We start from the raw sequence: 55,092 nt of genomic DNA, 5'->3' as shown, positions 1-55,092 counted from the left end.
CGGGCTTCTGCGAGCTTCCGGCAGGGTTGGCGCGCGGATCAGCCCAACAGGGCGGCGCGGGTCTCGGGGCCCCAGCCAAGGTGGAGCCGATCGCCCTGGCGGATCACCGGGCGTTTCATCAATGTGGCATGTTCGGCCAGCAAAGCCGCAGGCGGCAGGGCGCGCGCGGTATCGTCGAGCGCGCGCCATGTCGCGGATTTGCGGTTGATGAGGGCGTCGCCGAAAACCGCGAGCAGCGCGGTGCGTTCGGCATCGCTGAGCGGTGCCTTGCGGATGTCGCGAAACTGCACCTCGTGGCCTGCGTCTTCCAGCGCCTTGCGCGCCTTGCGGCAGGTATCGCAGGTGGGAATACCCAGCAGTTCCATCGTGATGCCCCTTGCCCCGGAAGCGGGCGCGCGCGATTCAAGCAATTTCAGAAAAAGTTGATAGACTTTTCCGGTTCGAAATTGCGACAAAACAGAAGGTTAAATCGTTTCGGCGATTCAACGAATAGCCGAAATGCTGTCAGGCGCGCCCTGCCCCGCCTTGTCAGCGGTGCTTTTTCAGTTTTCCCAGGTCGCTGTCGAGCGCGTTGCGCATCTTGTCGATGGCGTGGGTGATCGCGCTCTTGATGTTGGAATCGTTGTGGGTCACCGCCACCGGCGCGCGGCCTTCGGGCCGGGCCTCAACCATGCAGCGCATGTGTTTGCCGCCGCCCTTGGGGCCGTTTTCATCGCCGATATGCACCTCGACACGGGTCAGATGCTCGGCGATCGCCCCCAGTTTTGACTGAACGGTCGTTTCGACAAAGCGGATGACATCTTCCCGCCCCTGGACATTGTTGTCGGTGTTGACTTGAATCTGCATGTCGAAACCCTTGCATGTGTTGCGATTTGTCGTGCCTGTCTCCTGATACCTATGGCGCGCGGGGAAGCTGCGCAAGATGACGCGCCCCTGCATTTTGCCGCAGCTCGCACGCGCGCCCCTTGCGGCCCGTCCAACTAGTGGTGGGCGTAGATCTCGCGCAGGCGTTCGACGGCGGCTTCGGGGGACATCTCGTCGCTTTCGCCGCTGCGGCGGCAGGTCAGCTCCACCTTGCCCGAGGCCAGGCCGCGCGGGCCCACGGTGATGCGCCAGGGCAGGCCGATCAGGTCCATGGTGGCGAATTTGGCGCCGGCGCGTTCCTCGCGGTCGTCATAGAGGGGCGCGAGCCCCGCGGCCTCGAGCCCGGCGACAAGCTGGTCGCACACCCCGCCGGTGGCGCTGTCGCCTTGCTTGAGGTTGACGATACCCGCGTGGAAGGGCGTGACGCCCTCGGGCCAGATGATGCCGCGGTCGTCATGGCTGGCCTCGATGATCGCGCCCACGAGGCGGCTGACGCCGATACCGTGGCTGCCCATATGCACCGGCACGCGGCTGCCGTCGGGGGTGACCACGGTGGCGCCCATTGGTTCGGAATACTTGGTACCGAAATAGAAGATCTGCCCCACCTCGATGCCGCGGCCCACCTTGCGGCGGGCTTCAGGCACCGCGGCGAAGGCGGCCTCGTCATGGGTTTCGTCGGTGCGGGCGTAGAGGCTGGTGAATTCCTCGCAGATCGCGGAAACCTCGTCGCGGTTGTCGTAATCGACCTTGCGCGCGCCCAGTTTCAGGTCGGTGACGGCGGTGTCGTAGAACACTTCGGACTCGCCGGTGGAGGCCAACACGAGGAATTCATGCGTGTTGTCGCCGCCGATAGGCCCGGAGGCCGCGCGCATCGGGATCGCGGTCAGCCCCATGCGCTCGTAGGTGCGCAGGTAGGCGACCATGTGGCGGTTATAAGCGTGCAGCGCCGCATCCTTGTCGATGTCGAAATTGTAGCCGTCCTTCATCAGGAACTCGCGCCCGCGCATCACCCCGAAACGGGGGCGGATCTCGTCACGGAATTTCCACTGGATGTGATAGAGTGTCAGCGGCAGGTCGCGGTAGCTGCCCACATGGGTGCGGAAGATGTCGGTGATCATCTCCTCGTTGGTCGGCCCATAAAGCAGGTCGCGCTTGTGGCGATCCTGGATGCGCAGCATTTCCTCGCCGTAATCGTCATAGCGGCCGCTTTCGCGCCACAGGTCGGCAGGCTGAAGCGTGGGCATCAGGAGCGGGATATGCCCGGCGCGCACCTGTTCCTGATGCACGATTTCCTCGATCCGGCGCAGCACCTTGAAGCCCAGCGGCAGCCAGGAATAGATGCCCGCGGCCTGCTGGCGGATCATGCCGGCGCGCAGCATCAGCCGGTGGCTGGCGATCTGGGCCTCGGAGGGGGTTTCCTTGAGGACGGGCAGAAAATAGCGGGAAAGGCGCATTCGGGCAAACCTCTGGGCCGGAAAGGGTTTGGCGGCAGGTGTATGCCAGCCGCATCGCCCAGACAAGAGCGCAGCGACAGCGCCATGCGCCCGCCGCATGCATCATCGGTTGCGCGCGGCGGGCGCATGGGCGAAGAGAGAACAGGCAGCATCGCGCGAGGGATACGGATATGAGCCTGCCCGTCAGGGACCAGTTGCATTACTGGGGCATCGCCGCGGCGGTGCTTCTGGGCGTGCTCTGGCTGCTGGGCGACGTGCTGCTTCCGTTTCTCGTGGGGGCAGCGGTGGCCTATTTCCTCGATCCGGTGGTGCGGCGGATGCAGCAGGCCGGGTTGCCGCGGCTGGCGGCGGTGATCGTGATTTCGCTGGCGCTGGCCTCGGTGGTCGTGTTGGCGGGGCTGCTGATCATCCCGCGGATTTTCACCCAGATCCTGCAGCTATTCGAGGCCGCGCCCGATATTTTCCAGCAGTTGCAAGCCTTTGTCGCCACCCATGTTTCGGCCAGCTTCGATGCAGACGGCGCCATGCGCGACGGGCTTGCCGCCCTGGGCGAGAATATCCGGCAGCGCGGCGATGCGCTGGTCGAGGGGGTCGTGACCTCGGCGCGCAGTGTGCTGGGGTTCTTCATCTTTCTGGTGATCGCGCCGGTCGTTGCCTTCTACCTGCTGCTTGACTGGCCGCGCCTGATCGCGCGGATCGATGCCTATCTGCCGCGCGACCATGCCCCGACGATCCGCCGCCTGGCCGGCGAGATCGATCATGCCATCGCGGGATTCGTGCGCGGGCAGTTGACCGTGTGCCTTGTCCTGGCCGTGTATTACTCTGGGGCGCTGATGCTGGCGGGCCTGCAATATGGCCTGGCGGTGGGGGTCACGGCCGGGCTGATCTCGTTCATCCCCTATATCGGGGCGATCGTGGGCGGCGTGCTGGCCATCGGGCTGGCACTGTTTCAGTTCTGGGGCGAGCCGCTGGCTATCGGCATCGTGGTGGCGGTGTTCGTGCTGGGGCAGGCCCTGGAGGGCAACATCCTGGTGCCCAAGCTGGTGGGGCGCTCGGTCGGGCTGCATCCGGTCTGGCTGCTGCTGGCGCTGTCGGCCTTCGGCACCCTTTTCGGGTTCAGTGGCATGCTGGTGGCGATCCCGCTTGCGGCGGCGCTGGGTGTGCTGGGCCGTTTCGCCGCCGAACAGTATCGCGCCAGCCGCCTTTATGACGACCGGCCAGGCCCTCCGCCCGGACCGGGTGAAAGCGGGGAAGGCTAGCCCATGTCGCGCCAGCTTGTCCTCGATCTGCCCGTGCGCCCGGCACTGGGGCGCGAGAATTTCCTCGTCGCGCCCTCGAACGCGCTTGCGGTGCGCGCGGTCGAGGATGCCGCGCAATGGCCGGGCGGAAAGCTGGCGCTGATCGGTGCTGCGGGGGCGGGCAAGACGCATCTCGCCCATGTCTGGGCGGCCGAGACCGGCGCAACAATCATCGCCGCGCGCAACCTTGCCGGGGCCGATATCGACCGGCTTGCCCGACAGGGCCATGTCGCGGTCGAGGATGCCGAGGCGCTGTGCGGCGACGCCACCGCCGAGCGGGCGCTGTTTCACCTGCACAACCACCTGCTGGGCATGGATGGGCGGCTGCTGATCACGGCCCGCACCCCGCCTGCCCGCTGGCCCATCGCCCTGCCCGACCTGGCCAGCCGGATGCAGGCCACCCAGACAGCCACGATCGAGCCGCCCGACGATACGCTGCTGGCGGCGGTGCTGGTGAAGCTGTTCGCCGACCGGCAGATCGCGGTGCAGCCCGAGCTGATTGCCTATCTGCTGCGCCGGATGGAGCGCTCACTCGCCGCCGCCGCGCGTCTGGTCGCAGCACTCGACGCGCGCGCCCTGGCCGAGCAGCGCCCCGTCTCACGAAGCCTTGCGGCGCAGGTGCTGGACAGCCCTGACCCATAGGCTGCATGATGGGCGGCCCGATGTTGAAACTGTCACGAGAATGTTGCGCCCTGCCCATAATGAACGACACATGACAAACGCCGATTTCCTCAACACCCCCATCAGCGCCCCGGCGGCCCTTCCTGATTTCGACCCTGCCGGGCCGGGGCGTTTCATCAATCGCGAACTGTCATGGCTGGCCTTCAACCGCCGGGTGCTGGACGAGGCGCGCAATCCCCGCGTGCCGCTGCTCGAGCGGCTGCGCTATCTTTCGATCTCGGCAACCAACCTCGATGAATTCTACACTGTGCGCGTGGCCGGGCTGCGCGAACTGGCGCGCAGCGGCAACACCACCCCCGCCGCCGACGGGCTGAGCCCGGCCGAGCAGCTTGTCGAGATCAACCGCGACGCCCGCACCCTGATGGCCGAGCAGCAGCAGGTCTGCACCGGGCTGCGCGCCGAGATGGAAGAAGCCGGCATCTCGATCATGACCCGCGAGGCGCTGGACGAGGGCGACCGCGCCTTTCTGCACGATCATTTCCTGAACATGGTGTTTCCGGTGCTGTCCCCGCTGGCGGTCGATCCGGCGCATCCTTTCCCTTTCATTCCCAACACCGGCTACTGCCTGGCCCTCAAGCTGGAAGAGGAAAACAGCCGCCGCGCATTGACCGCGATCCTGCCGGTGCCGGGGCAGATCGACCGCTTCATTCCGCTGCCGTCAGACGGGCGCGAGGCGCGCTTCCTGCCGCTCGAGGAGTTGCTGCTGGCCAATCTGGGCGCGCTGTTTCCCGGTTACCGGATGTTGGGGCATTGCGGCTTCAGGGTGCTGCGCGACAGCGATCTGGAACTGGAGGAAGAAGCCGAAGACCTGGTGCGCGAATTCGAGATCGCGCTCAAACGCCGCCGCCGGGGCGAGGTGGTGCGGCTGAAGATCACCGCCAACGCGCCCGACGCCCTGCGCGACATGGTGATGGAGAAGCTCGAGGTCGTGCCCGATGAAGTGATCGAGATCGACGGGCTGCTGGGGCTGGCCGATCTGCGCGAACTGGTGCTTGAGAACCGGCGCGATCTGCTCTGGCCTTCCTTCACGCCGCGGGTGCCCGAACGGGTGCAGGACCACGGCGGCGACATGTTCGCCGCGATCCGCCAGAAGGACATGCTGCTGCATCACCCTTACGAGACCTTCGACATGGTGGTGCGCTTTCTCGATCAGGCCGCCCGCGACCCCGACGTGCTGGCCATCAAGCAGACGCTTTACCGCACCTCGCGCGACAGCCCCATCGTGGCCGCACTGTGCGAGGCCGCAGAGAACGGCAAATCGGTGACCGCGCTGGTCGAGCTGAAGGCCCGCTTCGACGAGGCCGCCAATATCCGCCAGTCGCGGCGGCTGGAACGCGCCGGCGCGCATGTGGTTTATGGCTTTCTGAACTACAAGACGCATGCCAAGCTTTCGTCGGTGGTGCGCCGCGAGGGCGGGCGGCTTGTGACCTACAGCCATTACGGCACCGGCAATTACCACCCGATCACTGCACGCATCTACACCGACCTGTCGCTGTTCACGACCGACCCGGCGCTGGGGCGCGATGCCTCGCGGGTGTTCAACTATCTCTCGGGCTACGCCAAACCCGAGCGGCTGGAAAACCTGGCGATCTCGCCCATCGACCTGAAGCCGCGCCTGCTTGCGCTGATCGCGCAGGAGGCTGAACACGCCCGCGCCGGGCAGCCCGCGCAGATATGGGCCAAGCTGAATGCCATCGTCGAGCCGGATGTGATCGACGCGCTATACGACGCCAGCCGCGCAGGCGTGCAGATCGACCTGGTGGTGCGCGGGGTCTGCGGGTTGCGGCCCGGCGTTCAGGGCCTGTCCGAGAACATCCGGGTGAAATCCATTGTCGGGCGGTTTCTGGAACACTCGCGCATCGTCTGTTTCGGCAATGGCCACGGCCTGCCCTCGGAAGGCGCGCGGGTCTTCATCTCTTCGGCCGACTGGATGGGGCGCAACCTGAACCGCCGCGTCGAAACGCTGGTCGAGATCCTCAATAATACCGTGAAGGCCCAGATCGTGAGCCAGGTCATGGCTGCGAACCTGGCCGATGAGGAACAAAGCTGGGTGCTGAAACCCGACGGAAGTTTCGAGCGCACGCTGCCCGACGAAGGGCGCGAGCTGTTCAATTGCCACCGCTTCTTCATGGAGAATCCGTCGCTTTCGGGGCGGGGCAAGGCGGGCGCCGCCGATGTGCCGCAGTTGGCACACGGGAAAGATTGACCTGTGCCGGCAAACCCGTCACAGTCGCCGCGCATTCAGCAGACCCGGGACATGGACGGCGCTGTGACCGTATCGGAAGACGACGATCCTTTCGGAAAGGTTCTGTTCAACGATCCGTCGGCGCGGGCACTTTCGCGCGTGGGTGTGATCGATGTCGGCTCCAACTCGGTCAGGATGGTGGTGTTTGACGGGGCGGCGCGCTCGCCTGCGTTCTTCTTCAACGAAAAGGTGCTCTGCGGGCTTGGCCGGGGACTCTATGAAAGCGGGCGGCTGCACCCCGAGGGGCGTGTCCGTGCGTTGGCCGCGCTCAAGCGTTTTGCCCTGCTTTCACGCAGCATGGCGCTGAAAAGCGTGCACACTGTGGCCACCGCCGCCGTTCGCGAGGCCGCCGACGGCCCCGAATTCTGCGCCGAGGTCGAGGCCGCGACCGGCCTGCGCCTTCATGTCATCGACGGGCAGGAGGAGGCGCGGCTTTCCGGTCAGGGCGTGCTGCTGGGCTGGCCCGGCGCCGAGGGACTTGTCTGCGATATCGGCGGCTCTTCGATGGAGCTGGCCGGCATCAGCGCGGGCGCGGTCGAACGGCGCGCGACCTCGCCGCTGGGGCCGTTCTGGCTGCAGGGGGTTCCGGGGGGCCGGAAGGGCCTCAAGGTGCATGTCCGGGCCGAACTGGAAAAGCTGGTCGCGCAGGTGGGCAGCGATTACGAGCGCCTCTATCTGGTGGGCGGTTCGTGGCGGGCGCTGGCGCGGCTGGACATGCTGCGGCGCGATTATCCGCTGACAGTGCTGCATGAATACGAAATGACCCCGCGCGCGATCCGCCGCACCATCGACTGGCTGGAAGACCAGGATGTGAACCTGCTCAAGGCCCGCACCGGCCTGTCGCGCGGGCGTATCGCACTAGTGCCGCTGGCGGCGGTGGTGCTGCGGCAGGTGCTGTGGCGGCTCAGGCCGAAGCATATCCATATTTCCGCGTACGGGCTGCGTGAGGGGGTGCTCTATGAGCAGATGCCGCCAAGCCTGCGCGCGCGCGATCCGCTGATCGAGGCCTGCAGCCATGCCGAACAGGCCAACGCCCGGATGCCCGGCTTCGGCCGCCACCTGTTCGGGTTTCTGCGGCCGCTCTACACAAATGTCCCGTCCGCGCGGCTGCGGCTGGTAAAGGCCGCCTGCCTGCTGCACGATGTCAGCTGGCGCGCGCACCCCGATTACCGGGCCGAGGCCTGCTTCGACAACGCCACTCGCGCCAATCTGGGCGGGCTGGATCATCGGGGGCGGGTGTTTCTGGGGGTCGCGCTGATGCACCGCTACCGCAACAGCGGCGCAAGCGAGGGCCGCATGGCACGGCTGGCCGGCCTGCTTTCCGAAACCGACCGCAAACAGGCCGAGGTGCTGGGCAAGGCCATGCGCTTTGGCGCGATGTTCTCGGCCGACGGGCCGGAAACCGCAGGGCGGCTGCGCTATTACCCCAAGAAGCGCGAGCTTGAACTGGTGCTCACCCCCGGCTCGCAGGGGCTTTACGGCGAGGTTGTCGAAGCCCGGTTCAAATCGCTTGCCAAGGCCCTGGGGTGTGACATGCGGATGCGGATCGGCCGCACGCGCGCGCCCCGCCCCGCAAACGCCTGACCCCTGCCCTCACAGCGGCCAGACGATGAGGAGCAGCGGCACGCTCACCGCGACCACGAGCGCCTCGAGCGGCAGCACGCAGGCGACAGTTATCCCGCCGGGTGGGCAAAGCCCGCGAAGGCCTCGGCCGCCGGAACCAGCCCGACGATCACACAAACCATCAGCGCACCCCGCGCCACGACATCATGTCGGAACCTCCCCCACAGGAAGAAGGCCACCGTCGCAACGATGATGCCGAAAATCAGGGCCTGCTCCAGCGTCATGTGCCGACTCCTTGCATGGGTGCGGGCACCGTGCCGCAGGCCTGGGGCCGTAACAGGATTGATCCGCCGATCCTTCGCTGCAAGACCCTCGCCCTGGCGGCGCGCTGCGCAAGTCCCGGCGCAGGCACATTGCCGGAACCCTTGAGAAATCCGCCGAAATGCCTACCTCAGACAGATAGGAACAGGGAGACGGCCATGAGCGACCGCAAAGCATATGTCGACAAGCTGAAAGCGCAGATCGACGAATGGAATGCCCAGATCGAGAAGATGCAGGCCCAGGCAAAACAGGCCGAAGCCGACGCACGCATCAATTATGACAAGCAAATCAGCGAAATGAAGGCCCAGCGCGCCGAGGCCGAAAAGACGCTGCGCAAGGCCAGTGAGGCCAGCGAAGCCGCCTGGAAGGACATGCGCGACAGCTTCGAAAAGGCGTGGAACGACCTGTCGGCGGGATTCCGCAGTGCGCTCGACCGCTACCGCTGAGCACGCTGCGGCGGCGTCACTCGCCGGTCAGCCCGGCCCAGATCAACCGCGCGGCTGTCACCAGCAGTATGCCGTTGAGCGCCAGCATGAAACGATGATCGGTCAGACGGTTGAGCACCTGGCGCCCCGCCAGCGTGCCCAGCAGCCCGAACAGGATCATCCCGATAATCAGCCCCGCCCAGGGCGCGAAGGCAAAGCCAAGCACCGCAAACATCACCGATTTCAACCCGTGCTGGACGGTCATCAACGCCGCATGGGTCGAGACCAGCCCGTGCCGGCTGAGGCCGAGCGACTTGGTGAACACCGCGACGAACACGCCTGTTGCACCGAAGAACATCGTCAGAAAGCTCGATATCGTGCCGGTCAGCCCGGCGTTGGTGGCCATCCAGCGCGGCGGGCGCGCCAGCACCGACCATATGATGAAGCACCCGATCCCGACCTGAACCATCCAGGGCGGGAAGTTCACCGCCAGCACCCCCCCCAACGCCACGCCGATCAGCGACCCGACCGTGAAGGCGGGCAGCGAGGCCCAGACCACATGGCGCAGCATGGTGCCCGCCCGCCCCAGATTGGAGCCGAGCTGCACCACGCCATGCACCGGGATCAGCGCCGCAGGCGGCAGAAGGATCGCCATCAGGGCCAGTAGCACCGCCCCACCGCCAAGCCCGAAAGCGGCGGTGATGAACGAGGCGAAGAAACTGACCCCGAGCAGCAGCCCGACGATCGACAGCGCCAGTTCCGGTGGCATCAGCAACTCGATCATCGGCGGCCCACGGAGCGCACTTCCAGCGAGGCCCGCAAAGCCACGGCGCCGGCTTCCAGGCGGTTGAAGGGCTGCCTCATGCAGGCACCTTCAGGCCGGTCTGGCCCGAGGCATCGAGCGCCTCACGCACGAATCCGTCAGCGCGGGCCCGGTCGAGAAACGCCTCGACGAATGGCAGCGCGGCGGCATGGCGCAACGGCAGAGCCATCGCCTGGTGAACCTCCATCACTGCCTCGGGCAGGATCTCGATGTCGGGGTAGGGTGTGAAATGGCGCTCAAGCGATTGCCGCACCCCGGCGACGGCATCGGCCGCCCCTTGGAGGAATTTCTCGAAAGACGCGGTCGGGTTGGGTTCCCGCTTGAGTTCTGCGTGTTTCAGGCTGCGCGTCAACGCAAGATCATAGGCTGCGCCCGTCGCCACCAGGATACGGTTTCCCGGCTGGTCGAGTTGCTCGACGCTGGTGATCGGCCCGCCACGGCGCACGGCGACAGCACCCTCGATCACCACATAGGCGCGCGTGTATGTCACGGCGTGACGCCGCGCGTCATCAATGGCAAGAAAGCCCAGATCCCATCCATCGGCGGCTTTCACTGTGGCCCCGGCGCCGGGATAGCGCTGTATTTCGGCTTTGACGCCCAGCTCCTGGACGAAGCGCCGCGCCAGGGCCGGGGCGACACCATGCAGCGCCTCGCCTTCCTGCTGCACCAGCGCCCGGTTTCCGGTGTTCATCGCAATGCGCATCACGCCTTGCGGTGCCAGGATCTGCCGAACCGCACCAATATCCATAAACTGCCCCCATTTCTGTTGCTGCCGGCCGCACCGAATCGTTTGACACTCCGGCTTTTCCGAATCAGAGGCCATTACAAGGCCTTCGGCACCCGGCCGGGGGTCAGGGCCGCTGCCCGACGTTCTGTATGCGGCGGTATGCAGATAGTGTCAAGAAAGCCCGCGAATCCAGCGCGATGCCAGGTTTCCCTGGCGGTATCACCTGCGAAGGCCCTGATCGGACGGCGCCATGCACCGCCAAGCGCAAGGATTCCCCATTGCGATACATGAACTTAGCCAATTGATGAATAATTCTCACCAATAAACGCGGGGTTCGCGCTTGATGAAATTATACATCTCGTGTCAATTGAAACCGGTTGGTTCGGCAGTGAATGCCGTTTCGCGGGTAATTCATTTTGCCTGATGAAACGCTAACGGCCACACTTGCCGCGACATGAACCAGAGTGCATCTTCGCAAAGGTGCAAAACGATCATTTAGGGAGGACCACAATGATCTCCACGAAATCGCGCACACGCGCTTTTCTCGGCGCTGTTGCCGCCACTGCAATGGCCGCCGCGATGCCCACGGCTTCGGCTGCGGATGTCTCCTTTGCCGGTCAGACGGTCGACTTCACCATTCCGTTCTCGGAAACCGGCGGCTCGGCCCGCTGGGCGCAGTTCTACGCCCCGCTTCTGAGCGAGCACCTGCCCGGCAACCCGACCGTGGTCGTGCGCTACCGCCCCGGCGGCGGCTCGACCACCGGCGCCAACTGGTTCCAGGACAACCAGCAACTGAACGACGGGACGCAGATCTTCGGCACCTCGGGTTCGACCCAGTTCCCCTATCTGCTGGGCGATCCGCGCGTTCGCTATGAATACCAGGACTGGATCCCGCTGCTGGGTTCGGGCGTGGGCGGCGTCGCCTATCTTTCCGGCGACCTGGCCGACAAGTGGGACGGCACGGGCGACAACCTGCAAGACGAGTTCTTCATGTACGGCTCGCAGGGTGCAACCTCGCTCGACCTCGTGGCGCTGCTTGCGTTCAAACTTATCGGCCTCGATGTGGAGCCGATCTTCGGCGTGGAAGGCCGCGGCGATGGCCGCCTGATGTTCGAGCGCGGTGAAACCAACCTCGACTATCAAACCACCCCGGCCTACATCAGCAACGTGCAGCCGATGGTGGACCAAGGCCTCGCGGTTCCGCTGTTCGCTTGGGGCTCGCTGGACGACGACGGCAATATCGTTCGTGACCCGACCTTCCCGGACATCCCGAGCTTTGCCGAAGTCTGCGAAGCAAACAGTGTCTGTGATACCGACAGCCTTGGCTTCGAGGCATGGCAGGCGTTCTTCACCGCCGGCTTCCCGGCGCAGAAGCTGATCTACCTGCCGGGCACCGCCTCGGACGAAGTCGTCGAAGCCTACCGCGAGGGTCTGCGTGACCTGATGGCCCGCGACGATTTCACCGAGATCTCCGAAGCGGCGCTGGGTATCTACCCGCAGCTGATCGACAACGGTGCGCGCAACGCCCACCGGCTTGCGACCACCATCAGCCCCGAAGCCAAGCAGTATGTGCTGGACTGGCTTGAGGAAGACTATCAGATCACGCTCGACTGATCTGACGCACATGGCCTCTGCCGGCAATCCCGCCGGCAGAGGTCTTTTCGTATCCTTGCAACCGACAAAACCCACAGAAGCGGACATCTAATCCATGGACTTGATCGCAACGGCCCTGCCGGCCCTGGAACAGGCGATTTACCTGATCCTGCAGCCGGAACAGATCATGTATCTTATCGTGGGCATTCTGCTCGGGCTGTCGGTGGGTATCCTGCCCGGCCTCGGGGGGATTGCCGGCCTATCGCTGGTGCTGCCCTTCGTCTACGGGATGGACCCGGTTTCGGGCCTCGCGCTCATGGTCGGCCTGGTCGCCGTCATCCCGACATCGGACACCTTCTCGTCCGTGCTGATGGGGATTCCCGGCTCGACTGCCTCGCAGGCAACCGTTCTCGACGGGTTTCCGCTGACCCGCAAGGGCCAGGCGGCGCGGGCGCTCTCGGCCGCGTTCATTTCATCGCTTTTCGGCGGCATCATTGGCGCCATCATCCTGACATTCTTCATCTTCATAGCGCGACCGGTCATCCTGGCCTTCAACATACCGGCGATGCTGATGGTGATCGTCCTGGGCCTGTCCATGGTGGCGATCCTTGCCGGTCGCGTGCCACTCAAGGGCGTCGTCGCGGCGGGGCTGGGCCTGCTTGCCGGCACGATCGGCACCGCTGGCGCCGGCGGCAGCCTGCGGATCGCCTCTTATGACTACCCCTACCTGGTTGACGGGCTTCAACTGGTCATCATCGGCCTTGGCATCTACGCCATCCCCGAGATCGTCTCGCTCCTGCGTCAGGACAAGTCGATTTCGCGCGATGGCAAGCTGGGCGAAGGCTGGATGACCGGCCTGCAGGACTGGTGGCAGAACAAGTGGCTCTCGGCCCGCTGCTCGATCCTGGGGGTGCTGATCGGCACGATTCCCGGCCTTGGCGGCTCGGTCGTGGACTGGATCGCCTATGGCTTCACCGTGCAGACCGCCAAGGACAAGTCGCAATTCGGCTCAGGCGATATCCGTGGCGTGATCGGGCCGGAATCCTCGAACAACGCCAAGGAAGGCGGCGGGCTGGTGCCCACGCTGATCTTCGGCATTCCCGGCTCGGGCTCGATGGCGATCTTCATCGGCGGCCTGGCGCTGCTGGGCTACGAGGCCGGGCCGCACATGGTGCGCAACAACCTCGACATCACCTATACGATCGTCTGGTCGCTGGCGCTGGCCAACGTCTTCGGCGCGGGGCTGTGCATCCTGCTGTCGGGGCAGATCGCGAAGATCACCACGATCCGTTTCGCGCTGATCGCGCCCTACCTGTTCATGATCATCACCTTCGCCGCCTTCCAGTCGAGCATGCGGCTGGGCGACCTGATCGCGCTGGTGGCCATCGGCTGTCTTGGCATCTTCCTGCGGCGGTTTGACTATTCGCGCCCGGCTTTCCTGATCGGCTTCGTGCTGTCGTATCGGGCCGAGAACTATGCCAACCAGGTTTACCAGATCGCCGGATCGCGGTTCCGCCGCAGCTTCGAGATGGGGATGGATTACATCGCGACCCCCCTGACGATGACGCTTCTGGCCATCACACTGCTGTCGATCGTTGTCGGCATTCGCCAATCGAAGAACATCCGCGAGAACGCCAATGTCTACACCGCGACCAAGACGGCACCGGCGCTTTTCCTCGCCGCGCTGACGGGTTACACGGCCTACGCGGTCTTTGACGCCTCGGGCATCACCCGCACCGGCGACAAGATCTTCCCGATCATCGTGGGCCTGATCACGCTGCTGGCCTGTAGCGCGCTGATCGTGAAGATGTTCATGAAGCCGGCCACCGATCCGGTCTTCATGGACCTCGAGGCCGGCGGCGACGATGGCAACGCCGACCATGGCTTGTGGGGCACACTGATGTGGCTGGTCAGCCTGGTCGTTCTGTCGTCCCTGGCCGGGTTCGTGATCGGGGCCACGCTGTTCCTGATCGGCTTCTTCAAGTATCGTGCCCGGCTGTCATGGCTGTGGTCTCTGATCGCTGCGGCGGCCGGTATCGGCTTCATCCTTTTCCTTGCATCCTCCCTCGGGCGCGACTTCCCGCCGGGGCTGCTGCAAGCCTATGTCTCCCTCCCCTGGCCATTGAGATAACATGACCCAGACACCTGTACCTTACCTCTTCCTGCGCGGGGGCAGCTCGCGCGGGCCATACTTCAACCGCGCCGATCTGCCCGAAGATCGCGACACCCTGTCGGAACTGCTGATGGCAGTCGTCGGTGCAGGGCATTCCTACAACGTGGACGGGATCGGCGGGGGCACCGCCGTGACCACCAAGGTGGCGATGCTCAGCCCCTCCGACGATCCCGATTGCGACGTGGACTACTTCTTCGCCCAGGTCGCGGTGGAGAAACGCGAGGTTGATTACAAACCCACCTGCGGCAACATGCTGGTGGGCGTGGGCCCCGCCGCAATCGAGATGGGCCTCGTTCCTGTCACCGGCGATGAAACCCGCGTGCGCATCCACGCGGTCAACACCGGCGCCCGGGTCGAGGCGATCGTGCAGACCCCGGGTGGCAAGGTGCGCTATGACGGCGACACCGCCATCGACGGGGTGCCGGGCACCGCCGCACCCGTACAGTTGCAGTTTCTCGACGTGGTCGGGACAAGCTGCGGTGCGCTGCTGCCCACCGGCAATGCCCGCGACGTGATCGACGGGCTCGCGGTCACCTGCATCGACGTCGCCATGCCGATGATGATCGCGCGGGCCGAGGATGTGGGCCTGACCGGCTATGAAACCCCCGAAGAGTTGGACAACAACACCGCGCTGATGGACCGGCTCGAGGCAATCCGCCTGAAAGCCGGCGAGATGATGGGCCTGGGCGATGTGCGCCAGTCGGTCACGCCCAAGATCGGGCTGCTATCGAAACCCCGCCACGGCGGCGCGATCTCGGCACGGTATTTCATGCCGTGGAAGTGCCACCCCACGATGGCCGTGACCGGCTCGCAATGCATTGCCTCCTGCGCGCTGACCCCCGGCACCGTGGCCGAGGGGCTGGTGGACCGCCCCGAGGGCAACCCGGCGCTGATGCGGATCGAGCACCCCTCGGGCCATATCGACGTGACCGTCGATTACAGCGTCGGCCCCGAAGGGTTCGACCTGCGCTCGGCCGGGCTGATCCGCACCGCGCGGCTGATCGCGCGGGGCGAATTGATGGTGCCGGCCGGCATCCTCCCCGGCAAAAAGGAGAAAGCTGCATGAGCCAGCGCAAGACCTATGACGTTCTGGCCGCAGCATTTGCACAGGAAGGCATCGAAAACTGCTTCACCCTGATGGGCGATGCCAACATGAACTGGGCCACCCGGCTGTCGGAAACCGGCGTGCGGATGATCTATGTCCGGCACGAGCACTGCGCCGTCGCCGCCGCCATGGCCGAGGCACGCAAGCGCGATGATGTCGGTGTGGCGACAGTGACCTGCGGCCCGGGGCTGACCCAGGTGCTTACCGCCCTGCCCGCCGCCGTGCGCGCCAATATCCCGATGGTGATCTTCGCCGGGGAATCGCCGCTCAAGCTGAGCTGGTACAACCAGATGCTCGACCAGGGGCCGCTGATCACCGGCACCGGCGCCGCCTATCACCGGCTGCACCATGTCGAAACCATGCCGCGCCGCATCCGCGACGCCTTCCTGCAGGCCCGGATGGAGCGCCGCCCGGTCGTACTGGGCGTGCCGTTCGACCTGCAGGACCTGCCCTGGCCGGGCGGCGACACGCTGCCCGAGCCCTCGCGCAACATGCTGCCCCAGGTCGGCGCCATGCCGCCCAACCCCGATGACATCGCCGCCGCCGCCGAGCGTGTGGCCGGCGCACGGCGCATCGTCATCATGGCGGGGATGGGTGCGGTGCATTCGCCCGGCGCGGCCCAGGCCTGCCGCGCGCTGGCCGAGCGCGTCGACGGGCTGCTGTGCACCACCCTGCCCGCCCGCGGGCTGTTCCACGACGATCCGTTCTCGCTCAATGTCGCAGGCGGGTTCTCGTCGGAGATCGCGCGCGAATGCCTGGGCGAGGCAGACCTGATCATCGCCGTCGGCACCATCCTGGCGCATCACAATGCCGCCGGCGGCAAGCTCTTTCCCAAGGCGCATGTGCTGCAGATTGACACCAAGCCGCTGACCATCAGCCAGGGCCGGGTCGCCGCCGACAGCCATGTGCGTGCCGATGCGCGCCTGGGCGCCGAGGCGCTGACCGCCGCCGTGCCCGCGCGCCCGGTCAAGTGGCGCAGCGACGACATGGCCCGCCGCATTCGCGAGACCGAAATCGACAGCGCCGAGTTCGCCCACGAAGAAGGCGTGCACGACCCGCGCGACGTGGCCGCAGCCTTCGAGGCGCATGTGCCGGCCGACTGGCAACTGGTCAATTCGTCGGGGCATTGCTCGTTCTACGTGGCACACATGCCCTCGCGCCCGCAGGAGAACTTCCTGACGATCCGCGAGTTCGGCGCAATCGGCAACGGCATCTCGTTTGCGATGGGGGTCGCCGCCGCACGGCCCGACAGCACCGTTGTGCTGTTCGACGGCGACGGCAGCCTGATGATGCATGTGCAGGAGCTTGAAACGATCCGCCGGCACAATCTCAACATCCTGATCTGCGTGATGAATGACGGCGCATACGGGTCCGAGATCCACAAGCTGCGCTCAGAGGGGCTTTCGGACGCGGGCGCCGTGTTCGGCCGCACCGACCTGGCCGCGATCGCGCGCGGCTTCGGCCTGGGGGGCGAAACGGTCAATGACCTGGCCGACCTGCCCCGCCTGATTGAAGAGTTCCGGAAGACCGGCGGCGCCGCCGTCTGGGATTTCCCGATATCCGATCAGGTTATCTCGCCGGTGATCCGCGGCGCCCATCCGCCGCGAAAAGCCTGAACACGGCGAACGCTCCGGGATCGGGATGCGGAGCCCACGGAAATGCCGCTTTTCGGTGCGGCCACGGCCGCACCGAAGCCTCCGGCGGGGATATTTTTCTCAAAGTGAAGCGGCAGGCGCGCCCCCGTCCCTTCACTGTGAAGAAAATATCCGCGCCGCAGGCCCCCGCCGGCAAAGGTGCGCGCGATTGGCTCTTTCTCGCGCCCGGGCTTTCTGCGCGCGAGAAAGGGACACGACGCGGCGCTGCCCGGCGGAGGTTGGGTCTCAAGCGGCTCGTGGACATGCCCTGATGATGGTTCACAGCGCCGACAAGCGGCTGCTGATCATGTCAGCCAGTTCCGCGGCCGGTTCCGACAGCGGCACGCCGCGTCGGGTATAGATACCCAGCGGGCGGGACATCTCGATATCCTCAAACTCCAGTGCGACCAGCCGGCCTGCCGAAAGGTAGGTGGTCAGCTTGGGCAGCACCGTCACCGCAAGCCCGGCGGCGACCAGGCTCATCGCGGTGGCGGCATTCTGCACCTCGTAGCGCCATGTCATGCGGTCGCTGTATTCGCCCAGCGCATCATCGACCAGCTTGCGGTTGGTATGCTGGGTGCGGATGCGGGCGAAAGGCTCGCCGATCAGATCTTCGCGGGTAATGCTGCGCCGCGCGGCGAGCGGGTGGTCGCGGCGCACAAGCAGCACATAGGGTTCGGTAAAGAGCGGCTTTGCCTCGAGATCCCAGTGGCTGGCGCCGGAAATCGTCACCCCGAATTCGGCCTCGCCCGAGCGCACCAGTTCGATCACCTGGCTGACCGGCTGATCGTGCAATTGCAGCATCAGCCGGGGGTAGCGTTCGGTAAACTGTTGCAGCAGCGCAGGCAAGTAATAGTTGGCGACGGTCGGGATACAGGCGAAGGCCAGCCGCTGGTTCGACTGCCGCCCCTGCTTGCGCATCGTCCCGTAGATATGGGTCAGTTCCGACAGGTGATGCCGGATCTGCGGCAGAACCTGCTGCCCGGCCGATGTGAGCGACACCTCGCGCGTGGTCCGCACCAGAAGTTGCTGGCCGAGATCCTGCTCGACCTTCTGTATCCGGTGGCTCAGCGCCGTCTGCGAAACGTTCAGATGTGCGGCGGCGCGCTTGAAACTTCCGAAATCGGCGATTGCGACGAAGGCCTCGAAGCCCAGGTAATCGATCCGCATGGCCTTCCCCTTATCGACATTCCGCGCGCGTCCGGCACCGCCTCCCGGAATAGATATGTCATCATGGGCGGCCGTGCAGCCCCGAAACGGCCCCGGGGGCGACACCCGCCGGCCAGGATCGTGCCTGGCGCCGCGGATAACTGGCCGCCGGAGCAGATCACCAGTGTCAATCGCATTCGGCTTCGCCGAGCCGGAACCAGACCCCCGCGTTCCGGGCGAGGGTCGGGGCGAGATTTCCGGCACACAGTTCGTCCATGACAGCCGCAGCGACTCCAGCGGGCATCTGGTCTATGACCATTCTCTCAACCAGCCGCACGATGGGGCATATCTGCTGTTCCAACGGCTTGTCGAAACGCCGGACGAGGCTGCGCGCGACCCGCGCCTGATCGCACAGATGGAGAATCTGGAAACTCCTGTCGATCTGCTGGTAAACATGACACCCGAAGAGATCAGCGCCGAGATTCGCCGCAGCTGGGCAGCGTTCGAGGCTTTCGGGCACATCCACGACGAAGGCTGAGCATGACAGGGCTTGGCCGATCGTGCCAAGCAACCGGGGTCGCTGTTGCGACCCCTCCTTATGAGCGAGCACATGATGACAGAAGAAATCGGCCATATCCGCCCCAGGAACCTGGAAGCATTCATCGTCAAGGCCTTCATGCACCATGGCCTGAGCGAGGATCACGCAAACTCGGTTGCGCACACGATGATCGTGGCCAATCTGCGCGGCGTCGATACCCACGGGGTGGTGCGCAGCGGCTCGTATATCGAGCGTTTCAAGCTGAACCTCGTCAAGCCGCAGCCGGCGTTCAAGGTGGAAACACGCTATGGCTGGGCCCATGCGATCGACGCCGACAACGGCATGGGGCCGGTGGTGAGCGATTTCGCGATGAAGAAGGTGCTCGACAGCGCCGAAAGCCACGGCATCGGCGGCGCCACAGTCAGGCAAAGCAACCATTTCGGCGCGGCGCAGGTCTTTGCGCTGCAGGCGGCGGCGCAGGATTGCATCGGCATCGTGCTGTCGCCCGCGTCGAAGTCGCTGGCGCCCTTCGGCAGCATGGAGCCGCTGTTCGGCACCAACCCGATCGCGGTTGCCGCGCCCGCCGGCCGTCACGCGCCCTGGTGCCTCGACATGGCCACCAGCATTTCGGCGCGCGGCCATATCCGCATCGCCGCCCGCCGCGGAGAGCCGATCCCCGAAGGTTGGGCGCTCGACGACCAGGGCCGCCCCACCACCGATGCCGAGGCCGCGCTCAAGGGCGTGATGCTGCCTTTCGCGGGGCCCAAGGGCTCGGCGCTGGCGATGCTGGTCGACATGATGGGCGGGGCGCTCTCGGGCTCGGGCTATGCCGGCACCATCCGCGACATGACCCGCGATTTCGAGACGCCGCAGGATGTCGGGCATTTCTTCATGGCCTTCAAAATCGACGCCTTCATGCCGGTGCCAGAATACACGGCGCGGATGGAGCACATGATCGCCACGCTCAAGGCGCTGAAGCCCGCGGCCGGCTTCGACGAGGTCATGTATCCCGGCGAGCGCGAGGCCCGGCTTGCCGCCAAGCGCGAGGCCGAGGGCATCCCCATTCCCTTCGAGACGCGCAAGGTGCTTGTGCAACTTTCCGAAGAAACCGGCATCGCACTGCCCGAGGGCCTCAACTGACCCAGTCTGCGGGCATTGCCCGCAGACCACACACGGAACGAAGCGCGAAGAGGAACCCGCCTGCTTGATCGCGCAAATGGTCGCCGAAGGCTGCTTGCGCGGCGTCGGGAAGCCACCCAAGGGGCTGATCTGCAAAGCGAAAGCGGCAGGTGCCCGATGGCCCTGCCGCCTGCCGGGGCAGCCGGCGCCTCTGCACCCCGCCCGCTCAGTTCATGTAGAGCCCGCCGCTGACATGGATCGCCTGTCCAGTGATGTAGCCCGCGCTGGGATGGCAGATCGAGGCCACGATATGCGCGACATCCTCGAATTCTCCCATGCGGCCCACCAGCGACCCGCTGCCGTCTGGCAAGTCAGGCAGCTTGCCAGCAGTGGCCGAACGCTCGCCCCCTATGCGCCCCGGCACCACGCAATTGGCGGTAATGCCCGCGTGCCCGAACTCGACCGCCAGTGCCCGCGTCAGGCCGATGACCGCCGCCTTGCACGTCGAGACATGGGCGCGCTGCTTTGCCCCGATATGCGCCGACAGCCCGCCGACATTCACCACCCGGCCGCCGCCGCGCGTCAGCATCGAGCGGATCGCCTCGCGCGCGCAGAGAAACGAGCCATCGACCGTGATCGCCATCGTGTTGCGCCATTCCTCCATGGTCAGTTCGGTGAACGGCTTTTCATGGCGGACGCCGGCATTGTTGATGAGAATGTCCACACCGCCGAATTCGCTGTTGATCGCCTCGAACATCTTCAGCACATCGGCTTCCTGCGCGACATCGCCCAGGAACGCCGCGGATTTCCGGCCCATATTTCTGATTTCCTCGGCGACCTGGCTGACCTCGTCCCTCGCGGTATGGGCATGGACGGCCAGATCGGCCCCCATCCCCGCCAGTTTGAGCGCGATCGCGCGGCCGTTCCTTCGCGACGCCCCCGTCACAAGGGCAACCTTGTTTTCAAGCGGAAGGGAAGAACTGGCTTGCATGCGACATGCCCCACATTTTCAGGAAAATCATTATATAATTTACATTGATTTCACATGTTCCGTCAACGAAAAGGCAATGTTGATGGGGCCGCCCCGGCATGGGCCTCACCCCCCAACAAGGATGCGCTGAAGGACAGGCAGGCGGGCACCCGTGCGATGGCCCGGCAGATGCAAGACTGCCCGCTTTCCCCCGCGCCGTCGGAGGAGTAACCTGCCCCTATGCCCGACCTTTTTGACCAGACACCCAATGACCCCACCGCCGAGGCGCCCGGCCCGCGCCCGCTGGCCGACCGGCTGCGCCCGGCCACCCTGTCGGAGGTGATCGGGCAGGAAAAGCTGCTCGCCCCCGAGGGGCCGCTGGGCGCGATGCTGGCCTCAGGCAGCCTTTCTTCGCTTATTCTCTGGGGGCCGCCGGGGGTGGGCAAGACCACAATCGCGCGGCTGCTGTCCGGCGAGGCGGGGCTGCACTTCGTGCAGATCAGCGCCATTTTCACTGGCGTGGCCGACCTGAAAAAGGTGTTCGAGGCGGCGCGCCTGCGTCACCAGGGCGGACGCGGCACGCTTCTTTTCGTCGATGAGATTCACCGCTTCAACAAGGCCCAGCAGGATGGCTTCCTGCCCTATATGGAGGACGGCACGATCCTGCTGGTCGGCGCGACCACCGAGAACCCCTCGTTCGAGCTGAACGCCGCGCTGCTTAGTCGCGCGCAGGTTCTGGTACTTGAACGCCTCTCGCTGGCCGATCTGGAGCGGCTGGCGCAGCGGGCCGAAAAGGCATTGGGCCGGCCCCTGCCGCTGAAGGCGGAGGCGCGCGAGGCGCTTTTGGAAATGGCCGATGGCGATGGCCGCGCGCTCTTGAACCTGATCGAGCAGGTGGCGGCATGGAAGCCCGGCACACCGCTTGATCTCGACGCGCTGACAGCCCGGCTGATGCGCCGCGCCGCGCGCTACGACAAATCGGGCGACGAACATTACAACCTGATCTCGGCGCTGCACAAATCGGTGCGCGGATCGGACCCGGATGCCGCGCTGTACTGGTTCGCGCGAATGCTGGCAGGCGGCGAAGACCCGCGCTTTCTGGCGCGCCGGCTGACCCGCATGGCGGTCGAGGATATCGGCCTTGCCGACCCCCAGGCGCAGGCCGTCTGCCTGCAGGGCTGGCAAACCTATGAGCGGCTGGGCAGCCCGGAAGGTGAACTCGCGCTGGCGCAGGCGGTGATCTACCTTGCGCTGGCGCCCAAGTCGAACGCGGCCTATGCGGCCTACAAGGCGGCGGTCGCAGGGGCGAAGAAGACCGGCTCGGAACCCCCGCCCAGGCATATCCTGAACGCCCCCACCAAACTGATGAAGGATCAGGGCTATGGGGCGGGCTATGCCTATGACCATGATTTCGAGGACGGGTTTTCGGGGCAGAACTACTTTCCTGACGAGATGAGACGCCCGATCTATTACCACCCGCCCGAGCGCGGGTTCGAGCGCGAGCTGAAAAAGCGCCTCGACTGGTTCGCGAAGCTGCGCGCCAAGCGGCAGGACGGCTGAAGCGACCTGTCAGGTGGCGCCGCAAAGGCTTTCTCTGCCAACGCCGGAACCGCGGGCAGACGCCCGCGGCTTCAGTCTTCGTTGATGTCGCGCGTCCAGGTTTTTACCTGGCCTTTGCGCAGCCCAAGCGTGCGCCGCAACCCCAGCCAGACCACAAGCGACACCAGCGCGAAGACCAGCAGGGCGTTGGCCAGCCCCTCGGCCATCCAGCCCGCGGGCCATATCCCCAGCCACAGCAGCAAGCCCGTCACCACCGCGCCGATGGCGGACCCCACAAAGATGTAACCGGGCAGGAACAGCTCGAGAATGGCCAGCACCATCCCCGCCACGATCCAGAGATACCACAGATCGACCATCACGCCTTGCCCTTGAGCATGTTGAAGGCGTTGCCGAAGGCGTCGAGCGCCTGCGCCGGCACGATCACCACCTGCTTGCCCTCGCCCTCGCCCACCTTGGTCAGCGCCTCGACCTGCTTGAGCGCGACCTGATACTGCGCCGCCTCAAGCCCGTTGTCGCGGATCGCGGCGGCGATCACGCCGGTGGCGTAGGCTTCAGCGTCGGCCAGGATGCGGCGTGCCTTGGCCTCCTGTTCGGCGGCGTAGAGATCGCCCTCGGCGGCCAGTTCCACGGCGCGCTTCTTGCCCTCGGCCTCGGTCACCTGGGCGCGTCGGGCGCGTTCGGCGTTAAGCTGCTGAAGCATGGCCGCGCGCGTCGCGTCATCGAGGTTCACATCCAGCATCTCGGCCCGGGTCACAACGATGCCCCAGTCTTCCACCACATCGGCCAGCGACTCGCGGATGCGCTGGGTCAGACGCGCGCGGTTGTGCTGCACCTCGTCAAGCTCCATCGCGCCAATCTCTGAGCGCACGATCCCGGCCACGGTGGTGGCGATGGCCGGGTCAACGTCACGGATGCGATAGACCGTCTTTTCCGGCTCCATGATCCGGTAGAAGACGCTGGTTTCCACCTGCACCAGCACGTTGTCGGCAGTGATCGCATCCTGGCGCGAATTGGGAAGCTGGCGTTCCAGGATCGAAATCCGGTGCGCCACCCGGTCCAGAAACGGCACGATCAGGTTGATCCCCGGCCCCAGCACCTTCTGCAGCCGGCCGAAACGCTCGACCACATGCTTTTCCGACTGCGGCACGATCCGCACGCCAAGAAACAGCGAAATCAGGATGAACAGCGCCAGTAACAGCACGATCAGGTTGCCGCCGAAAAGCGACTCGACCGCGGCAGGGTCAAATTCCATTGCAAACCTCTTCAACCGAATGTCCTGAGGGCATCATGCGGCTCAGCGACGGAAATGCAATCGCCAAGGTGTGGGCGGCCTCCGCACCCGCGGCAAGCCCCCGTCAGACGCTAAGGGTCGCCTTCACCGCGCGCTGCCAGGCGGTATAGCGTTCGACACGCTCTTTCGCGTCCATTTCGGGGGTGAACTGGCGCTCGCATTTCCAGGCCCGGGCAAAGCCCTGCTGGCCGGGGTAAAGCCCGGCCCGCATCCCGGCCAGCCAGGCCGCGCCCAGTGCCGTCGTCTCGTGCAGGGCAGGCCGATCGACCGGCGCCCCCAGGATATCGGCCAGAAACTGCATCGCCCAGTCCGAGGCCACCATGCCGCCATCGACCCGCAGCACCGCCTCGTCCGCGCCCGCCTCCCAGTCGGCGCGCATCGCCTCCAACAGGTCGCGGGTCTGGAAACCCACGCTTTCCAGCGCCGCGCGGGCAAACTCGGCCGGCCCGGAATTGCGCGTCAGCCCGAAGATCGCGCCGCGGCAATCGGCGTTCCAGTAAGGCGCGCCCAAGCCGGTGAAGGCCGGCACGAGGATCAGCCGCTGCCCCGGATCCGCGCGTTCGGCCAGCCCCTGCGTCTCGCCCGCGTCGCGGATCAGCCCCAGCCCGTCGCGCAGCCATTGCACCACCGCCCCGGCCACGAAGATCGACCCTTCCAGCGCATAAGTCGGCCGCCCATCCAGCTGATAGGCGATCGTGGTCAGCAGCCGGTTGTGCGACGTCACCGGCACATCGCCGGTATTGAGCAGCGCGAAACACCCCGTGCCATAGGTCGATTTCATCATGCCGGGGCGGAAACAGGCCTGCCCGATCGTCGCCGCCTGCTGATCGCCCGCCACCCCGAGTATCGGAACCGGATGCCCGAACAGATCGGCGCGGGTTTCCCCGAAATCATCCGCGCAATCGCGCAACTCGGGCAACATCTGCATCGGGATATCCAGAAGCGCGCAGATCTCGTCGCTCCAGCAGCCCTTGTGGATATCGTAAAGCATGGTGCGCGCGGCATTGGTGGCGTCTGTCACATGCGCCGCGCCGCCGGTCAGCTTCCAGATCAGCCAGGTATCGACCGTACCGAAAAGCAGCTCGCCCCGCCGGGCGCGGGCCCGCGCGCCCTCCACATTCTCCAGCAGCCAGGCCAGCTTGGTGCCCGAGAAATACGAATCCGGCAACAGCCCCGTACGCCCGGTGATCAGGGCCTCATGCCCCTCGTCGCGCAGCCTGCGGCACATGCCGGCAGTGCGCCGGTCCTGCCAGACGATGGCGTTATGGATTGGCGCGCCTGTTTCGCGGTCCCAGACCACGGTCGTCTCGCGCTGGTTGGTCAGCCCGATCGCGGCAATGTCGCCGGCGCGCAGCCCCGCGCGTTCGATCGCGGCACGGGCGGTCGCGGCGGTCGAACTCCACAGATCGGCCGGGTCATGCTCCACCCAGCCGCTGGCAGGATAATGCTGCGCGAATTCCTGCTGCGCCACGGCGCAGACCTTCATCTCCCCGTCGAAGATGATCGCCCGGCTCGACGTGGTGCCCTGATCGATGGCCAGTATGTGCCCCATTCCCCCCTCCGCCAGAAGCGCACACCACCGAACCAGACAACCTGCCCGCCCCTTCTTCTTGGCGGAAATATCCCCGCCGGAGGCGGCACCGCCCTCGCAAAACGGCGCTGCGGCAACAGTTTGCGCGCCAGCCCAGAAAACACCATCGGGCCCGCCCGATCAACTGCCGGCGCCGTCGGGCTTCAGCGCCCCCGCCTCACCGCCGCCGGCGCTGAAGGCGCGTTCCTTCAGCTTGCGGAACTTGTCCGACATGCCTTCGAGCCGGGCTTCCCATTCCGGGTTCGGCTCCTGGCCTTCGATGGTCTTGAAATAGGCCTGCAGCAGGCACGCCACCGCCAGCGGCTCAAGCACCGCGGCCTTGACCGACCAGGCGAAGATCACCGCAAGCAAGACCCCCATCGCCGACCACCCGTTGGGAAAGGCATTGGCGATCAGCGCCGCGGGCGCAAGCATGATGAAGAACAGCACGATCGACAGCCCATAAACAAACACCGTGATCCAGGCCGCGTTCTTGAGCATGGGCACATAGTTCTGCCCGTAAAGCACCAGCGCCCGGCGTGCCGATTCCCAGGGGTTGGTGGCGCGGGTGCGGATGCCATAGGCCAGGATCACCTCGTCGATGAAGCCCACCGCCACCCGCAGAAAGGCGCGCAATATGCTGATCAGCTGCTTCACGCCGGGGATCGGCAGAATGGTGAACACCCCGCGGATCAGGCCGGTGATCGCCCGCAGCACCCCCTTGATGAGCTGATCGACGGCAAACAGGATGCTGGCCTCGGCAAAGCGCTCTCGCACGATGGCCTGGGCATGGCCGATCTGGCTGCGCCCGTCAGGCATGGGCCGGTTGTCGATCAGTTCGACCATCACCGCGATATGCCCGGCCTTGACCATGTAAAGGATATATTCGCGCAGCCAGTACATCACGGCCATGACCACGACAAAACCGGTCAGCCCGCCGAAAAAGGTCGAACTGGCGCGAAAGCCCTCATCGCCCAGCGCGCCGATGCCCCAGCCGATCCCGGCGCCGGTGCCGGTAATCAGCACATAGGCCAGCGCCGCGCCAAAATAGACCCCCATGCGCAGCAGCACGAAGGGCAGTGTCTGCACCATCAGGCCAATGCTGCGGCCAAAGGAAAAATCCCACATCTGGCACCTCCTGCTGCCTCTGGCGTTTCTCGCTCGCGGCCAACCTAGGGCAACGGGGCGATGCGGCGCGCCCTCCAAATGCAGGGGGCGCAACCCGCCTGCGCGGCACGTCTGGTGCCTTCCTCGCGGATGGCTTGGCGCGCGCCCCCGCCGGCCCCCATCACCGAGCCCCCACGGGCGCAGAATTCCGCCCATGTTTCAGCCCTCTCGCTCTCTCGTGATGGATTGCGGGGTGCATCGGCCAGGGCACGTGCCTATATTCGCAACATGAAACGTCGCAGCCTTTTCCTCGCCCCGCTTCTTGCCGCCACGCTGGCCCTGCCGGCCTGGGCGGAGCCGATTTCGCTTGCCGAACTGTCGCGCTATTTCAATGATTTCACGACAGCGCGGACAGAATTCACCCAGATCAACCCCGATGGCACGATCTCGACCGGGACGCTCTACATCCACCGCCCCGGGCGGATGCGGTTTGAATACGATCCGCCGGATGACAGCCTGGTGATGGCCGGAGGCGGGCAGGTTGCCATCTTTGACGGCAAGTCCAACCAGGGGCCGACGCAATACCCGCTGCGCCGCACGCCGCTCAACCTGATCCTTGCGCCCAGCGTCGACCTTGGCCGCGACCGGATGGTTGTGGCGCACCGGCAGGAGGACAACACCACAGTCGTTGTCGCGCAGGATCCGGAAAACCCCGAATACGGCAATATCCGCCTGGTCTTCACCGCCGGTCCGACCGAATTGCGCCAGTGGCGCGTGACCGATGACGCCGGGCGCGAAACCACCGTCATCCTGGGCGGGCTGGAAACCGGCGTCGCGCTTTCAAGCGCCCTGTTCAGCATCACCCACGAGGCGGAAGACCGGCGGCAATAAGGCCCCGCCGCCTGGCTGTCGCGCGGGGCCGCCTCCGGTCAGGCCCGGCACGCCCTGAGCTGCGCATCATAGCGCACCGCGCGGTCGGCCACCCCGTCGGCCACGCGCAACAGCCAGGCCTTCGCGTTGTAGCTGCCGCGCGCAAAACCCGCGTGCCCCTCGTGATAGGCCAGATACTGGTTGCGCGCATCCCATTTTGCGATGCCGTTTCGCTGCTCGGTCTTGTTCATGTACCAGCCCATGAAATCGGTCGCATCGCGGATATCGTCACGCCGCGCCCTGCGATTGCCGGTTTCGCTCTGGTACTCTTCCCATGTGCCGTCGAGCGCCTGGCTGTACCCGTAGGCCGAGGATTGTCGGCCCATGGGGATCACGCCCAGCGAATACTGGAACGGTGTGCGTGCATCTCCGATAAAACGGCTTTCGGCGTGGATCGTGGCCATCTGCACCGGCACCGGCACGCCCCAGTTGCGTTCCGCCGCGCGCATGGCCCGCAGGTAATGAGGACGCTCGCGGACGATGCTGCAGGCATCGTCCAGATTGCTTGGTGCGCTGAATCTGCCGCCGCCCCCGCAGGATGCAAGCAACAGAAGTACGACCGCGTAGCGGAAGAACCTGCCCATGACTGCCTCTCGTCGTCTTTTTTGTTGGCTGCACCTTACAGCAATTTGCCGCATGGGGAAATTCGAAACCCCCCATGCCGCCCCGCTGCCGGGTTCAGAAATCCGCGAGCGATACAAACTTGCCCCGAGGGAAGCAGGAAAATACTATCGAATCGACATTCACAGACTGTTTCCAGCCGCACCCGCCGCACCCGATGGACATCGGGCCGGGATTGAGTCTAGTAAGGGGCTTGGGGGTTCTAACCATGCTGAAGAAGCGCGCGAAATATCATCTCGGGCAGGTTGTCCGGCACCGCAAACATCCGTTTCGCGGTGTGGTTTTTGATGTCGATGCGATCTTTTCCAACACCCAGGACTGGTACGACGCGATCCCCGAAGAAAGCCGCCCGGCCAAGGACCAGCCCTTCTACCATCTGCTGGCCGAGAACGATCAGAGCTATTACGTCGCCTATGTTTCCGAGCAGAACCTGGTGCCCGACGACACTGGCGAACCCGTCGATCACCCGGACCTGTCTGAACTTTTCGGCGATTTCCAGGACGGTTTCTATCCGCTTCAAGTTCAGTTGAACTGACCCGGCCCACGCGCCCGTGCCCGGCTGGCCCGCCGCCGGCGGCGGGCGGGGCTGCGGCACAACCATCATGCGCCGGCGGCCCTTGCAGAAGGCCCGCCGACAGCAGCAACCGAATGTCCGAGGGAGGTGTCCCGGCACCGCGCCACGTTGTGGGGGCTGTAAGCGCGGCACCGGGAGAAGCCATTCCAGCTACAGGTGAATGAACGCACCCCATTGCGGCAGCGGTAGGTTGGCCGCATGGCAAAATCATGACGCTGTTGTCGCAGACGAAACAGAACAGCTTGCAGGCACCAATTCGCATCAAATCGAAAACCGATTGCATGACCGGCAACTGCCCCGGCAACGCAATTACCCGGTGCAGGTCGCGTTTGATTGGCGGCCGCCCGGGCCACTTGCGGCCAAGGCATGCACCCGCCCGCCAAGCGGTGAACGCTTGGCACATCGGCCCGGCAGGCCCCCTGCACTCCATTCCTTCACTGTGGGTGAAATATCCTCGGGGGGTCCGGGGGGCAGACAGCCCCCCGGCCTGCCCCCCTGGCGCCGCTCCGGCGGGGAACGGCCCCGAAGTAAAGCATGGCATCGCCTTTCATGGCAGTGCCATGCCGGGATCGAGCGGAATGAGAAAGCTCAGCCGGTTGCGCCCCGGTTCCCGCCGGTAGTCAAGACGTCGCGTCAGGCTTCGGATCAGGAACCAGCCGAACCCGCCCTCCGGCAACTGATCGAGCGGCACGTCATGCAGCACCTGCCGGCCCAGCGGGGGCGTGCCATCAGGCATCGGAACGCCGTGGTCGACCACCTCGAAAGTCAGCCCGTCGGGAATGCGGCACACCCTGAGTTCCACCATGCCCGGCGCACCGGCATAGGCGTGCTCTGCGACATTGTTCAGAACCTCGGCCACCACCAGTTCGGTCGAGGCCGCGCGCTCCTGGCTCAGGATGACAGGGGCAAGTCGCGCCATCAGGCATTCGAGCGTCGCGCGCACGGTCAGCGGCTGACACAGAAATCGATGGCACATCAGCAAATGCGCGGCGCTGGCCGGGCCGGACTTTCCCTTTCCCCCGGTGGCGCAGGATGCCCGGGCACCGTCACCCCGCATGACGAGCCCCTCCGATATCCGCGGGAAGCGTGTCATGGATGGTAATGATGCTGTCCATCCGCGTCAGGCGGAACACCTTTGCCACCGAGGGGGACAGACAAGCCAGTTCCAGCCGCCGCTCGGGGCCGAGTATCTTCATCACCGTCACGATCGCGCCCAGCCCGCTGCTGTCGAGAAACTGGACCGATGACAGATCGAGCACGACGCGCGCGGCCGCGTCATCGATACCGGCGCGCACGGCTTCCTTGAAGGGGATGGCGCCGGCGGCGTCGATCCGCGCGGCCTGCACCCGCATCACGATGGCATCCGAATGCCTTTCGCTCACCAGTTTCATTCAGCCCGCTCCCCGGATCCAGTACGGGGGCGATGCTAGTGAGCAAGTATTACCAATTTGTTGCAGGTTGGCAGGACGCGGCTTACACGCGCGCGAAGGTCAGCGGCCCGCGCTATACATCCCTTCGTAGATCGGGATCAGCGTATCGACATCGAACAACGAAGAAACGCTGGTGCCGCTCCAGATATTCAGGATGGCCTGCGCGAAGATCGGCGCGGTCGGCACGATGCGGATATTGGGCGCCGCGCTCACCGCTTCGGTCGGCGCGATCGAGTCGGTGATCACGAGGCTCTTGAGCACCGAATTGGTGATCCGCCCCACCGCCGGCCCCGATAGCACGCCATGGGTGATATAGGCGTGAACCTCGCGCGCGCCCGCGCCCATCAGCAGGTCGGCCGCCTTGCACAACGTGCCGGCGGTATCGCAGATATCATCGACGATGATGCAGGTGCGGTCCTTCACATCGCCGATCACGGTCATCTCGGCCACTTCGCCGGGGCGGTCGCGCCGTTTGTCGACGATGGCAAGCTGGCTGCCGGTGCGCTTGGCCAGTTCGCGCGCCCGCGACACGCCGCCCACATCGGGCGAAACCACCGTCAGGCTGTCGAGCTGGTCGCGGAAATGATGTTCGACATCGAGCGAGAAAATCGGCGCGGCATAGAGGTTGTCGACCGGGATGTCGAAAAAGCCCTGGATCTGCCCGGCGTGCAGATCGAGCGTGAGCACCCGCTCGATCCCCGCCTCGGCGATCAGGTTGGCCACCAGCTTGGCCGAGATCGGCGTGCGCGCCCGCATCCGGCGATCCTGCCGCGCATAGCCGAAATAGGGGATCACCGCCGTGATCCGCGCCGCCGAGGAGCGCCGCAGCGCATCGGCGATGATCAGCAACTCCATCAGGTTGTCATTGGCGGGGTTCGAGGTGGACTGCACGATGAACATGTCCTCGCCGCGCACGTTCTCATAAACCTCGACGAAGATTTCCTGGTCGTTAAACCGTTCGACCCGCGCATCGACCAGGCTGACCGACATGCCCCTATGCAGCGACATGCGCCGCGCGATGGCTGTTGCAAGCGGTCGGTTGGCATTGCCGGAAATCAGCTTAGGTTCGGTGATCGCGGGCATTGGCGGCTGTCCTCTGAAAGTCTGGCGGCGACGGATTCGCGGCGTTGACACCGCTTATCACCCGGTTACGCTCTTGCAAACCTCGGCCAAAGGGAAAGGCAGACTCATGGCGCATATCGATTACTATCTCACGCCGCTCTCGCCCTGGGTTTACATGGCGGGGACCCGCCCGGCCGAAATCGCTGCCCGGAACGGGGCCACGATCACCTACAAGCCGCTCGACCCAGGCGCGCTGTTTCAGCGCACCGGGGGCAAGGTTCTCGCGGAACGGCACGAAAGCCGGCAAGCCTATCGCCTGCAGGAGCTGCGGCGCTGGTCGGCGCGGCTGGATATGCCGCTGACGCTCAAGCCGCGGCATTTTCCCACCAATGGCGCGCCGGCCAGCTATGCGATCATCGCCGCGCAGGCAGCGGGCGACGGCGACGTGGCGGCCCTGCTGCATGGGCTAGGCCGCGCCTGCTGGGCCGAGGATCGCGACATTGCCGATGACGCGGTGATCCGTGATTGCCTGGCGCAAGCCGGGTTCGACCCGGCGCTTGCCGATCACGGGCTGCTGGCCGGGGCCGAAACCTATGGCCGCAACCTCGAAGAGGGCATTGCCGCAGGGGTCTTCGGCATGCCGTTCTTCGTGGTCGGCGAAGAGCGGTTCTGGGGGCAGGACCGGCTGGACATGCTGGACGAACACCTCGCCGGCGCGGGCTGAGCGCCCCTGCCCCTCATCGGCGGACTGCCGAAAAGCGCCATGAGGCACGGGGCCGTGCCGCGAGACATCCCCCTGTTCGACGGTGCGAAATTCGCGAAAAGGGCCGCGCCGGTCCCTGGGCGGGCGCAGCGAGACGGCTGTGCCAGGCAGTTTATCCCTCAAGCCCGAGTGACCTGCCCGATGGGCGCAACATCGCAAATGCGCCCTCCCTCCCGAAGGGGCGGGCGCGGCCCGGGCTGCACGCCCGGGCCGGACTTGGCCGATGTGCCGGTTCGACGGCGCTAGCCGTGTGTCCTGGATGTCCAGTTCAACAGACTGTCAACCCCGCAGCAGCCCGACGAACCGCTCGATGTCGGCCTCGGTCGTGCTCCAGGAACAGACCAGCCGCGCGCCGATCTGCTGGTCATCGGGACCATCGAGCGTCGCATTCGGCGTGGTCATGTAATAGCTGGCGCCGGCCTCGCGTGCCCGCCGGTGGGCGCCACGCGGAAAGCTGGCAAAAAGCATGTTGGCCTCGACCGGATGCTCAAGGCGCAGCCCCGGCACATGGCCCAGCCCCTCAGCCAGCCGCGCCGCAGCAGCATTTGCCCGGCCCGCCAGCGTGAGCCAGAGATCGCCCTCCAGATAGGCCTCCATCTGTGCGGCCAGGTAGCGGTGCTTGGAAAACAGGTGCCCGCCGCGCTTGCGGCGCAGCTCGAACTCCCAGGCGCGGGCAGGGTCGAAGATCACCACCGCCTCGACGCCCATCAGCCCGTTCTTGGTGCCGCCGAAGCTGAGCACATCGATCCCGGCCTTCCATGTCAGTTCCGCCGGGGTGCAACCGGCGGCCACCAGCGCATTGGCAAAGCGCGCGCCGTCCAGGTGGCAGGGGATACCATAACGCCGCGCCACCGCCGTCAGCGCTGCCACATCCGCAGGGCTGTAGACAGTGCCCGCCTCGGTGGTGTTGGTCAGGCTTAGCATCCCGCGTTGCACATTATGCACGCCCACATGCTGCGCCGCGGCCAGCCTGGCCTCCAGCGTCTCGGGCGTGATGCGCCCGTGCTCGCCGTCCAGCAGTACCAGCTTGGCCCCGCCGGTGTAGAATTCGGGCGCGCCGCATTCGTCCTCTTCGATATGCGAATCGCGGTGGCAATAGACCGCCCCCCAGGGCGGGCAGAAGCAGGCCAGCGCCAGCGCATTGGCCGCGGTGCCGGTCGCCACCAGATAGACGGCAGCTTCGGGCGCCTCGAAGATGTCGCGGATGCGCGCGGCCACGCTTTCGGTCAGCGGGTCGTTGCCGTAGGCTGGCGCATAGCCTTCATTGGCGCGCTGCATGGCCTCGAACACCTGCGGCGGCACGGGCGAGTTGTTGTCAGAGGCGAAAAACATCACGGCTCCTCGTCGATCACATGGTCTTCCCAGTCTTCTTCGGGAACTTCGTATTCCGGCACGGTCCAGCCCCGCACCGACACCCCGGCGCGATGCACGCTTTCAGGATCACCGGTGCGCAGCGGGTGCCATTCGGGCAGCGATTTGCCCTCGAACAGCAGGCGATAGGCGCAGGTGCGTGGCAGCCAATAGGCGACATTGGCAATCGTGCCCGGCGTCAGCACCACGCATTCGGGAACAAGGCTCTTGCGGATCGCATATTGCCCGCAGCGGCAGGTTTCGCCGTCCAGCAACCGGCAGGCGACGCGGGTAAAAGCCACCTCCCCGGTGTCCTCGTCCTCGAGCTTGTTGAGGCAGCATTTGCCGCAGCCATCGCATAACGCTTCCCATTCGGCGCGGGTCATGCGCGCCATCGGGACGTTGCGCCAGAACTCCGGGCGCAGGCGATCGCGGGGGTCATCTCGGCGACTCATGGCCGGGCTCCTTGCGGCTCAGAGCGCATCGAGAATCTCGCGGGCGCGGGCGCAATCGGCATCCATCTGCTCGATCAGCGCCTCGACCCCGTCGAAACGCGCTTCGGGGCGCAGGAACTCGATCAGGCCGACGGAAAGATGCTGCCCATACAGATCGCCCGAGAAATCGAACAGGAAGCTTTCCAGGTTGGGCCGGTTGACCCCGAACATCGGCCGCACCCCCAGCGAAGCCGCGCCCTTGTAGCTGCCCGCATGCGGCCCGGTCAGCACATCGACCAGCACCGCGTAAATGCCCAGTCGCGGCAGATGCAGCCCCTCGACCGACATGTTGGCGGTCGGATAGCCCAGATCACGCCCGCGGGCCGCGCCTTTCTGGACCTCTCCGTCAATCCGATGCCAGTGCCCCAGCATCGCGGCCGCCTCGCGCGGTTTGCCTGCGGTGAGCGCGGCGCGGATCGCGGTTGAGGAGACCGCCCCCTCGCTGCCCTGGAGCAGCTCGGCGATGGTGACGCCAAAACCCATCTCGCGGCCGAACTCCACAAGCGTATCGGCCGAGCCCTTGCGCCCCGCGCCAAAGCGGAAATCAGCGCCCACGACCACATGCGCGGCCCCCAGCCCCGCGGCCAGGACATCGCGCGCGAAAGCTTCGGGCGGCAGCCCGGCAAGCCGCGCGTCAAAAGGCAACTCATACAGCAGATCGACGCCCAGCTTGGCCAGACGGTTGGCCCTGGTTTCCGCATTCATCAGCCGGAAAGGCGGCGTGGCGGGGGCGAAGAACTCGCGCGGGTGCGGCTCGAAGGTCATCACGCCCAGGGGCGCATCGGCCGCCTTGCGGGCAATGTCGATCACATGCTGGTGCCCCAGGTGCACGCCATCGAAATTGCCCACGGCGATGGTGGCGCCGCGGGCGGTCTTGTCCAGCCCGGTCCAGTCGCGAACGATCCGCATGATCCCCCTTGGGCGGGGCACCCCGCCGGGTCAGTCGAACTTGCGGCTTGGTGCCAGAACCAGCGCCTCGCCCTTGAGAACGGTGGTATCGCCCACGGCGCAGCGACATTCAAGGGTGACACGGCGGCGGGCATGGTCGATCTGCATCACCGTCACCTCGGCCAGAACCTGATCGCCGGGGCGCACCGGCGCGGTGAATTTCAGCGTTTGCCCCAGATAGACCGAGCCATGTCCGGGCAGCTGCTCGCCGATCACCGCCGAGATCAGCGCGGCGGTCAGCATTCCGTGGGCGATGCGGCCCTCGAAAATCGTGTCCTGCGCATAGGAGTCGTCCAGATGCACCGGGTTGCAGTCGGTCGAGACCTCGGAAAAGAGCGCGATATCGCGATCCGTCACCTGCTTGCGCAGCGACCGGCGCATGCCGATCTCGATATCCTCGATGCAGACCGTGCCGCGTGGCAGGTTGTCGATGGGCTGGGCCGAGAGCATATCGCACCTCCGGGGGATTATGTTGCAGTGCAGCATAATAATCTTCGCACCCGCAGCAATCAACAACGCGGCGCAACAAATTTCGCATCTATCGCGGAAAGTTGTAATTTTGTTTCTTTAGGTCACATCACCGCAGGAAACCGATGGTGTATCGGGGCGCGTAATCCTGCCGGGCCAGATAGGTCTCGAGCAACACGGGATCGGGCTGCCTGTTGGTGCCGGTTTCGCGCGCGGCAAGCCCGCCTGTCACGAAAACCGCATCGATATCTTCCAGAACGGCGCCCTTGATATCGGTCGCCATACCATCGCCCACCGCAAGAATCCGGCTGGCCGAGACCTCCACGCCCAGTGCATCCAGCCGCCGGCGGGCAAGGTCGTAGATCGGCGGATGGGGCTTGCCGAAATAGAGGCTCTCGCCGCCCATTTCGTCATAGAGCGCGGCCAGCGCGCCGGCACAATAAACCCTTGTGTCGCCCCGATCGACCATGATGTCGGGGTTGGCGCAAAGCAGTTTCAGCCCGCGCGCCTTGGCCTTGAGAAAAGTGGGGCGGTAATCTTCGGGGATTTCCCCCTCCTCATGGAAGGGGCCGGTGCAGACGATGCCCTCGGCCTCGTCAAGGCTCACCCGTTCGATTTTCAACGGATCGCTCACCCCCTCGGGCGGGTCGGTGAAGAAATTGTCGTCCTTCTCGGGGCCGAGGTGCCAGACCCGCTGCCCGACAACACCGCCGAACAGCCCTGCCCGCGCGGCATCGCCCGAGGAAACGATTGCGTCATAAACGTCGCGCGGCACGTCCATCTCGGCCAGTTGCTGCGCTACCCCCGCCGCCGGGCGCGGCGAGTTGGTCAACAGCACCACCTTGCCGCCCCGCGCGCGATACGCTTGCAGCGCCGCGACCGCCTCGGGGTATGGCGTCAGCCCGTCATGCAGACACCCCCAGAGATCGCAAAGCAGAGCGTCGTAATCGCCGGAAACCTCGGCGAGGGTCTCGATGATGCGGGTCATTCGGGCGGCTCCGGTTTGCGGTGAAAACGCAGCGCCTGATCGCACGGCACTGCGACGACGCTTGCTGCGATCAGACCGACAGCACCGGGATGATCTGTTTCTTGCGGCTCATCACACCGGGCAGGACGACCGTATCGCCCGCGACCGCCGCGCCAAAGCTTTTCTCGGCAATCGCCTTGATCCGGTCATTGGGCACCAGCAGCGTGGCCTCCTCGCGCAGGATATCGACGACGAACAGCAGCACCTCGTCGACACCATCCTCGGCGGCGACGGATTTCATCGTCTCCATCAGCCCTGCCTTGCGATCCAGCACCACCTTGGGCGCTGTGGTTTCCAGCACCGAAACCCGCAGCTTCACGCCGCCCACGGCGAATTCCTTGGAATCCATCCGCAGAAGTTCGGCATCCGAGAAAGCCGAGACATCGGATTTCGCCGCGAACAACTCTTCGGCATAATCGGGAATGGCGATGCCCAGCTCTGCTGCCAACTGCTCGGCCACGGCGCGGTCGTGGGCGGTGGTGGTGGGCGAGCGGAATTCCAGCGTGTCGGACAGGATGCAGGACAGCATCGCGCATTTGACCGGATCGGGCATCTTCGCGGCGGCGTCACCCATCAAGTCGAACATGATCGTCGCGGTGCAGGCCAGCGGCCGGATGATCACGTCGATAGGGCCTTTGGTTTCCAGACCACCGGTCAGCTTGTGGTGGTCGATGATGGCGCGGATGTCGGCCTTGTTGATGCTGGCGGGCAGCTCGGCCGGGTTGTTGGTATCGACGATCACCACAGGCTCGCCCTCGGTGATATCGGCGATGATCTCGGGCTTTTCCAGGCCCCAGCGGCGCAGCACGAAGGCGGCCTCGGTGTTTGGCTCGCCCAGTAGGACGGGCTTTGCCTGCAGGCCCAGAACCTCGTTCAGATACCAGGCCCAGATGATGGGCGAGCCGGTGGAATCGGTGTCGGGCGACTTGTGGCCAAAGACCTTGATCATGGGAATGTTTCCGATGTTTTGGGCAGATTTTGCGGCCTTATAGGGGCTGGCGCCGGGATTGTCACGGGGGCGGGAAAATGCGATGCGGAGCATCGGATCAGGCCGGCCGCCGCAGGCGAGTCATGCCCTGCCGGCACGCCCGCCGGCACGTCGGAAAATTTTTCATCCCCGCCCCCCGTTGACACTGCGCCGCAGCTTACCTATCTCGGCGTCGTTAGCACTCATCAAGAGAGAGTGCTAATCCCATTCAACCTGGAACCTGAGGGAGTTCTCAGATGGCATTCAAACCCCTGCATGACCGTGTGCTCGTGCGTCGCGTCGAAAGCGAAGAGAAGACCAAGGGCGGGCTGATCATTCCCGACACCGCCAAGGAAAAACCCTCCGAGGGCGAAATCGTTTCGGTCGGTGACGGCGCGCGCAAGGAATCGGGCGAGCTGATCGCACCGTCGGTCAAGGCCGGCGATCGCGTGCTGTTCGGCAAGTGGTCGGGCACCGAGGTCACGATCGATGGCGAAGAACTGCTGATCATGAAGGAAAGCGACATCCTCGGGATCATCGGCTGATCGCCCCGAGGCTGTTCTTCTTGCGTAACATATTCCAGACAACCAGGAGCAAGCAATCATGGCTGCCAAGGACGTCAAATTCGATACCGATGCCCGCAACCGCATGATGAAGGGTGTCAACACCCTCGCCAACGCGGTCAAGGTGACGCTGGGCCCCAAGGGCCGCAACGTGGTGCTCGACAAGAGCTTCGGCTCGCCCCGCATCACCAAGGACGGCGTCACCGTCGCCAAGGAGATCGAGCTTGAGGACAAGTTCGAGAACATGGGCGCGCAGATGGTCAAGGAAGTGGCCAACCGCACCAATGACGAAGCCGGCGACGGCACCACCACCGCCACGGTGCTGGCCCAGGCCATCGTCAAGGAAGGCATCAAGGCCGTCTCCGCCGGGATGAACCCGATGGACCTCAAGCGTGGCATCGACCTGGCCACCACCAAAGTCGTCGAGGCGATCAAGGCCGCGGCGCGCCCCGTGAACGACAGCGCCGAGGTTGCGCAGGTCGGCACCATCTCGGCCAATGGCGAGGCCGAAATTGGCCGCCAGATCGCCGATGCGATGCAGAAGGTCGGCAACGAGGGTGTCATCACCGTCGAAGAGAACAAGGGCCTGGAGACCGAGACCGAGGTCGTCGAAGGCATGCAGTTCGACCGCGGCTACCTGAGCCCTTATTTCGTGACCAACCCCGACAAGATGATCGCCGATCTGGATGACTGCCTCATCCTGCTGCACGAGAAGAAGCTCAGCTCGCTGCAGCCGATGGTGCCGCTTCTCGAGCAGGTGATCCAGTCGCAAAAGCCGCTGCTGATCATCGCCGAGGACGTCGAAGGTGAAGCGCTGGCCACGCTGGTGGTCAACAAGCTTCGTGGCGGGTTGAAGATCGCCGCCGTCAAGGCGCCGGGCTTCGGCGACCGCCGCAAGGCCATGCTGCAGGACATCGCGATCCTGACCGGCGGCCAGGTCATCAGCGAAGACCTGGGCATGAAGCTGGAAAATGTCGGCATGGACATGCTCGGCAAGGCCAAGAAGGTCACCATCACCAAGGACGAAACCACCATCGTGGACGGGCTTGGCGAGAAGGCCGAGATCGAGGCGCGCGTCACCCAGATTCGCCAGCAGATCGAGGAAACCACCTCGGACTACGACAAGGAGAAACTGCAGGAACGCTTGGCCAAGCTGGCTGGCGGCGTTGCGGTGATCCGTGTTGGCGGCATGACCGAAACCGAGGTGAAAGAGCGCAAGGACCGCGTCGATGACGCCCTGAACGCAACCCGCGCGGCCGTGCAGGAAGGCATCGTCGTCGGTGGCGGCGTTGCGCTCATCCAGGGCGCCAAGGCGCTTGACGGTCTCACCGGCGCCAATTCCGACCAGAGCGCCGGCATCAACATCGTGCGCAAGGCGCTCGAGGCCCCGCTGCGCCAGATCGCCGAAAACGCCGGCGTTGACGGTTCGGTCGTGGCTGGCAAGATTCGCGAATCGGACGACCTGAAGTTCGGCTTCAACGCGCAGACCGAAGAATATGGCGACATGTTCAAGTTCGGCGTGATCGACCCGGCCAAGGTCGTGCGCACCGCGCTGGAAGACGCCGCGTCGGTCGCCGGCCTGCTGATCACTACCGAAGCCATGATCGCCGACAAGCCCGAGCCGAAAGGCCAGGGTGGCGGCGGCGGCATGCCCGACATGGGCGGCATGGGCGGCATGGGCGGCATGATGTAAGCTGCCCGGACAGCCAGAAAACGGGAAAGGGGGCCAATGCGGCCCCCTTTTTCATTGCCGGGTGCCAGCCGCCAATGAGATGCTGCGCCATGCGACTGTTCCTGGTCTCGTCCCTCGTCATGGTCTTTTTTGCGGCGAACTCGCTGCTCAACCGGCTGGCACTGGCAGAGGAAGCCATCGGCGCGGCCGAGTTCGCCGCGATCCGCCTTGCATCAGGAGCGCTCATGCTGGCCGGGATCATCGCCGTGCGCGACCGTCACCTTCGGGCGCTGCGTCGAGCAGACCCCTGGGGCGTGGCCGGGCTCACGCTCTACATGCTGGGGTTTTCCTTCGCCTATCTGTGGCTCGACGCCGGGCTTGGCGCGCTGATCCTGTTTGGCGGCGTTCAGATCACGATGTTTGCCGGCGCCTTGCTTCGCGGCGAGACGCTCGCGCCCCGGCGGATCGGCGGCGCGGCGATGGCTCTTGCCGGGCTGGCATGGCTCACCAGCCCGGCCGGCGCCGCGCCCTATCCGGTCGGCGCGGCGCTGATGGCTGCCGCGGCGCTGGGTTGGGGGATCTATTCGCTGCGCGGTGCACGCGCAGGCGACGCGCTGGCGGCCACGGCAACCAATTTCCTGTGGGCCACCCCGTTCGCGGTGCTCGCCATGCTGGCCTTTGCCGGCACGGTGGCGACCAGCCTGCCGGGCATCGGCCTTGCCATTCTGTCCGGGGCCGTAACTTCAGGCTTGGGTTATGCGCTGTGGTATGCGGTGCTGCCGCATCTCGCCGCCTCGGCGGCGGCAGTGGCGCAACTGACAGTGCCGGTAATCGCGCTGGCGGGCGGAGCACTACTGCTGGGCGAACCCCCCAGCCTGCCCGCCATGCTTGCGGCAGCCGTCGTGCTGGGAGGCGTGGGACTTGCGCTGACATCGCGCCTGCGCTGACGCGCGTCAAGCCCGCGCGCCCCGCGTTGCTTCAATGTACGCTGACCGGCGCCAGATCATTCTGTCGCGCAAGCACGAAGGCCAGCCGCCTGTCTGCCACCAGCGCAAGGCGCTCGCCATCGGCATCATGCACGGCGTAAAGCGTTTTCATCCCTTCGGCTTCGCGGCGCAGCTCGTCGGGCAGGTCGCTCACCGCGACCGCGCGCACGTAGACGATCGGCGCCTCGTCCGACACGTTGGGCAGATTTATCTTGCTGTTCATCACAACCCCCCCCTTACGCCCTGCCAATTTCGATCCGCCGCACGGTCGGCTTGGGCACAGCCCGGCGCAGATCGATATGCAGCAATCCGTTCTCAAGGACCGCCCCGGCAATTTCCACGCCCTCGGCCAGCACAAAGCTGCGCTGAAACGCCCGCGAGGCAATACCGCGATGAAGATAGACGCGGCTTTCGTCGTCATCGTCCGACTGACGCCCGCGGATCATAAGCTGACGATCTTCAAGCGTGATGCTCAGCTCGTCCTCGCGAAACCCGGCCACGGCCAGGGTGATGCGATAGGCGTTTTCGCCCGACTGTTCGATATTGTAGGGGGGGTAGCCTTCGCTGCCCGTCTTGGCGCTGCGCTCGACCAGCCGGTCAAGCTGCTCAAACCCCAGAAGAAACGGGTGCGTGGCAAAAGTATGTCTCGTCATCTGGCAAGCCCTTGGTAAAGCGACGTTGCATGTCCGGCCCCGTCATGGCGACCGTCCCGAAAGATATGGTAAGGCCCCGGCAAACCTGCAAGCCCCGTGCCCCGACAACACCCCGCACGCCGTCTGACGCGCGCCCCTGCCGCGTCCCCCGCCATTCTTCAACGGGAACTGGAACGGATGCGCGCATTGGCCTATACTCTGCCCCGAAGGCAGCCCAGCGAAAGTGCCCCCAGATGTCAGCGACCGGAGTGCAGAAAATGGCCTTTGCCCTGCTGGTGCTGCTGGTGCTCTACGTCGCCTTTGCCGGGGGGCGCTGATGGCACGCAGAATCGGCGGCAAATACAGCCCGCCTCGCCAGGGCGCCGATAGCGCGCCCCCGGTCGTGCCGCGCCCGTCGCGGATCGGCGCACGCGCCAATCTTATGTTCCTTTTGCCCCTGCCCTTCGCGATCACGGCCTTTCTCGGCACACCCGCGGGCATGGCGCTCGATCTTCTGGCCTTCGGCGTGCTGATGCTTTCGGCCTGGCTCACCCGCGAGGGGCTGCGCGCCGAAGAAGCCTATGACGCACGCCGCGTAGCAAAGCGCCCGGCCATTCCGCGCAAGATCTTCGGCTCGGGGCTGATGGGGCTGGGGCTGGCGCTGGGAGGCTACGCACCGGGTGGCGACCTGGCCGCGCCAGTGATCTTTGCGCTTTTCGGCGCGGCGCTGCATTTCATCTCGTTCGGCCCCGACCCGCTGCAAGACAAGGGCACCGAGGGGCTCGACTCGTTCCAGACCGATCGTGTTGCCCGTGCCGTCACCGAGGCCGAGGCGCACCTGGCCGCAATACAGCAGCACATAAGGGCGTTGGGCGACCGCCGGCTTGCGGATCGCGTGGCCGATTTCTCAGGCCAGGCGCGCGTCATGTTCCGCGCAGTCGAGGATGACCCCCGCAGCCTGACCGCCGCGCGCCGCTATCTGGGCGTCTACCTTCTGGGCGCGCGCGACGCGACCGAGAAGTTCGCCGCCCTTTACGCGCGCCGCAGCGACGCGCAGGCACGACAGGATTATGAGGCGCTTCTGAGCGACCTTCAGGAAAATTTTGCCGCCCGCACCGAAGCATTGCTTGCCAATGACCGCACCGCACTCGACATTGAAATGGAAGTATTGCGCGAACGCCTTGCCCGTGAAGGGCTGCGCCCCGAAGCCGAGACTGACGCCGCCGCGCGCTAGATTACCGGCCGCCCGGCCCGCAACCGAAAGGATCCTCAGATGGCTGATGACACCCGCGCCAAGGCTGCCCAGGAACAGGCCGAAATCACGGCCCTCAGCGAAGCAGCCCTGCCCGAGCCGGAGGCAGAGCTGCCAGCGCTTGACGCTGCCCCGCCCGAGCGCGCCCGCGAAATCCGCACCCGCATGGACGAGATCGACCTGGGCAATTCCGGCTCGATCATAGGGTTCGGCGCCCGCGCCCAGGCCGACCTGCAGCAGATCAGCCAGGCGATGCTTTCGGATGTGAAGAACAAGGATATCGGCCCCGCAGGCGACAGCCTGGGCGAGATCGTCTCGACGCTCCGCGGCTTCTCGGTCAACGAACTCGACGGCCGGCGTCAGCCCAGCTGGTGGGAACGCCTGACCGGCCGCGGCGCGCCCTTCGCGCGCTTTCTCGCCCGTTACGAGACCGTGCAGGCGCAGATCGACCGGATCACCGAGGGGCTGCTCGGCCACGAGCACCAGTTGCTCAAGGACGTCAAGGCGCTCGACAAGCTCTATGAAAAGACGCTGGCCTTTTACGATGAGCTGGCGCTCTACATCGCCGCGGGCGAAGCCAAGCTGAGAGAACTGGAGTCCGAGACTATCCCCGAACTTGCCGGAAAAGCCGACAACGCCAGCGAGGAAGACGCCGTGATGGTCGCGCAGGAACTGCGCGACCTGCGCGCCGCGCGCGACGATCTGGAGCGCCGCGTACATGACCTGAAGCTGACGCGGCAGGTGACGATGCAGGCGCTACCCTCGATCCGGCTGGTGCAGGAAAATGACAAGTCGCTGGTGACGCGGATCAACTCGACGCTGGTCAACACCGTGCCGCTTTGGGAAACGCAACTGGCCCAGGCGCTGACCATCCAGCGCTCGCGCGAGGCCGCCGAAGCCGTGCGCAAGGCCGCCGACCTGACCAACGATCTGCTGACCTCCAATGCCGACAACCTGCGCGAATCGAACCGCATCGTACGCGAAGAGATGGAGCGCGGCATCTTCGATATCGATGCCATCCGCAAAGCCAACGATTCGCTGATCGCCACCATCGAGGACAGCCTGCGCATCGCCGAGGAAGGCAAGGCGCGCCGCGCCAGCGCCGAAAAGGAACTGACCCAGATGGAATCGGAACTGCGCAGCGCCCTGGCCAAGGCCAGCACCGGCAAGGCCGCGCAAGAGGGGCGGACGGGGTAGAGCATATGCAACAGACAGCCGAGATCACGGCATGATGCGGCGTGCGGGAGTGCTCAAAGGCCTCGGCGCCGCCGGGATTCTGGCGGCCTTGGCTGCTTGCGAAGGGTTTCTTGAGCCGCCCGCAGGCCCTGCCCCGCCGCCGGCGCGGCCCGAGGCCGAAGCGCCCGCGCCGCCCTCGCCGGCAAGCGAAGCCATCCGGCAGTATTTCGCCACGCAGGAGGCCGCCCTGCTGGCACGCGGCTTTCTGCGCACCGATGGCGGCGGCGATGACACGCCCTTCACCACCAACATGCTGGTGAACAATTTCGTGCGCGTCGCACTTTACGACGAATACACCGAAGTGGGCGGCCGCCTGGTGCAGCGCGCCAGCCCCGCGCCACTGCGCCGCTGGACGGCGCCGGTGCGTATGCGCCTTGAATTCTCGCCCAGCGTGCCCGCGGATCAGCGCCGGCGCGACACCGAAGACGTGCGCGCCTATGTGGCGCGGCTGGCCACGCTGACCGATCACCCGCTCACCCTGCTCGACAGCAGCGCAAGCCGCAGCGCCGCCAATTACCACATCCTCGTATTCGACGAGGACCAGCGCCGCGATTTCGGCGAGGAATTGCAGCAGATGGTGCCCGGGATCGATCCGCTGGCGGTGCGCACCATCACCAACCTGCCGCGCTCGGTCTCCTGCATTGTGCTGGCATTTTCACGCGGCGGCACCAACACCTACAGTCAGGCCGTTGCGGTGATCCGGGCCGAACTGCCCGATCTGACGCGGCTTTCCTGCTATCACGAGGAACTGGCGCAGGGGCTCGGCCTGCCCAACGATTCCGACCAGGCGCGCCCCTCGATCTTCAACGATAACGAGGAATTCGCTCTGCTCACCCGGCATGACGAGTTGCTGCTGCGCATCCTCTATGATCGCCGCCTGCGCCCCGGCATGCGCGAGGACGAGGCCCGCCCGATCGTGCGGCGCATTGCATCGGGGCTGCTGGGCGGCGAAAGTTGAAACAAGGCCCGCAACCGGGCCGCGCGGCCTGAACCCGGCGAATGCAACGGCTTCCGCCCCGCGGCACATGGCGGGCGCGCACAGGAGGGAAAGAGATGGTCTTCAGCTTTCTCAGGGGCGAATTCATCGATGTCATCGAATGGACCGATGATTCGCGCGACACCATGGTCTGGCGGTTCGAGCGCCACGGCAACGCCATCAAGTACGGCGCCAAGCTGACGGTGCGCGCCTCCCAGGTGGCGGTGTTCGTGCATGAAGGCCAGCTTGCCGACATCTTCGAGCCGGGCCTCTACCAGCTCGAAACCAACAACATGCCGATCATGACGACGCTCCAGCACTGGAGCCACGCGTTCAACTCGCCCTTCAAGTCGGAAATCTACTTCATCAACACGCGCCGCTTCACCAACCTCAAATGGGGCACCAAGAACCCGGTGATGCTGCGCGACCCCGAATTCGGCCCCACCCGGCTGCGCGCCTTCGGGTCCTATACCATCCGCATCACTGACCCCGCGCGCTTCATGACCGAGATCGTCGGCACCGACGGTCATTTCACCCAGGACGAGATCGCGCTCCAGATCCGCAACATCGTGGTGCAGAAGTTTTCCCGCGCGGTGGCCGCCAGCGGCATACCGGTGCTCGACATGGCCGCCAACACGCGCGAGCTGAGCGCGATCATTGCCGAGGCCATCTCGCCCACGCTCACCGAATACGGGCTGGAAATGCCCGAGCTCTACATCGAGAACATCTCGCTGCCCGAAGCGGTGGAAAAGGCGCTCGACAAACGCACCTCGATGGGCGTGGTGGGCGATCTGGACAAATACGCCAAGTTCGCCACCGCCGAGGCCATGCAGGCCGCCGCAACCACCGAAGGCGGCGGCATGGGCAGCGGCCTCGGGGCCGGGCTTGGCATGGGGATGGGCATGACCATGGCCGGGCAGATGGCCCAGCAGCCGCAATCCGGCGCGCAGCCCCCCGCCCAACCGGGCGCGGCCCCGCCTCCGCCGCCCCCACCGCCCGCACAGACCCTCTGGCATATCGCCGAGAACGGCCAGACCAGGGGCCCCTTCGGCACCGATGACCTAGCGCGCATGGCCGCGGCCGGCCAGATCACCCGCGACACGCTGGTCTGGACCGAAGGCCAGGCCGGCTGGGAAAAGGCGGGCGCGCTGCCCGCGCTTGCCCATCTCTTTTCCGCGGCCCCGCCACCGCCCCCACCGGCACCGGGCTGACCCGCCCCTTCACTGTGATAAAAATATCCCCGCCGGAGGCATCCATCCCCGCAAGGGGCGCGCACATGCCCCGCCTTGCACGCATCGCCTGAAACATGCCCGAAACGCCCAGCCAGACCCGACAGGAACACCGCTTTCCCTGCGCCCGGTGCGGCGCCAATCTGCGGTATGCGCCGGGGCAGATATCGATGCGCTGCAGCTATTGCGGCCATCAGCAGGAAATCCCCGGCGTCGATGATGCCACCCGCAAGGCGGCCATGCGCCCGCTCGATCTGCACAAGACGCTTGGCCGCGCCCTGCCCGAACAGACGATCGAGGAAACCCGCGTCCTCTCCTGCCCGAATTGCGGCGCGCAGGTGGAGTTCGACCGCGATGTGCATTCAGCCGAATGCCCCTTCTGCGCGACACCGGTCGTCACCGATACCGGCAAGCACCGTCATATCAAGCCACAGGCTGTGCTGCCCTTCACCCTGACCGAAGCCGACGCGCGGGCTGCCTTTCGCAAATGGCTGGCGGGGCTGTGGTTCGCGCCCAACGGGCTGAAGAAATTCGCCCGCCGCGATCACCGCCTTGCCGGGGTCTACGTGCCTTACTGGGCCTTCGATGCCGATACCCGCAGTCAGTATCACGGCGAACGCGGCACCTATTACTACACCGGCACCGGCAAGCGGCGGCGCCGGCGCACCCGCTGGCGGCGGGTTTCAGGCCAGGTCTCGCGCCGGTTCGAGAACCTGCTGATCATGGCCTCGCGAAGCCTGCCGCGGCGCTACGTGCGCGCGCTGGAGCCGTGGCACCTGGACGCGCTGGAAGCATATGACCCGCAATTCATCGCCGGGTTTCGGGCCGAAGGGTATACTGTCGCGCTCGATGAAGGGCATGGCCTGGCACAGGAGCGGATGGATGAAATCATCCGCGAGGACGTGCGCCGCGACATCGGCGGTGATGCGCAGCGCATCCACAGCCTCGACACCACCACCGCGAACGAACGATTCCGGCATCTGCTGCTGCCGCTCTGGGTGGCGGCCTATCGCTATCGCGGCGAAAGCTACCGTTTCGTGGTGAACGCACAGACCGGCAAGGTGCGCGGCGAACGCCCCTGGTCAGCCTGGAAGATCGCCTTCGCGGTGCTGGCCGGGTTGCTCGCATTGGCCGGGTTCGCCTATCTGACCGAGGTCATGTAAGGCGCCCGTGCGTGTCTCTTCGGCCTACTGATCCAGCCAGATCGTCACTGGCCCGTCATTGACCAGCCGCACCTTCATGTCGGCGGCGAATTCGCCCGTGGCGACCTCGATGCCCAGTGCATGAAGGCTTTGCGCGAAATGCTCATAGAGCGCCTTGCCTTGCTCGGGCGGCGCGGCCGAGGAAAAGCCGGGGCGATTCCCGCGCGAGGTATCCGCGGCAAGGGTGAACTGGCTGACCACCAGCGCCGCGCCGCCAGTGTCGCGCAGCGACAGGTTCATCTTGCCGCCCGCGTCGCGAAAGATGCGCAGCCGCGCGATCCGGCCCGCCAGGGCCTCGGCGCGGGCCTCGTCATCGCCCTGCATCGCGCAGACCAGCACCAGCAGCCCCGGCCCGATGCTGCCGACCGCGGCACCATCGACCTGCACTTCGGCCTCGCTCACACGCTGGATCAGGGCGCGCATGGCGCAACCTTGAGCCGGGGTGTTTCGGGCCTGGTCATACGGATGGCCAGTGTCATTCTGCTTGCCTGCCTCTCCCACTCAGCCGGGATACACCCGCAACCTGCCCGCACCGGCTTGGGCGGTCAAGACGGACAAGGCACACCGCAGGTTACAATCACGCGCGATGCAGGCCGCGACCACTCGTCCATCTTGACGCAGGTCAATGACAGACTCATCTAAACGGCGCATCCAACAAGCACTGCGGAAAATCTCGTGAAAGGAAGTTCAACATGGTTGACAAGCATTTCGTTTCCGATTTCTGGCCGCAGGTCTTCGAGCCGCTGCGGCAGATGGGCTCGCGCCTGGCCGAGTTCGCCGCACCCGCGTCTGAGGCCTCTTCGGACGAGGGCACCTATCGCATCGCGCTAGAGTTGCCCGGTGTTGCCGAAGAGGACATCGACATCAGCGTCGATGGCGGCGTGATGACGGTCAAGGGCGAGAAGAAAACCGAGCGCGAAGAGAAAACCGACACCTGGTATTTCAGCGAACGCCGCTACGGTGCATTCTCGCGCAGCTTCCGCCTGCCCGATGACGCCGACCCCGAGAACATCTCGGCCGCGCTGAAGGACGGGGTGCTGACCGTGACCCTGCCGCGCAAGGCATCGAAATCGCCCAGCTCGAAAAAGGTGCCCATCAACCGGGGCTGACACAACGGCTACGGGGCGCCGGACAGGCCCAGGAAACGGGCGCGCCGCGGCAACTGCTTCGGCGCGCTTTTCATGGACAATTGCGGACGGCCCCTACACCCGGCGCGCCCGCGACCAGAAGCGCAGCATCAGCAGGCTGCCCGCCAGCACCAGCCCGACCACAAGCCCCGCCCAGACCCCCATGCCGCCATATCCCAGTCGGATACCCAGAAGCCAGCTTGCCGGAATACCGATCAGCCAGTAGCTGATCGCCGCCATGATCATCGGCACCCGCGTGTCCTGCATCCCCCGCAACAGCCCCAGCGCCACGACCTGCGCACCATCGGCAAGCTGAAACACCGCGGCCACGGCCAGCAGACCCACGCCGATGGCGATGACCTGATCGCGCGCGGGGTCTTCCGGGGTCAGGAACAGGCCGGTCATCTGTGCAGGAAAACCCAGATAGACCACCATCGTAAGCAGCGCGAAACAGACCGACAGCGCCACCGCCATCAACGCACCGCGCCGCAGCGCCGTGCCGTCGCCCCGCCCCATCGCACTGCCCGCGCGCACGGTCGCGGCATTCGACAGGCCCAGATGCACCATGAAGACGATCGAGGTGATCTCGATCGCGATGCCATGGGCGGCCAGTTCATGCGTGCCCAGCCAGCCCATCAGGATGGCACTGGCCGCAAACAGCCCCGACTCGGCCAGGTTGGTCAGCGAGATCGGCCAGGCCAGCCGGAAAAGCCGCCAGAAGCCGGGCCAGTCGGGCCGCCAGAGCCGCAGAAACAGCGCGTGCGCGCGCAGCTCGGGCAAAAGCCCGGCATAGGCCACCAGCAGCCCGATCGAGAAAAGCTGCACGATCACCGAGCCAATGGCCGCCCCGCGCAGCCCCAGCGCGGGCACGCCGAGATTGCCGAAGATCAGCACCCAGTTGAGCAGTATGTTCAGCAGCGCCGCCACCACCGTGACCCACAGCACCATCTGCGCGCGCTCGAGCGCGGCCAGATAGCTTTTCAGCACCATCACCAGCAGCGCGGGCGCCATGCCCCAGCCCATGATGCGCAGATATTCCTGCGTCAGCGCGGCGATCTGCGGCTCCTGCCCTGCGGCCACCAGCAGCGGCCCCGACCACCACATCACCGGCATGACTGCGCCCGAAAACAGCACCGATTGCCACAGCCCCATGCGGGTGATGCGCCGCAACTCGGCGGTTTCGCCTGCGGCATTGGCATGGGCCACCATCGGCATCACCGCCCAGGCGATGCCAGCCCCCATGACGAAGAGCGTGAAGAACAGCATCGCCCCCAGCACCGCCGCCGCCAGCGCCTCGACCGAGAACCAGCCCAACATCAGCGTATCGGTCACCTGAAGCGCAACCTGCGCCAGATGGCTGCCGATCAGCGGCAAGCCCAGCACCAGCACTGCGCGGCCATGGCTGCGCAGGGTGTTGTCGGCAGGTGGTGATACGGCGCGCGGGCTCATCCTGTCCGAGTAGCCGAGCCCCCCTGGGCGCACAAGCGCCATGGCGCGCAGCCAGCGGGCGGCCGCAGAGCAGCCGCCGACCCGCGCCGCCGCCCGTTCATTGCTTGAGCGCCAGCGCGGGCGAGAGCACGTCGATCCCCAGCGCGCGGCCCACGGCATAATAGGTCAGATGCCCGGAATGGACATTCAACCCGTTCAGCAGGTTGGGGTCATCCTCGCAGGCCTGGCGCCAGCCCTTGTCGGCCAGCGCCAGCATGAAGGGCATGGTGGCATTACCCAGCGCGATGGTCGAGGTGCGTGCAACCGCGCCCGGCATGTTGGCCACGCAGTAATGCATCACGCCATCGACCTCGTAGATCGGATCGGCATGGGTGGTCGGACGCGAGGTCTCGAAACAGCCGCCCTGGTCGATCGCCACATCGACAATCGCCGCGCCCGGCTTCATTTGCGGAAGTTGCGCACGCGTGACCAGCTTGGGCGCCGCCGCACCCGGGATCAGCACCGCGCCGACAACCATGTCGGCCTCGGGCAGCAACTCGGCCAGGTTGGCCTGGCTGGAGTATTGCGTCGTCAGGCGGCCCTGGAAAATATCGTCGAGATACGACATTCGCGGGATCGAGCGGTCAAGCACCGTGACATTCGCGCCCATTCCCACGGCCACCCGCGCCGCTGCCGTGCCCACAACCCCGCCGCCGATGATCACCACATTGGCAGGCCGCACGCCGGGCACGCCGCCCATCAGCACGCCACGCCCGCCATTGGCCTTTTGCAGCGTCCAGGCGCCCATCTGCGGCGCCAGTCGCCCGGCCACCTCGGACATCGGTGCCAGAAGCGGCAGGCCCCCGCGATCATCGGTGACGGTTTCATAGGCAATCGCGGTGACGCCGCTTTCGATCAGGCCGTGCGTCTGCTCGGGGTCGGGGGCGAGGTGAAGATAGGTGAACAGCACCTGCCCCTCGCGCAGCAGCTTGCGCTCGCCCGCCTGGGGTTCCTTGACCTTCACGATCATCTCGGCCTGCGCGAAGATGTCTTTGGCATCAGGCAGGATGCGCGCACCGGCGGCTTCGTAATCGGCATCGGTGAAACCTGCCCCCATCCCCGCGCCGGCCTCGATCAGCACCTCATGCCCGTGCGAGACTGCCTCGCGCGCGGCACTTGGGGTCAGGCCCACGCGAAACTCTTGCGGCTTGATTTCCCTGGGACTTCCGATTTTCATGACTGTTCCTCCCGAAAACGCAAAACCGGGTTTGCGGCCCGCCGCGCCTGATCCCATGATGGCAGATATTCGGTGGCGATGCATTGAAAGACTTGCCAGATTCGCTGATCGAGTGCGAATATCCTTTCACAATAGGGGACCTTCTTCGAAGAAAGCACCGATATCATGCAACTTGACGCCAGCGACCGCCGCATTCTTGACGTTCTGCAGAAACAGGGCCGGATCACCAATGCCGAGCTGTCCGAGCGGATCAACCTTTCACCCTCGGCCTGCCATCGGCGCGTGCAGCGGCTTGAGGCCGAAGGGATCGTGCGCGGTTATGTGGCGCTGCTCGACCCGCGCAAGCTGGGCCGGCCCACGACCGTCTATGTCGAGATCAAGCTCGCCGGGCAATCGGACGAGGTGCTTGAGGCCTTCGAGCGCGAGGTGGCGCGCATCCCCGATGTGCTGGAATGCCACCTGATGGCGGGCACCGCCGATTACCTGCTCAAGATCCTCGCCCGCGATACCGACGATTTCGCGCGCATCCATCGCCGTTATCTTTCGCGCCTGCCCGGCGTGGTGCAGATGCAATCCTCCTTTGCACTGCGCACGGTGGTCAGCACCACGGCGATTCCGGTATAAGTTTGACCATACGGTCAGAATATGACAGGTTTCTCTTGCCTGAAAAGCACTTGAGGGAGGAATTTATGCAAGGGAAGTTCAAACAGGCCGCATTGCTGGCCTTGTCTCTGGGGATCGCAGCACCGGCCAACACTGTCTGGGCGGAGCAGTTCCTCAAGATTGACGGCGTCGCGGGGGAATCGCCGCGCCTGCCGCTCGCACGCATTCCGGGCGATGCCTTCACCCCGCTGCAACTGCGTCAGTTCGGGCAGCAGGGGATCCATACGACCGGCGATCTGGTTTCGGCTGATCCGCAAATCGTTGGCCGTGTCCTCGGGACTGACCCGCGCCGCGCACAGATGATGCAGCGCCACCTGCGCGAGGCGATGTCAAAGCGCTGAGCGCGCGGCTCAGCCCACCCGCAGCACGATCTTGCCGATATGGGCCGAGCTTTCCATGCGGGCATGGGCGGCGGCGGCCTCTTCCAGTGGGAACTCGGAATCCATCACCGGGGCGATGCGGCCGGTGTCCAGCAATGGCCAGACATCGCGACGCAGCGCCTCGGCGATGCGGGCCTTGGCCAGGTCCGACTGTGGCCTGAGCGTCGAGCCGGTGATCGTGAGCCGCCGCACCATCACCTGCGCAAAGTTCAGGCTGGCCTTCGGCCCCTGAAGGAATGCGATCTGCACAAGCCGCCCGTCATCGGCGAGCGCGCGCACGTTGCGCGGGATGTATTCCCCCCCGACCATGTCCAGGATCAGATCCGCGCCGCCCTCGGCACGCAGGACTTCCACGAAATCCTCATCGCGGTAGTTGATCGCGCGTTCCGCGCCCAATTCCACGCAAGCGGCGCATTTCTCGGGCGAGCCTGCGGTAGCGAAGACCCGCGCGCCGAAGGTATGCGCCAGCTGGATGGCCGTGGTGCCGATGCCCGAGCTACCTCCATGGACGAGAAACCGCTCGCCCGCCGTCAGCCCGCCGCGCAGGAAGACGTTGGACCAGACGGTGAAATAAGTCTCGCACAGCGCCGCCGCATGATCGAGCGCCATGCCCCGCGGCACGGCCAGCGCGTGATCGGCATGGGTCAGCGCATATTCGGCATAGCCGCCGCCGGGCAGCAGCGCGCAGACCTGATCGCCCACTTTCCAGCGGCTCACATTCGGCCCCACGGCGGCCACCTCGCCCGCGCCCTCCAGCCCCGGAAGGTCCGAGGCATCGGGAGGCGGCGCGTAATTGCCCGCGCGTTGTAGCGCATCGGGCCGGTTTACCCCGGCATAAGCCAGCCGGATCAGGATCTGCCCGGCACCGGGTGACGGCACGGGCCGGGTTGCCGGGCGCAGCACCTCGGGCCCGCCGGGTTCGGTAATCTCGATCGCGCGCATGGTGTCAGGCAAGGGCATTGCGGGCTCCTTCAGCGGGAATGGGCAAAATCCCAATAGATTTCACGTGCACGGGTCGAGACTGGCGCGGGCGGCATCTCGCGGTTTTCAAACCGGGTGACGGGCATCACCCGGCTGATGTTGCCGGTGACGAAGATCTCGTCGGAGGTGCGGAAATCCTCCACCGTCAGGCTGGTTTCATGCACCTTGATCCCCTCGGCATGCAGCAGCTTGATCATCCGCTGCCGTGTCAGCCCGTTGAGGAACATGCCGTTGGGCACAGGGGTGAAGACCTCGCCATCGCGCACCAGAAAGACATTGGTCGAGGCGGTCTCGGCCACATGGCCGTGGATGTCGAGCGACAGCGCATTGTGAAAGCCGCGCGCGCGGGCCTCGGCCATGATGCGCCCGTTATTGGCGTAAAGCGAGCCCGCCTTGGCCTCGGTCAGCGCCATGTCGGGGCGCGGGCGGCAATAGGGCGAGACGGTGAGCGCGAAATTGCCCGGCCCCGGCATCGGCAGCTCTTCGATGCAGAGCGCGAAACGGGCCGAGTCCGGCTCGAAGTCGATCACGCCGGGGGCGCTTTCGGTGGCCCAGATCATCGGCCGCAGGTAAAGCCCGGCATCGGGTGCGAAATGGCCGCAGCCTTCCTCCATCAGCCCCAGCACGGTCTCGGCATCGACCGGCGGCGTCATGCCCATCACTTCGGCCGAGCGGATGATGCGCGCGGCGTGCAGGTCGATGTCGGGGCGCGTGCCCTCGAACTGGCGCGCGCCGTCGAAGACCTGGCTGCCCAGCCAGGCCACATGATCGGCCGCTCGTATGATCGGCACGTTGCCCTCGTGCCAGCGCCCTTCGAACCAGGTGACGATGTTCTTGCCGACGGCCAAGTCTCTGCCCCCTCATGCCGGTGAAATTCGCGGCTGCACAGTGTAACGCAGCGCGGGCAGGGTCAAGCCGGCGGTGTGGATTGCCCCGAAAGGGAAAAGCCTGAGGCCAAAACAGATACGCCCGCCCGGTGCGGGCGGGCGCATTTGCGCTGGCAAGTGCCGGGCGGCCGTCAGGCGGCGGCGCGACGGGGCGGGCGGGGCCGCCTGCGGTTCGGCTTGGCGCCCGGTTTCGCACCGGGTCCACCCGGCCTGCCCTTGTGCTGGCCGCGCGGCGACGGTGCCTCGGCGGCGGGGGCTTCGCCGCCGGCGACCGGCAGGCTCAGGCGCAGGTTCTTTTCAATGGCGCGCAGCTCGCCAATTTCGGCCGGTGCGCAAAAGGCCATCGCCCGGCCCTCGGCCCCGGCGCGCGCGGTGCGGCCGATCCGGTGGACGTAGTTTTCCGGCACGTTGGGCAGGTCGTAGTTGTAGACATGGCGCACGGCGGGAATATCGATGCCGCGGGCGGCCACATCGGTGGCAACCAGTACCTTGACCTCGCCCCGGCGGAAGGATTCAAGCGCGCGCTCGCGCTGGCCCTGGCTCTTGTTGCCGTGGATCGAGGCCGCGGAAAAGCCCCAGCTTTCAAGCAGTTTCTTCAGCTTTTCCGAGCCATGCTTGGTGCGCCCAAAAACAAGCGCCAGCTCCTCGGGGTGTTCGCGCAGATAGCGCTCAAGCAGTTTCGCCTTGTCGCCCTGGCTGACGAAATGCACCGACTGGGTGATCTTGTCGGCAACCTTGCCCGGAGGGGCCACCTGCACCCGCACCGGGTTGTCGAGGTAGGTTTCGGCAAGCTCGGCCATCTGCTTGGGCATGGTGGCCGAAAACAGCATGGTCTGGCGTTCCTGGGGCAGCAGCCGCGCGATCTTGCGCAGCGCATGGATGAAACCCAGGTCAAGCATCTGGTCGGCCTCGTCCAGCACCAGATGGCGGGTGTTGCCAAGGCTCAGCGCCCGCCGCTCCAGCAGGTCGAGCAGCCGCCCCGGCGTGGCCACCAGGATATCGGTGCCGCGCGCCAGTTTCTGCGTCTGCGCATTGATCGAGGCGCCGCCGACGACGGTGACAACCTTGAGATGCGTGCCGCGGGTGAAGCCTTGCAGCGTTTGCGCGATCTGGTTCACCAGTTCGCGGGTCGGCGCCAGTATCAGCGCGCGCACTTCCTTGGGCGAGGGTTTCGCAAGCCCCATCAGGGCGTGAAGCAGCGGCAGGCCGAAGGCCGCCGTCTTGCCGGTGCCGGTTTGCGCCAGCCCCATCAGGTCGCGCCCTTCCAGCAGTTCCGGGATGGCCCGGGCCTGGATCGGGGTGGGGGTGTCAAACCCTTGGGCGGTCAGCGCCTTCAGAAGGGTCGGATGCAGCCCGAGCATGGAAAAATCAGTCAATTCGTATCCTTTCGGCGGACAGAAACGCCCGCGCGTATTACCCCCCCTTGGGGGGCGGTTGCAGTGGGTGCAGGCCGGATGCCTGCAAGCCCCCGCGCGTGATGTGGGAACCAGGTGACGCAAGGCCCGAGGGCCTGCTTCCCGCCGCTGGCGCCTTTTGCAGGCGCAGGCTGCTCACGCGGCAGCGGCGGCGGGTGTCATGTCAGCACATGCGCCCTGCGGCGCGGCAAGTCAAGTGCCAAGCATGTGCATGCAGGGCTATCGCATCTGGAATCCGAGAACGTCGAAAGGAGGTCGAGGGCTTCTCCATGACACGGCACCTTGCCAGACGGCCCGCCCGGCGGCAACGCCGGGCAGCGCCTGCCATTCCGGTGGCTTACGCCGCCCCACCGGGGCGACGGTCCCCCTCCATCCCGGCAGG

At 65.7% G+C, this 55,092-nt stretch carries 56 protein-coding genes; 26 read left to right on the top strand and 30 right to left on the bottom strand.

Annotated features, from left to right (window positions below):
• Positions 1–38: 38 nt before the first annotated feature.
• From DQ229_RS15230 to proS, 3 genes are all read right to left on the bottom strand, one after another.
• Positions 39–365 carry an arsenate reductase family protein gene (locus tag DQ229_RS15230; protein ID WP_114967172.1) on the bottom strand — a complete coding sequence of 109 codons (327 nt, stop codon included), beginning with the start codon at positions 363–365 and terminating at the stop codon, positions 39–41.
• Positions 366–528: 163 nt separating this feature from the next.
• Entirely contained in the window at positions 529–846 is a 318-nt protein-coding gene (locus DQ229_RS15225; protein ID WP_114967171.1) for an HPF/RaiA family ribosome-associated protein, read from the bottom strand.
• A 134-nt stretch (positions 847–980) separates the two neighbouring features.
• Positions 981–2,318, bottom strand: coding sequence for a proline--tRNA ligase (gene proS, locus DQ229_RS15220; protein ID WP_114967120.1), 1,338 nt, complete (start codon positions 2,316–2,318; stop codon positions 981–983).
• Between the two features lie 170 nt (positions 2,319–2,488).
• Between proS and DQ229_RS15215 the strand changes: the two genes are divergently transcribed.
• From DQ229_RS15215 to DQ229_RS15200, 4 genes are all read left to right on the top strand, one after another.
• Complete coding sequence (locus DQ229_RS15215; RefSeq protein WP_114967119.1) at positions 2,489–3,577, top strand: AI-2E family transporter; 1,089 nt, start codon at positions 2,489–2,491, stop codon at positions 3,575–3,577.
• A gap of 3 nt (positions 3,578–3,580) precedes the next feature.
• On the top strand, positions 3,581–4,258 hold the full coding sequence (locus DQ229_RS15210; protein ID WP_114967118.1) for a P-loop NTPase family protein: 678 nt from the start codon (positions 3,581–3,583) through the stop codon (positions 4,256–4,258).
• Positions 4,259–4,328: 70 nt separating this feature from the next.
• Positions 4,329–6,503, top strand: a complete 2,175-nt coding sequence (locus DQ229_RS15205) for an RNA degradosome polyphosphate kinase (RefSeq protein WP_114967117.1) — start codon at positions 4,329–4,331, stop codon at positions 6,501–6,503.
• A gap of 51 nt (positions 6,504–6,554) precedes the next feature.
• Complete coding sequence (locus DQ229_RS15200; protein ID WP_114967116.1) at positions 6,555–8,126, top strand: Ppx/GppA family phosphatase; 1,572 nt, start codon at positions 6,555–6,557, stop codon at positions 8,124–8,126.
• Positions 8,127–8,215: 89 nt separating this feature from the next.
• Here DQ229_RS15200 and DQ229_RS15195 read toward each other — a convergent pair whose 3' ends face one another.
• The gene (locus tag DQ229_RS15195) at positions 8,216–8,389 is read right to left on the bottom strand and encodes a hypothetical protein (RefSeq protein WP_202909594.1); all 174 of its coding nucleotides are present in this window, start codon (positions 8,387–8,389) and stop codon (positions 8,216–8,218) included.
• A 195-nt stretch (positions 8,390–8,584) separates the two neighbouring features.
• Between DQ229_RS15195 and DQ229_RS15190 the strand changes: the two genes are divergently transcribed.
• Complete coding sequence (locus DQ229_RS15190) at positions 8,585–8,872, top strand: sll1863 family stress response protein (protein ID WP_114967115.1); 288 nt, start codon at positions 8,585–8,587, stop codon at positions 8,870–8,872.
• Between the two features lie 16 nt (positions 8,873–8,888).
• Here DQ229_RS15190 and DQ229_RS15185 read toward each other — a convergent pair whose 3' ends face one another.
• Both DQ229_RS15185 and DQ229_RS15180 read right to left on the bottom strand, forming a co-directional pair.
• A complete protein-coding gene (locus tag DQ229_RS15185; RefSeq protein WP_114967114.1) occupies positions 8,889–9,635 on the bottom strand; it encodes a sulfite exporter TauE/SafE family protein in 747 nt (248 codons plus the stop codon).
• 76 nt (positions 9,636–9,711) lie between these two features.
• Positions 9,712–10,422 carry a transporter substrate-binding domain-containing protein gene (locus DQ229_RS15180; protein ID WP_162300898.1) on the bottom strand — a complete coding sequence of 237 codons (711 nt, stop codon included), beginning with the start codon at positions 10,420–10,422 and terminating at the stop codon, positions 9,712–9,714.
• A 489-nt stretch (positions 10,423–10,911) separates the two neighbouring features.
• Here DQ229_RS15180 and DQ229_RS15175 point away from each other — a divergent pair, with 489 nt between their 5' ends.
• The 4 genes from DQ229_RS15175 (at position 10,912) to DQ229_RS15160 (ending at position 16,888) form a co-directional block, all read left to right on the top strand.
• On the top strand, positions 10,912–12,015 hold the full coding sequence (locus tag DQ229_RS15175) for a type 2 periplasmic-binding domain-containing protein (protein WP_114967112.1): 1,104 nt from the start codon (positions 10,912–10,914) through the stop codon (positions 12,013–12,015).
• A 94-nt stretch (positions 12,016–12,109) separates the two neighbouring features.
• On the top strand, positions 12,110–14,125 hold the full coding sequence (locus DQ229_RS15170) for a tripartite tricarboxylate transporter permease (RefSeq protein WP_114967111.1): 2,016 nt from the start codon (positions 12,110–12,112) through the stop codon (positions 14,123–14,125).
• A 1-nt stretch (position 14,126) separates the two neighbouring features.
• Positions 14,127–15,233, top strand: coding sequence for a 4-oxalomesaconate tautomerase (locus tag DQ229_RS15165; RefSeq protein WP_114967110.1), 1,107 nt, complete (start codon positions 14,127–14,129; stop codon positions 15,231–15,233).
• Positions 15,230–16,888 (top strand): thiamine pyrophosphate-binding protein, encoded by a 1,659-nt coding sequence (locus DQ229_RS15160; protein ID WP_114967109.1) that lies wholly within the window; start codon positions 15,230–15,232, stop codon positions 16,886–16,888. The genes DQ229_RS15165 and DQ229_RS15160 overlap by 4 nt, the downstream gene beginning before the upstream one ends.
• 297 nt (positions 16,889–17,185) lie before the next feature.
• On the opposite strand, the gene DQ229_RS15155 is transcribed toward DQ229_RS15160, so the two are convergent.
• Entirely contained in the window at positions 17,186–18,076 is an 891-nt protein-coding gene (locus tag DQ229_RS15155) for a LysR family transcriptional regulator (protein WP_114967108.1), read from the bottom strand.
• A 163-nt stretch (positions 18,077–18,239) separates the two neighbouring features.
• On the opposite strand from DQ229_RS15155, the gene DQ229_RS15150 reads away from it, so the two are divergent.
• Both DQ229_RS15150 and DQ229_RS15145 read left to right on the top strand, forming a co-directional pair.
• Entirely contained in the window at positions 18,240–18,593 is a 354-nt protein-coding gene (locus DQ229_RS15150; RefSeq protein ID WP_114967107.1) for a hypothetical protein, read from the top strand.
• Positions 18,594–18,665: 72 nt separating this feature from the next.
• Complete coding sequence (locus tag DQ229_RS15145; RefSeq protein WP_162300897.1) at positions 18,666–19,733, top strand: Ldh family oxidoreductase; 1,068 nt, start codon at positions 18,666–18,668, stop codon at positions 19,731–19,733.
• A 205-nt stretch (positions 19,734–19,938) separates the two neighbouring features.
• On the opposite strand, the gene DQ229_RS15140 is transcribed toward DQ229_RS15145, so the two are convergent.
• Entirely contained in the window at positions 19,939–20,703 is a 765-nt protein-coding gene (locus tag DQ229_RS15140; protein WP_114967105.1) for an SDR family NAD(P)-dependent oxidoreductase, read from the bottom strand.
• 219 nt (positions 20,704–20,922) lie between these two features.
• On the opposite strand from DQ229_RS15140, the gene DQ229_RS15135 reads away from it, so the two are divergent.
• Positions 20,923–22,242, top strand: a complete 1,320-nt coding sequence (locus DQ229_RS15135) for a replication-associated recombination protein A (RefSeq protein WP_114967104.1) — start codon at positions 20,923–20,925, stop codon at positions 22,240–22,242.
• Positions 22,243–22,313: 71 nt separating this feature from the next.
• On the opposite strand, the gene DQ229_RS15130 is transcribed toward DQ229_RS15135, so the two are convergent.
• The 4 genes from DQ229_RS15130 to DQ229_RS15115 form a co-directional block, all read right to left on the bottom strand.
• Positions 22,314–22,598: an NfeD family protein gene (locus tag DQ229_RS15130; protein ID WP_114967103.1), complete on the bottom strand. Its 285-nt coding sequence runs from the start codon at positions 22,596–22,598 to the stop codon at positions 22,314–22,316.
• Positions 22,598–23,494 (bottom strand): SPFH domain-containing protein, encoded by an 897-nt coding sequence (locus DQ229_RS15125; protein ID WP_114967102.1) that lies wholly within the window; start codon positions 23,492–23,494, stop codon positions 22,598–22,600. The genes DQ229_RS15130 and DQ229_RS15125 overlap by 1 nt, the downstream gene beginning before the upstream one ends.
• 103 nt (positions 23,495–23,597) lie before the next feature.
• Complete coding sequence (gene glpK / locus DQ229_RS15120) at positions 23,598–25,085, bottom strand: glycerol kinase GlpK (protein WP_114967101.1); 1,488 nt, start codon at positions 25,083–25,085, stop codon at positions 23,598–23,600.
• 159 nt (positions 25,086–25,244) lie between these two features.
• Positions 25,245–26,231, bottom strand: coding sequence for a hypothetical protein (locus DQ229_RS15115; protein ID WP_114967100.1), 987 nt, complete (start codon positions 26,229–26,231; stop codon positions 25,245–25,247).
• Between the two features lie 267 nt (positions 26,232–26,498).
• Between DQ229_RS15115 and DQ229_RS15110 the strand changes: the two genes are divergently transcribed.
• Entirely contained in the window at positions 26,499–27,101 is a 603-nt protein-coding gene (locus DQ229_RS15110) for a LolA family protein (protein WP_114967099.1), read from the top strand.
• 38 nt (positions 27,102–27,139) lie between these two features.
• Here the strand turns inward: DQ229_RS15110 and DQ229_RS15105 are convergent, their stop codons facing one another.
• Positions 27,140–27,724, bottom strand: a complete 585-nt coding sequence (locus DQ229_RS15105) for a transglycosylase SLT domain-containing protein (protein WP_114967098.1) — start codon at positions 27,722–27,724, stop codon at positions 27,140–27,142.
• A gap of 245 nt (positions 27,725–27,969) precedes the next feature.
• On the opposite strand from DQ229_RS15105, the gene hspQ reads away from it, so the two are divergent.
• Positions 27,970–28,296, top strand: coding sequence for a heat shock protein HspQ (gene hspQ / locus DQ229_RS15100; protein WP_114967097.1), 327 nt, complete (start codon positions 27,970–27,972; stop codon positions 28,294–28,296).
• A 586-nt stretch (positions 28,297–28,882) separates the two neighbouring features.
• Here hspQ and DQ229_RS15095 read toward each other — a convergent pair.
• The 3 genes from DQ229_RS15095 to DQ229_RS15085 all read right to left on the bottom strand — a co-directional run bounded on the left by DQ229_RS15095 (position 28,883) and on the right by DQ229_RS15085 (position 30,848).
• Complete coding sequence (locus DQ229_RS15095; RefSeq protein WP_274378851.1) at positions 28,883–29,311, bottom strand: ATP-binding protein; 429 nt, start codon at positions 29,309–29,311, stop codon at positions 28,883–28,885.
• A gap of 70 nt (positions 29,312–29,381) precedes the next feature.
• Positions 29,382–29,726, bottom strand: coding sequence for an STAS domain-containing protein (locus DQ229_RS15090; protein WP_114967095.1), 345 nt, complete (start codon positions 29,724–29,726; stop codon positions 29,382–29,384).
• A gap of 99 nt (positions 29,727–29,825) precedes the next feature.
• Positions 29,826–30,848, bottom strand: a complete 1,023-nt coding sequence (locus DQ229_RS15085) for a ribose-phosphate pyrophosphokinase (RefSeq protein ID WP_114967094.1) — start codon at positions 30,846–30,848, stop codon at positions 29,826–29,828.
• Between the two features lie 106 nt (positions 30,849–30,954).
• On the opposite strand from DQ229_RS15085, the gene DQ229_RS15080 reads away from it, so the two are divergent.
• Entirely contained in the window at positions 30,955–31,551 is a 597-nt protein-coding gene (locus DQ229_RS15080) for a 2-hydroxychromene-2-carboxylate isomerase (RefSeq protein ID WP_114967093.1), read from the top strand.
• A gap of 318 nt (positions 31,552–31,869) precedes the next feature.
• Here the strand turns inward: DQ229_RS15080 and DQ229_RS15075 are convergent, their stop codons facing one another.
• The 6 genes from DQ229_RS15075 to DQ229_RS15050 all read right to left on the bottom strand — a co-directional run bounded on the left by DQ229_RS15075 (position 31,870) and on the right by DQ229_RS15050 (position 36,826).
• Positions 31,870–32,922, bottom strand: a complete 1,053-nt coding sequence (locus DQ229_RS15075) for a threonine aldolase family protein (RefSeq protein ID WP_114967092.1) — start codon at positions 32,920–32,922, stop codon at positions 31,870–31,872.
• Positions 32,922–33,395: a YcgN family cysteine cluster protein gene (locus tag DQ229_RS15070; RefSeq protein ID WP_114967091.1), complete on the bottom strand. Its 474-nt coding sequence runs from the start codon at positions 33,393–33,395 to the stop codon at positions 32,922–32,924. Before DQ229_RS15070 ends, DQ229_RS15075 begins: the two co-directional genes overlap by 1 nt.
• A gap of 18 nt (positions 33,396–33,413) precedes the next feature.
• Entirely contained in the window at positions 33,414–34,343 is a 930-nt protein-coding gene (locus DQ229_RS15065; protein ID WP_114967090.1) for a bifunctional riboflavin kinase/FAD synthetase, read from the bottom strand.
• A gap of 30 nt (positions 34,344–34,373) precedes the next feature.
• On the bottom strand, positions 34,374–34,832 hold the full coding sequence (locus DQ229_RS15060) for a MaoC family dehydratase (RefSeq protein ID WP_114967089.1): 459 nt from the start codon (positions 34,830–34,832) through the stop codon (positions 34,374–34,376).
• A 127-nt stretch (positions 34,833–34,959) separates the two neighbouring features.
• On the bottom strand, positions 34,960–35,838 hold the full coding sequence (locus DQ229_RS15055) for a TIGR01459 family HAD-type hydrolase (RefSeq protein WP_114967088.1): 879 nt from the start codon (positions 35,836–35,838) through the stop codon (positions 34,960–34,962).
• Positions 35,839–35,908: 70 nt separating this feature from the next.
• The gene (locus tag DQ229_RS15050; RefSeq protein WP_114967170.1) at positions 35,909–36,826 is read right to left on the bottom strand and encodes a manganese-dependent inorganic pyrophosphatase; all 918 of its coding nucleotides are present in this window, start codon (positions 36,824–36,826) and stop codon (positions 35,909–35,911) included.
• 275 nt (positions 36,827–37,101) lie between these two features.
• On the opposite strand from DQ229_RS15050, the gene groES reads away from it, so the two are divergent.
• From groES to DQ229_RS15035, 3 genes are all read left to right on the top strand, one after another.
• Positions 37,102–37,389 carry a co-chaperone GroES gene (gene groES, locus DQ229_RS15045; RefSeq protein ID WP_114967087.1) on the top strand — a complete coding sequence of 96 codons (288 nt, stop codon included), beginning with the start codon at positions 37,102–37,104 and terminating at the stop codon, positions 37,387–37,389.
• 58 nt (positions 37,390–37,447) lie between these two features.
• Positions 37,448–39,100 carry a chaperonin GroEL gene (gene groL, locus DQ229_RS15040; RefSeq protein WP_114967086.1) on the top strand — a complete coding sequence of 551 codons (1,653 nt, stop codon included), beginning with the start codon at positions 37,448–37,450 and terminating at the stop codon, positions 39,098–39,100.
• 89 nt (positions 39,101–39,189) lie between these two features.
• A complete protein-coding gene (locus tag DQ229_RS15035) occupies positions 39,190–40,026 on the top strand; it encodes a DMT family transporter (RefSeq protein WP_114967085.1) in 837 nt (278 codons plus the stop codon).
• 31 nt (positions 40,027–40,057) lie between these two features.
• On the opposite strand, the gene DQ229_RS15030 is transcribed toward DQ229_RS15035, so the two are convergent.
• Together DQ229_RS15030 and DQ229_RS15025 are read right to left on the bottom strand one after the other, a co-directional pair.
• Positions 40,058–40,288 (bottom strand): DUF1150 family protein, encoded by a 231-nt coding sequence (locus tag DQ229_RS15030; RefSeq protein WP_114967084.1) that lies wholly within the window; start codon positions 40,286–40,288, stop codon positions 40,058–40,060.
• 13 nt (positions 40,289–40,301) lie between these two features.
• Entirely contained in the window at positions 40,302–40,718 is a 417-nt protein-coding gene (locus DQ229_RS15025) for an Hsp20 family protein (protein WP_114967083.1), read from the bottom strand.
• Positions 40,719–41,034: 316 nt separating this feature from the next.
• Between DQ229_RS15025 and DQ229_RS15020 the strand changes: the two genes are divergently transcribed.
• The 5 genes from DQ229_RS15020 to DQ229_RS15000 all read left to right on the top strand — a co-directional run bounded on the left by DQ229_RS15020 (position 41,035) and on the right by DQ229_RS15000 (position 46,553).
• Positions 41,035–41,931 carry a 5-bromo-4-chloroindolyl phosphate hydrolysis family protein gene (locus tag DQ229_RS15020; protein ID WP_114967082.1) on the top strand — a complete coding sequence of 299 codons (897 nt, stop codon included), beginning with the start codon at positions 41,035–41,037 and terminating at the stop codon, positions 41,929–41,931.
• Positions 41,932–41,970: 39 nt separating this feature from the next.
• Positions 41,971–43,146 (top strand): toxic anion resistance protein, encoded by a 1,176-nt coding sequence (locus DQ229_RS15015; protein ID WP_114967081.1) that lies wholly within the window; start codon positions 41,971–41,973, stop codon positions 43,144–43,146.
• A 34-nt stretch (positions 43,147–43,180) separates the two neighbouring features.
• A complete protein-coding gene (locus DQ229_RS15010) occupies positions 43,181–44,143 on the top strand; it encodes a DUF2927 domain-containing protein (protein ID WP_238381133.1) in 963 nt (320 codons plus the stop codon).
• Between the two features lie 95 nt (positions 44,144–44,238).
• Complete coding sequence (locus tag DQ229_RS15005) at positions 44,239–45,372, top strand: SPFH domain-containing protein (protein ID WP_114967079.1); 1,134 nt, start codon at positions 44,239–44,241, stop codon at positions 45,370–45,372.
• A gap of 95 nt (positions 45,373–45,467) precedes the next feature.
• Positions 45,468–46,553 (top strand): TFIIB-type zinc ribbon-containing protein, encoded by a 1,086-nt coding sequence (locus tag DQ229_RS15000; protein ID WP_114967078.1) that lies wholly within the window; start codon positions 45,468–45,470, stop codon positions 46,551–46,553.
• A gap of 24 nt (positions 46,554–46,577) precedes the next feature.
• Here DQ229_RS15000 and dtd read toward each other — a convergent pair whose 3' ends face one another.
• Positions 46,578–47,015: a D-aminoacyl-tRNA deacylase gene (dtd, locus tag DQ229_RS14995; RefSeq protein WP_114967077.1), complete on the bottom strand. Its 438-nt coding sequence runs from the start codon at positions 47,013–47,015 to the stop codon at positions 46,578–46,580.
• A gap of 269 nt (positions 47,016–47,284) precedes the next feature.
• Between dtd and DQ229_RS14990 the strand changes: the two genes are divergently transcribed.
• Positions 47,285–47,701, top strand: coding sequence for an Hsp20/alpha crystallin family protein (locus tag DQ229_RS14990; protein ID WP_114967076.1), 417 nt, complete (start codon positions 47,285–47,287; stop codon positions 47,699–47,701).
• Between the two features lie 93 nt (positions 47,702–47,794).
• On the opposite strand, the gene DQ229_RS14985 is transcribed toward DQ229_RS14990, so the two are convergent.
• Together DQ229_RS14985 and ald are read right to left on the bottom strand one after the other, a co-directional pair.
• Entirely contained in the window at positions 47,795–49,168 is a 1,374-nt protein-coding gene (locus tag DQ229_RS14985; RefSeq protein ID WP_114967169.1) for an MATE family efflux transporter, read from the bottom strand.
• A gap of 97 nt (positions 49,169–49,265) precedes the next feature.
• Positions 49,266–50,384, bottom strand: a complete 1,119-nt coding sequence (gene ald / locus DQ229_RS14980; RefSeq protein WP_114967075.1) for an alanine dehydrogenase — start codon at positions 50,382–50,384, stop codon at positions 49,266–49,268.
• A gap of 165 nt (positions 50,385–50,549) precedes the next feature.
• Between ald and DQ229_RS14975 the strand changes: the two genes are divergently transcribed.
• Together DQ229_RS14975 and DQ229_RS14970 are read left to right on the top strand one after the other, a co-directional pair.
• Complete coding sequence (locus DQ229_RS14975; protein ID WP_114967074.1) at positions 50,550–51,008, top strand: Lrp/AsnC family transcriptional regulator; 459 nt, start codon at positions 50,550–50,552, stop codon at positions 51,006–51,008.
• 65 nt (positions 51,009–51,073) lie between these two features.
• Positions 51,074–51,388 (top strand): hypothetical protein, encoded by a 315-nt coding sequence (locus tag DQ229_RS14970; RefSeq protein WP_114967073.1) that lies wholly within the window; start codon positions 51,074–51,076, stop codon positions 51,386–51,388.
• Positions 51,389–51,397: 9 nt separating this feature from the next.
• Here DQ229_RS14970 and DQ229_RS14965 read toward each other — a convergent pair whose 3' ends face one another.
• The 3 genes from DQ229_RS14965 to DQ229_RS14955 form a co-directional block, all read right to left on the bottom strand.
• On the bottom strand, positions 51,398–52,387 hold the full coding sequence (locus DQ229_RS14965; RefSeq protein ID WP_114967072.1) for an NAD(P)H-quinone oxidoreductase: 990 nt from the start codon (positions 52,385–52,387) through the stop codon (positions 51,398–51,400).
• Between the two features lie 11 nt (positions 52,388–52,398).
• Positions 52,399–53,256, bottom strand: a complete 858-nt coding sequence (locus tag DQ229_RS14960; protein ID WP_114967071.1) for a branched-chain amino acid aminotransferase — start codon at positions 53,254–53,256, stop codon at positions 52,399–52,401.
• Between the two features lie 170 nt (positions 53,257–53,426).
• On the bottom strand, positions 53,427–54,671 hold the full coding sequence (locus DQ229_RS14955) for a DEAD/DEAH box helicase (protein ID WP_162300894.1): 1,245 nt from the start codon (positions 54,669–54,671) through the stop codon (positions 53,427–53,429).
• Positions 54,672–55,092: the final 421 nt, after the last annotated feature.

The organism is Alkalilacustris brevis, from assembly GCF_003350345.1.
Lineage (GTDB): Bacteria > Pseudomonadota > Alphaproteobacteria > Rhodobacterales > Rhodobacteraceae > Alkalilacustris > Alkalilacustris brevis.
Note: the sequence above shows the minus strand (reverse complement) of the source record. Positions and strands in the feature narration are given on the sequence as shown.

Coding starts and splice junctions, on each gene's coding strand:
- DQ229_RS15230 (WP_114967172.1), bottom strand. CDS start 365: ATGGAACTGCTGGGTATTCCCACCTGCGATACCTGCCGCAAGGCGCGC.
- DQ229_RS15225 (WP_114967171.1), bottom strand. CDS start 846: ATGCAGATTCAAGTCAACACCGACAACAATGTCCAGGGGCGGGAAGAT.
- proS (WP_114967120.1), bottom strand. CDS start 2,318: ATGCGCCTTTCCCGCTATTTTCTGCCCGTCCTCAAGGAAACCCCCTCC.
- DQ229_RS15215 (WP_114967119.1), top strand. CDS start 2,489: ATGAGCCTGCCCGTCAGGGACCAGTTGCATTACTGGGGCATCGCCGCG.
- DQ229_RS15210 (WP_114967118.1), top strand. CDS start 3,581: ATGTCGCGCCAGCTTGTCCTCGATCTGCCCGTGCGCCCGGCACTGGGG.
- DQ229_RS15205 (WP_114967117.1), top strand. CDS start 4,329: ATGACAAACGCCGATTTCCTCAACACCCCCATCAGCGCCCCGGCGGCC.
- DQ229_RS15200 (WP_114967116.1), top strand. CDS start 6,555: ATGGACGGCGCTGTGACCGTATCGGAAGACGACGATCCTTTCGGAAAG.
- DQ229_RS15195 (WP_202909594.1), bottom strand. CDS start 8,389: ATGACGCTGGAGCAGGCCCTGATTTTCGGCATCATCGTTGCGACGGTG.
- DQ229_RS15190 (WP_114967115.1), top strand. CDS start 8,585: ATGAGCGACCGCAAAGCATATGTCGACAAGCTGAAAGCGCAGATCGAC.
- DQ229_RS15185 (WP_114967114.1), bottom strand. CDS start 9,635: ATGATCGAGTTGCTGATGCCACCGGAACTGGCGCTGTCGATCGTCGGG.
- DQ229_RS15180 (WP_162300898.1), bottom strand. CDS start 10,422: ATGGATATTGGTGCGGTTCGGCAGATCCTGGCACCGCAAGGCGTGATG.
- DQ229_RS15175 (WP_114967112.1), top strand. CDS start 10,912: ATGATCTCCACGAAATCGCGCACACGCGCTTTTCTCGGCGCTGTTGCC.
- DQ229_RS15170 (WP_114967111.1), top strand. CDS start 12,110: ATGGACTTGATCGCAACGGCCCTGCCGGCCCTGGAACAGGCGATTTAC.
- DQ229_RS15165 (WP_114967110.1), top strand. CDS start 14,127: ATGACCCAGACACCTGTACCTTACCTCTTCCTGCGCGGGGGCAGCTCG.
- DQ229_RS15160 (WP_114967109.1), top strand. CDS start 15,230: ATGAGCCAGCGCAAGACCTATGACGTTCTGGCCGCAGCATTTGCACAG.
- DQ229_RS15155 (WP_114967108.1), bottom strand. CDS start 18,076: ATGCGGATCGATTACCTGGGCTTCGAGGCCTTCGTCGCAATCGCCGAT.
- DQ229_RS15145 (WP_162300897.1), top strand. CDS start 18,666: ATGATGACAGAAGAAATCGGCCATATCCGCCCCAGGAACCTGGAAGCA.
- DQ229_RS15140 (WP_114967105.1), bottom strand. CDS start 20,703: ATGCAAGCCAGTTCTTCCCTTCCGCTTGAAAACAAGGTTGCCCTTGTG.
- DQ229_RS15135 (WP_114967104.1), top strand. CDS start 20,923: ATGCCCGACCTTTTTGACCAGACACCCAATGACCCCACCGCCGAGGCG.
- DQ229_RS15130 (WP_114967103.1), bottom strand. CDS start 22,598: ATGGTCGATCTGTGGTATCTCTGGATCGTGGCGGGGATGGTGCTGGCC.
- DQ229_RS15125 (WP_114967102.1), bottom strand. CDS start 23,494: ATGGAATTTGACCCTGCCGCGGTCGAGTCGCTTTTCGGCGGCAACCTG.
- glpK (WP_114967101.1), bottom strand. CDS start 25,085: ATGGGGCACATACTGGCCATCGATCAGGGCACCACGTCGAGCCGGGCG.
- DQ229_RS15115 (WP_114967100.1), bottom strand. CDS start 26,231: ATGTGGGATTTTTCCTTTGGCCGCAGCATTGGCCTGATGGTGCAGACA.
- DQ229_RS15110 (WP_114967099.1), top strand. CDS start 26,499: ATGAAACGTCGCAGCCTTTTCCTCGCCCCGCTTCTTGCCGCCACGCTG.
- DQ229_RS15105 (WP_114967098.1), bottom strand. CDS start 27,724: ATGGGCAGGTTCTTCCGCTACGCGGTCGTACTTCTGTTGCTTGCATCC.
- hspQ (WP_114967097.1), top strand. CDS start 27,970: ATGCTGAAGAAGCGCGCGAAATATCATCTCGGGCAGGTTGTCCGGCAC.
- DQ229_RS15095 (WP_274378851.1), bottom strand. CDS start 29,311: ATGTGCCATCGATTTCTGTGTCAGCCGCTGACCGTGCGCGCGACGCTC.
- DQ229_RS15090 (WP_114967095.1), bottom strand. CDS start 29,726: ATGAAACTGGTGAGCGAAAGGCATTCGGATGCCATCGTGATGCGGGTG.
- DQ229_RS15085 (WP_114967094.1), bottom strand. CDS start 30,848: ATGCCCGCGATCACCGAACCTAAGCTGATTTCCGGCAATGCCAACCGA.
- DQ229_RS15080 (WP_114967093.1), top strand. CDS start 30,955: ATGGCGCATATCGATTACTATCTCACGCCGCTCTCGCCCTGGGTTTAC.
- DQ229_RS15075 (WP_114967092.1), bottom strand. CDS start 32,922: ATGTTTTTCGCCTCTGACAACAACTCGCCCGTGCCGCCGCAGGTGTTC.
- DQ229_RS15070 (WP_114967091.1), bottom strand. CDS start 33,395: ATGAGTCGCCGAGATGACCCCCGCGATCGCCTGCGCCCGGAGTTCTGG.
- DQ229_RS15065 (WP_114967090.1), bottom strand. CDS start 34,343: ATGCGGATCGTTCGCGACTGGACCGGGCTGGACAAGACCGCCCGCGGC.
- DQ229_RS15060 (WP_114967089.1), bottom strand. CDS start 34,832: ATGCTCTCGGCCCAGCCCATCGACAACCTGCCACGCGGCACGGTCTGC.
- DQ229_RS15055 (WP_114967088.1), bottom strand. CDS start 35,838: ATGACCCGCATCATCGAGACCCTCGCCGAGGTTTCCGGCGATTACGAC.
- DQ229_RS15050 (WP_114967170.1), bottom strand. CDS start 36,826: ATGATCAAGGTCTTTGGCCACAAGTCGCCCGACACCGATTCCACCGGC.
- groES (WP_114967087.1), top strand. CDS start 37,102: ATGGCATTCAAACCCCTGCATGACCGTGTGCTCGTGCGTCGCGTCGAA.
- groL (WP_114967086.1), top strand. CDS start 37,448: ATGGCTGCCAAGGACGTCAAATTCGATACCGATGCCCGCAACCGCATG.
- DQ229_RS15035 (WP_114967085.1), top strand. CDS start 39,190: ATGCGACTGTTCCTGGTCTCGTCCCTCGTCATGGTCTTTTTTGCGGCG.
- DQ229_RS15030 (WP_114967084.1), bottom strand. CDS start 40,288: ATGAACAGCAAGATAAATCTGCCCAACGTGTCGGACGAGGCGCCGATC.
- DQ229_RS15025 (WP_114967083.1), bottom strand. CDS start 40,718: ATGACGAGACATACTTTTGCCACGCACCCGTTTCTTCTGGGGTTTGAG.
- DQ229_RS15020 (WP_114967082.1), top strand. CDS start 41,035: ATGGCACGCAGAATCGGCGGCAAATACAGCCCGCCTCGCCAGGGCGCC.
- DQ229_RS15015 (WP_114967081.1), top strand. CDS start 41,971: ATGGCTGATGACACCCGCGCCAAGGCTGCCCAGGAACAGGCCGAAATC.
- DQ229_RS15010 (WP_238381133.1), top strand. CDS start 43,181: ATGCGGCGTGCGGGAGTGCTCAAAGGCCTCGGCGCCGCCGGGATTCTG.
- DQ229_RS15005 (WP_114967079.1), top strand. CDS start 44,239: ATGGTCTTCAGCTTTCTCAGGGGCGAATTCATCGATGTCATCGAATGG.
- DQ229_RS15000 (WP_114967078.1), top strand. CDS start 45,468: ATGCCCGAAACGCCCAGCCAGACCCGACAGGAACACCGCTTTCCCTGC.
- dtd (WP_114967077.1), bottom strand. CDS start 47,015: ATGCGCGCCCTGATCCAGCGTGTGAGCGAGGCCGAAGTGCAGGTCGAT.
- DQ229_RS14990 (WP_114967076.1), top strand. CDS start 47,285: ATGGTTGACAAGCATTTCGTTTCCGATTTCTGGCCGCAGGTCTTCGAG.
- DQ229_RS14985 (WP_114967169.1), bottom strand. CDS start 49,168: ATGAGCCCGCGCGCCGTATCACCACCTGCCGACAACACCCTGCGCAGC.
- ald (WP_114967075.1), bottom strand. CDS start 50,384: ATGAAAATCGGAAGTCCCAGGGAAATCAAGCCGCAAGAGTTTCGCGTG.
- DQ229_RS14975 (WP_114967074.1), top strand. CDS start 50,550: ATGCAACTTGACGCCAGCGACCGCCGCATTCTTGACGTTCTGCAGAAA.
- DQ229_RS14970 (WP_114967073.1), top strand. CDS start 51,074: ATGCAAGGGAAGTTCAAACAGGCCGCATTGCTGGCCTTGTCTCTGGGG.
- DQ229_RS14965 (WP_114967072.1), bottom strand. CDS start 52,387: ATGCCCTTGCCTGACACCATGCGCGCGATCGAGATTACCGAACCCGGC.